Source organism: Methylobacterium sp. CM6244 (assembly GCF_054817885.1).
In genome coordinates this window covers 4,219,374-4,277,044 of record NZ_CM139247.1, presented here as the reverse complement: position 1 = coordinate 4,277,044, position 57,671 = coordinate 4,219,374, and the positions used below count along the sequence as shown (strand labels likewise).

Below are 57,671 nucleotides of genomic sequence, written 5' to 3'. Positions count from 1 at the left end.
ATGCGCGGGAGGCCGCGCGCCTCGTCCTCGGCCACCGCGCCACCCGCCTGCCGGAACACGAGTCGGCCCCCGGGGAGGAGCCGGAGGAGGGCGAGCCATCTCCCCCCGAACAGGCGCCCCCCGGCCCCGACCCGGAGGAGGGCACGGGGCAGGCGGGCGAGGACCGCATCGTCGAGGCCGCCCGCGCCGCGATTCCTGCCGGGCTGCTGGCGATGCTGATGCGGGACGGCCCGCGCCTGCGAATGCCGAAGGCCGGCAAGGCCGGGGCGAAGGCCGTCTCCGCCCGTTCCGGCCGCCCCATGGGCGCGCGGCCGGGCGATCCGCGAAGGGCCCGGCTCGATCTCATCGCGACCTTGCGCGCCGCTTCCCCCTGGCAGGGACTCCGCCGGCGAGCGGAGGGGGGCGGCACCTGTCTCATGATCCGCCTCGACGACATCCGAATCACCCGATTCCGGCAGCGGACCGAGACCACCACGATCTTCACCGTGGACGCCTCCGGCTCCTCCGCCCTGGAACGGCTGGCCGAGGCCAAGGGGGCCGTCGAGCTCCTCCTCGCCGAGGCCTATACGCGGCGGGACAAGGTCGCCCTGGTGGCGTTCCGGGGGGCCGGCGCGGAGCTGGTCCTCGCGCCGACGCGCTCCCTGGTGCGGGCGCGGCGCGGGCTCGCCGCCCTGCCCGGAGGCGGCGGGACGCCGCTCGCCGCCGGCATCGACGCCGCCGGAAAGGTGGCCCTCGGGGTCCGGCGCGGCGGCGGGACGCCGGTGGTGGTGATGCTCACCGATGGACGGGCCAACGTCGCCCGGTCGGGGATCGCCGGGCGGGAGCGCGCGGGCGAGGATTCGCTCAAGGCCGCCCGCCTTTTCCGCGAGGCGGATGTCCGCGCCATCCTGATCGACACGGCCCAAAGGCCGCAGGATTCGGCGCGCCGCCTCGCCGCCGCCATGGGGGCGCGCTATCTGCCCCTGCCCCATGCCGATGCGGGGGCGATGAGCGCCGCGATCCGGTCGGCGAGGGAATAAAGGGTTCCAGCATGCGCGCGCCCGCCGAACGACCCCGCTGGGAGAGCGAGGGCGCCGACTGGCCGCACCGGGAGGCGAGCCGCTTCGTCACGGCCTCCGGCCTCTCGTGGCACATCCAGGAGATGGGGGAGGACGGGGCCCCGACCGTGCTGCTGCTCCACGGCACGGGGGCCGCCACCCATTCCTGGCGTGGGCTGATGCCGCTCCTGGCGACGCGGTTCCGAATCATTGCCCCGGACCTGCCGGGCCACGGCTTCACCGACCCGCTCCCCGCCGCGCGGCTTTCCCTGCCGGGGATGGCGAGCGCACTGGGCGACCTCCTCGACAGCCTCGACCTCCGCCCGAGCCTCGTCGTCGGCCATTCGGCGGGGGCGGCGCTCCTGGTCCGGCTCTGCCTCGACGGGCGGATCGCGCCCGATCTCCTGGTGGCGCTCAACGGCGCGCTCACGCCGTTTCCCGGCCTCGCCTCGGTGCTGTTCCCCAGCATGGCGCGGCTGCTCTTCCTCAACCCGGTCACCCCCAAACTCTTCGCCTGGACCGCCGACCGCCCGGCGGTGGAGCGCCTGATTCGCGGCACCGGCTCGCGCCTCGACGCAAAGGGGCTCGATCTTTACCGACGCCTGTTCCGCACACCCGGCCACGTGGCCGGGGCGCTCGGCATGATGGCGAACTGGGACCTCGCCACCCTCGACCGCGCGATCCCCCGCCTCGCCACCCCGACGCTCCTCGTGGTCGGCAGCGAGGACAAGGCCATCTCCCCCGACACCGCCTTCGCCCTGAAGAAGCGCCTGCCCCACGCCCGCGTAGAGTTGATGCGCGGCCTCGGCCACCTCGCGCATGAGGAAGCACCGGAGAAGGTGGCGGAGGTGATTTTTGGGGCGATGGATTTGGCGGTGGGGGAGGGGGTTGGAACTAGCGTATTGCCGTGAGGACGGGTTGGTGAACGCTCACTCAAGGAACTTCTTAACCAACACTCTTACGCACCTTTTGCTTCAGCCTACTTTTGAGGCCGAATAAGGCACGTGTTTTGAAGCCGCGCCTAGCCCAAAGCCACTGGCCTACTCAGCGCACCAGAAACTTCAAGGTGTTACCACTCTGAGTAGGATGTCTGCCATAAGGAGTCTGAGCAAGAACCGCCGAACGCTTCGCGGGAGATTTGAGTGTTTATTAAAAAGGTATTTATTGAGAACTATCGATGCCTGCGGCATTGCACTACGGTTTTGAACGACCAACTTAATATCGTTGTTGGAAATAATGAATGTGGAAAATCAACTCTTCTAGAGGCCATACATCTAGCGCTGAGCGGTTATATTAATGGAAGACCTATTCAAACAGAAATACACCCGCATCTGTTCAATCTCACAGCTGTTGGCGAATTCATCATGAAGTTGAAGGGCGGAAAACCGGCCCCGCCGCCACACGCTCTGATCGAGCTTTATCTCGCCGAACATCCCGATCTTGTCCACCTCAAAGGCACCAACAATTCAGCAAAAGAAAACTGTCCTGGAATCAAGATGCTTATCGAGTTCGACGAAAACTATGCTGAGGAATACGGAGCCTACGTAGCCGACCCTGAGTCAATCCGAACCTTACCAATCGAATACTATGCCGTTCGGTGGCGTGGGTTTTCCGATAAGGATATCACCGCACGATCAATCCCTATCAAACCAAGCTTCATTGATGCAAGCACCATCCGCAATAACTCAGCTGCTAGCCGCTATGTCATTGATATTATGAAAGACAGTCTGAGCCGCAAACAACAGGTTGACTTGGCCTTGGCCTATCGAATGATGAAAGACCAGTTCCTCCAAGAGGTACGGGTTGAGGCGATAAACAAGGTGCTAGCGACTAAGAAGGGCACGATCTCAGACAAGCTCCTGACAGTGTCCCTCGATACATCATCTCGGACGAGTTGGGAAGCCGGAGTGATGCCTCAATTGAACGAAGTCCCAATGACTCTCGTAGGCAAGGGAGAGCAAAACAGTGTAAAGATTAAACTAGCCCTTGAAACTTCTTCAGATTCTCACTTAGTTCTGGTCGAAGAGCCAGAAAATCACCTTTCCCATTCCAACCTTAATGCCTTAACTGAGCACATATCCACAAAACGGGGCAGCCGACAGCTGATCATTACAACTCATAGTAGCTTCGTTTTGAACAAGCTAGGCGTGGAAGGCGTCCTGCTCTTCGGTCGCACCAAAAGCATTACCTTAAAGGATCTAACTCCCGACACCCGCGATTATTTCTTGAAACTGCCAGGGCACGACACCCTGCGGCTAATTCTTACGGAAAGGGCGATCCTGGTTGAGGGGCCCTCTGATGAGCTTATTGTGCAGCGTGCATTTGTTGAACGGCACGGTGTTATGCCACTCGCCAAAGGCGTCGATGTGATCACCGTTAGCTCTTTGGCTTTCAAACGCTTCCTTGAAATTTCGCAACTGCTTGGGCGTAAGGTTGATGTCGTCACCGATAACGACGGGAACGTTGATGCAATAAGACACAAGTATAAAGACTACATCGGAAAGCCAGGCATTTCTATAAATTATGACACTGATATATTTGCCAAGACGCTGGAACCTCAACTATTGAAGTTCAACGATCGACCTAAGATCAACGCTATACTGGGAAAGGATTATGAAAGTGACGACGAGCTTCTAAATTATATGTTGGCAAACAAAACCGAGGTGGCGCTGGCATTCTTCAATACTAAGGAAGCCTGGACCGCCCCCGATTATATCGAGGCGGCCATTGCCTAACGAAGTCATCGTCGCGGCTGCCGGAGGGGGTAAGACCACCCGGATCGTCAAACGCGCTGCGGCCGATCCACGGCGAGCAGCGCTAGTCACTTATACCATCAACAACTTAGAGCAGCTGCGCAGCCGCTTCTACGAAATTGGGACAGCTTTACCCGCCCATGTTGAGATTTGGTCGTGGTATCGATTTTTGCTTCACGAGCTAGTCCGGCCTTATCAACTCAGTTTGGTGAAGCGGCGGATTACCGGCCTTCACTATGTCGAGGGCAAGTCGGCGCCTTATGCAAAAAAATCTGATACATACCGCTACTTCTTTTCAGATGGCGGCAGACTGATATACTCCGACAAAATCTCCGAGTTTGTGCTGCTGCTAAACGATGTTTCTGTCGGAGCCGTAATTGCGCGGCTGGCACAGCGATTTTCTGTGATCTACATTGACGAAATTCAAGATATGGCTGGGTGGGATTTAGATCTTCTCGAACTGCTGCTGCGATCAGGGATCGATATCGTTTTAGTCGGCGAACATCGGCAGGCGACATTCAGCACCAACCACTCATTAAAGAACAAGAACTTTCGAGGCATCAAAATAGTCGATAAGTTTAAAGCTTGGGAGAAGGCGAAACTGTGCAAGCTATGCTTTGAGCGAGAGACCCATCGTTGCCATCAATTGATTGCAAACTTAGCTGACACCTTCTTTCCTGACGAGCCGACGACGATCTCAATGAACGATAAGGACACTGGACATGATGGAGTCTTCATCATCGGTAAGGGGCTTGTGGAGCCTTACATGGATCGTTTCGGCCCCAGGTCTTACGGCTAGACCGAAGGACAGATTGCAATAATTATTCTGCTTTTAACTTTGGCGACTCTAAAGGAATGACTTTTGATCGAGTTCTTATATTTTTGCATAAACTAGGGCAGAAGTGGCTAAGATCAGGCGACTACAAGCACATTGAAGGCTCTGTATCTAAACTTTATGTCGGTGTCACACGCGCCCGCCACTCGGTAACGTTTGTCCACGAGGGAGATTACGCCCTGAAAGAAATAATACGCCTCAATAAGATCTAGCGCTGTCGTAGTCATTAGAAACCGGCGGGCGGACGGGCGCGGGTGCATCGCCAGGACGGCTTTACCTTAATGACCGCGCCCTTCCTCTTCGAAGCCCTCAAAAACCTCAAACAGCCCGCACCCCACGCAAAACGCATCCGCTCCGGGGGCGGGCGGGGATGTAGGCGAGGTCGAGGGTGAGGTCCTGAGGGGGGAGTTCGTAGCGCATCGACGTTGCCAGGAGATGGGCGGCGGTGACGAGCAGGGTCTGCGTGAGGCCCTCGCCGGGGCAGCGGTGCCCGTCCGTGGCCGAGCCGCCGCCATGGGAGATCAGGTCGAACGGATCGATGGTCTCGGTGCGGAACCGGTCCGGGTCGAAGCGCTCCGGCGCGTGCCAGCGGCCCGGATCGTGATTGGTGCCATAGAGGTCCATGAGCGCCCAATCGCCGGTCTCGAACGCATGGCCGCGCCACTCGAACGGCTCGCGGACCCGCCCGCCGATGAAGGGAATGAAAGGATAGGCGCGGCGCACCTCCCAGGCGAAACGCTGGCGCGTGTCCGCGTCCGCCGCGCGGAGGGCCTTGGCCCAATGCGGGTTCTCGTGGAGCGCCATGGCGGCGAACACGACGTAGCGCGCATTCGCCACCGTGGGGCGCAGCAGGTTGATGAGCTCCACGCCGGCCGTCTTTCCATCGAGGAGGCGGCCCTCGGCGTCGCGATGGGTGGCGACGGTCCGGGCGGGTCCGGGCGGTACCTCGCTGCGGCCGCTGCGGATCTCCTCGATCCGTGCCCGCGCCCAGCGTTCGGTGCGGGCGCGGAGGAGATGCCCCCGCCAATTGCGCGGGCCGATGGCGCCCGTGCCGTCGACCATGGCGGCGAACTCGGCCGTCCGCGCATCGACCTCGTCCGAGGCCAGCGGAAAACCGACCCAGTCGCACACCGCCAGCGTGATGACGCGGTGCGCCTCGTCGAGGAGCACCACGCTGTCCTTCGCCGCCCAGCGCGGCACGGCTTGGCGCCAGTGTTCGGTGAACAGATCGGCGAAGCGCCGGAGGACGTCCTCCCCCAACAGCGACAGGAACATCGCCTTGCGGTGGCGATGGGCCTCGCCGTCCATCACCATCACGCTGCCATGGTCCTGGATCAGCGCGAAGGTGGTGGGCGGAAGCGCGTGGCGGCGGGTGAAGCGATAATGGTCGTAGAAGCGTGACGCCGCCTCCCGGCCGGACAGGCAGACCACCGGACTGAGCATCAGCCGCGCCGCGAACAGCTCCGATCCGTGGCGTCGGCAGCGGTTCGGGATGAAGGCATAGCCTTCCGAGAGCAGCGACAGGGTGCTGTCCGGCGCACGCTCCCGGGGAATCGCCGAGCGGTTTCGCCTGTGTCCGTTCATGGCCGACCTTTCTCGAAAACCTCGCGGAATGCCTCGTCCGAGCCGGGTCAACCTCCGCGAGGCCGCGCGGTTCACCCTCCGCCTTCAACCAAACGTAGAGCCCCGCCAGGCTATAGCGACCCTTTCTCGAAACAAACATAGGCATAAGCCAGGTTAAAAACCTTGGTTAAACCGGATGCTATCCTTGTATAATGGCTTTTTAATCCCGCCTTTCTCGGAACCATGCTTTCGGCTGCTGGTTGATCGGGTCCACTCCCCAACGTAACGGAGGACAGCATGTCTCAATCCAACGACACGCAGGGCAAGTCGGAGCATCGCGGCGGTTCGGGCAACTTCGCCGAGGATCGTGAGCGCGCCTCGGAGGCCGGCTCGAAGGGCGGTCAGGCCAGCGGCGGCAACTTCGCCAACGACCCCCAGCGCGCCTCGGAAGCCGGCTCGAAGGGCGGCCAGCAGAGCGGCGGCAACTTCGCCAACGACCCTCAGCGCGCTTCGGAAGCGGGCAAGAAGGGCGGCGAAGCGAGCCACGGCGGCCGCGGCTAGGACGCACGCGACGCGTCGCGGGACCGGGGGGCGATGCCCCTCGGTCCCCGCGCGCATGTCTTCTGACTGCCGCCGGCACCTTTCCGTCGCGGGCGATCACGCTGCGTCGGTGAATCAGCGCTTGCGTCGGTGATTTTTCGGCTGATAGTGTCATCTTATGTTGACACTCAGCGATGTGCCGATGTCCTCGACCCGGCCGGCCAAACGCCCCCATGCGGTGGTGATCGGCAGCGGCTTCGGAGGGCTCGCCGCTGCCATCCGCCTCGGGGCGCGGGGCTACCGCGTCACGGTGCTGGAGCGGCTGGACCAGCCCGGCGGGCGGGCGCGGGTGCATCGCCAGGACGGCTTCACCTTCGATGCCGGGCCGACCATCGTCACTGCGCCCTTCCTGTTCGAGGAACTCTGGACCCTGTGCGGGCGGCGCATGGAGGACGATGTCGTCCTGGCGCCGATGCTGCCGTTCTACCGCATCCGCTTCGAGGACGGCGCGACCTTCGATTACAGCGGCGATCTTTCCGCCATGCGCGAAGAGGTGGCGCGGTTCTCGCCCGGGGACGTGGCCGGCTACGAACGCTTCATGGAGCGCTCGCGGGCGATCTGCGAGGTCGGGTTCGAGCGGCTCGGCCACGTGCCCTTCAGGTCGGTCTCGGACATGCTGCGGATCATGCCCGATCTCGTGCGTCTCGGCGGGCACCGCAGCGTCTACGACGTGGTGGCGAGCCACATCCGTGACGAGCGCCTGCGGACGATCTTCAGCTTCCACCCGCTCCTCATCGGCGGCAGCCCGTTCCGGGCGAGCGCGATCTACTGCCTCATCGCCCATCTCGAACGGCGCTGGGGCGTGCATTTCGCGCTGGGCGGCACCGGCCGTCTGGTGGACGGGCTCGCCGGGCTGATCCGGGGGCAGGGCGGGTCGCTCCGCTGCGGCGCGGAGGTCTCGCGCATCCTGGTGGAAGACGGGGCCGCCACCGGCGTCGCCCTCACCTCGGGCGAGCGCATCGCCGCCGACATCGTCGTCTCCAACGCCGATTCCGCCTTCACCCACCGCCAGCTGCTGCCCGAGGGGGTGCGGCGGCGCTGGACCGACCGGCGGCTCGACCGGTCGCATTCCTCCATGGGCCTGTTCGTCTGGTATTTCGGCACGAACCGGACCTTCCCGGACATCGCCCACCACACCATCCTGATGGGGCCGCGTTATCGCGGGCTCATCGACGACATCTTCCGGCGTAAGGTCCTGTCGAAGGATTTCAGCCTCTACCTGCACCGCCCCACCGCCACCGATCCGCTCCTGGCGCCGCCGGGCTGCGATGCGTTCTACGTGCTCTCCCCGGTGCCCAACCTCGCCGGCGGCCAGGATTGGATGGCAGAGGCGGAGCCCTATCGCCGCGCCATCGCGCAGCATCTCGAGGCCACCGTGATGCCGGGCCTGTCGGAGAGCATCGTCACCTCCAAGGTGACGCATCCGGGGGATTTCGCGGCCGATTTCCTGAGCTTTCGCGGCTCGGGCTTCGGCCTCGAACCGGTGCTGACCCAGTCTGCCTGGTTCCGGCCGCACAACGCCTCCGAGGACGTGGCGCGGCTCTACCTCGTGGGAGCCGGCACCCATCCCGGCGCCGGCCTGCCCGGCGTCCTCTCCTCCGCCCGAATTCTCGATACCGTGGTGCCGGATGCGCGCGTCTTCGCCTGACTTGTCTCGGCTTGACTATTCCCGGCCGCCCCTCTGGGCGATCCCCCATGCGGATGCGGCCGACCATGCCGCCTGCCGGGCGGCGATCCGCACCGGGTCGCGCAGCTTCTTTGCCGCCTCCGCCCTGCTGCCGCCCTCCATCCGCCGGCCAGCCTACGGGCTCTACGCCTTCTGCCGCCTCTCCGACGACGCAGTGGATGACGTGGCCGAGAGCGGGCGCCGCCCTGCCGTGGCGCGGCTGCGGATGCGCCTCGACCGCGCCTATGACGGACGCCCCTGCGACGCCCCGGCGGACCGGGCGCTGGCCGACATCGTCTCCGTCCACGCCATCCCCCAGGCTCTGCCCGCCGCTTTGATCGAGGGCCTCGCCTGGGACGCCGGCGGCCGCCGCTACGAGACGCTTGCCGACCTCACCGCCTATGCGGCGCGGGTGGCCGCGTCGGTCGGCGCGATGATGACCCTGGTCATGGGCGTGCGCGACCCCGACGTGCTGGCCCGCGCCTGCGACCTCGGCATCGCCATGCAATTCACCAACATCGCCCGCGATGTTGGCGAGGATGCGCGGGCCGGCCGGCTCTACCTGCCGCAATCCTGGCTGAGGGAGGAGGGGATCGACCCGGACGCGTTCCTCTGCGCACCCGCCTTCACGCCCGCCCTCGGCGGGATCATAGCGCGCCTCCTCGCAGCCGCCGAGCTTCTCTATGCGCGCTCGGAATCCGGCATCGCGGGCCTGCCCCCCGCCTGCCGCCCGGCGATCCGCGCGGCGCGGCTGATCTATGCCGAGATCGGCCGCGAGGTGGAGCGGGCCGGCTACGATTCGGTCTCCCGCCGCGCCCGCGTGGACGGACGGCGGAAACTCACGCTCCTCGCCCGCGCCCTGGTCTCGACGGACGACCGAGCGGCCTTGCGCGAAAAACCCCTGCCGGAAATCCTGTTCCTGATCGAGGCGGTGGCGGCGCTTCCGTCGATGGCGCCCCGGATCCCACCCTGGTGGAACGTACCGGCGCAGGTGGCGCAGGTGCTCGACCTGGTGGAGACCCTGCGCGAGCGTGAGGCGCTCGGCCGCGCGCCCGCCCCCTCGTGAGCGACCGGCTCTTCGCCGCCTTCGACATCGGCCTCGTCTTCGCCCTCGCGCTGGGGCTGGCCCTGTGGCAGCTCATCGTCGTCCGGCGCAGCATCGCCAAGGACCGGGACGACGCCGCCCGCCGCCCGCCGGACGATCCCGCCGGCTGACCGCGTTCCTCTCCCCTTTGGGGCTACCGGATTCACACATCCGCTCGACGGCCGTTCGCTCTTTCCAAGAGGTTTCGACTCGAGGCGCGACGGGCTCCCTCTCTTGGAAGGAGAGGGCTATCGCATATGCCAATTTGCTTGTCGGAAACCCGCTGGCACCACCCCGTCATCCCGGGTCCGCGCAGCGGAGCCCGGGATCCAGAAACACAAGTGGTGCAGGACTTTACACTGTCAGCGGCTCTGGATTGCACGCCTCTGGCGCGGCCCTCCGGGTCCGGGCTCGCCTGTGGCGACCCGGAATGACGGCGTGGTGTCATATGCGATCGCCTTGCCTTCCAGGAGAGGGCACCCGCGCTTGCGAGAGACCAAATCAATCGACCGCATGGATCGTCCGGAGATGGCATGATCCGAGGCTTGAGCCTCACCCGAGCGCGGCGGCGATGCTGCTGGACAACGGCGTCGTCGGGCGGCCGATGAGCGTCGAGATCAGGCGCGACGGGCTCCCTCTCCTGGAAGGAGAGGGCTGGGGTGAGGTGTGGTCCCCCTCCGGAAAGCTCACACACCTCACCCTGTCCCTCTCCTTCCAGGAGAGGGGACCCGCGCCCGCCCGAGACCGCGTGGATCGTCCGGAGACGGCATGATCCGATGCGCCAGCCTCACCCGAGCGCGGCGGAGATGCTGGCGGACAATGGCGTCGTCGGGCGGCCGATGAGCGTCGAGAGTTGGCGGCCCTCGTCGAACAGGGCGCCGTGAGCGGCATCCACATCCCACGCGGCGAGGGAATCGGCCAGGACGTCCGGCAGGCCGAAGCCCTTGAGCAGCGACGCATAGTCCGACTGCGGCAGGTCCCGGTAGGGGATGTCGCGGCCCGTCTGGCGCGAGAGTTCGGCGGCGAGATCGGCCAAGGTGTAGGCCTCGTCCCCCGCCAGTTCGTAGGTCCGACCGTCATGACCGTCGCCGGCCAGCACGAGGGCGGCGGCCTCGGCGAAGTCGGCCCGCGCGGCCGAGGCGATCCGGCCATCACCGGCGCTGCCGAGGAACGCGCCGCCGGCGAGCGCGCCGGGGATCGAGGCGGTGTAGTTCTCGGTGTACCAGCCGTTCCGCAGGATCGTCGCCGGCAGGTTTGAGCCCGCGATGGCGGCCTCCGTGGCGCGGTGCTCCCCGGCGAGGCTGAGCGGCGAGGTGTCGGCATGCAGGAGGCTGGTATAGACGAGTCGGCCGATCCCGGCCGCCGTCGCCGCCGCGATGACGGTCTCGTGCTGAGCGACGCGCTGGCCGATTTCGCTCGATGAGATCAGCAGCAGGCGCTCGATGCCCCGGAAGGCCTCGGCCAGGGTCTCGGGTCGCGCATAATCGGCCACCCGCACTGCGACGCCCCGGTCTCGCAGGGCCTGGGCGGCCTCGCTCTCCAGGGATCGCACACCCGCCACGACGGCGCCGGTCGGCACCCGCTCCAGCAAAGCCGCGATGACGAGGCGCCCCAAGTGACCGGAGGCGCCGGTGACGAAAATCGTCGGATGAGGGGTGTCGGACATGGCGGGCTTACCCAGGGTTCACTTTCGGTACAAGGGAACTAAGTGAGACCGCATCGGCTGTGAAGGAGGCAGGATTTTGGGACAAGGTGACGCCGAGGGAACCGCCCCCGCACCGGCTCAGGCCGAATTGGCGCGGACCTTCGCGGGCTGGCGGACGAGGGCATTCGAGGCCTCCCGCTGTCCCGTCCGCAACGTGCTGGACCGGACCGGCGACAAATGGTCGATCCTGATCCTCACCGCGCTGGCCGGCGGCCCGCACCGGTTCAGCGCGATCCTCCGGCTGATCCCCGACCTCTCGAAACGGATGCTGACCCAGACCCTGCGCGACCTCGAACGCGACGGCTACATCGCCCGCACGGTCTACCCGACCAAGCCGCCCAGCGTGGAGTATCGCCTGACCGCTCTCGGCGGCACGCTCATGGAGCCCCTGGCGGCCCTCGTCCGCTGGGCGGAGCGGAGCCATGCGGAGATCGAGGCGGCACGGGTGCGGTTCGATGGGGGTTAGGTTGGGGGAGGGGTGGAGGGGTTGGCCACCTATACCGAACCCGATAGCCTTTAGAGAATTTCGGCACGCTTTACATAGGGGAACGGTCGGCGACCTAGCCCCAGCGCCATGAGACATCCATGGGCTGCCATCTCCACCCGCTTTCAAAGGACCGCCGTCAGCTGCCCTGGCGCGCTCTATCTCGCAAACGCTCATATTGGTTCAGGTCATAATACGCCCAAATAGGGTGGCGCTTATGCACCTAGCTTAACCGCTCTCTCCGCTTGGTTCCATCAAGCCCCCGCCGCACTCTTGACGGCGACGTCCCAAACCAAACACTTGTCTCAAGGCGCCCATTGCGCAGTAGGCAGATCATGAAAAAATACGACTCGCGCACCAACGGCATCAGCGATTTTATTGAATGGGAGAGTGCTGGCAAGCTACAGCTCAGCCCAAAGTTTCAACGGCGTTCAGTTTGGAATCCAAAAGCAAAAAGCTATTTAATGGATACAATAATTCGCGGTAAACCTATTCCAAAAGTATTTATTAGGCAAATATTAAATGTTACAACCAAGACATCAATAAGAGAAATAGTTGATGGACAGCAGCGATTAAGAACTATACTTTCATACGTAAAGGACGGATTTGTAATTCTTCGCAGCCACAATAAAGATTACGGCGGAATTCTATTTAGCGATTTACCGGCGGAAGTTCAAGGACAAATCTTATCGTACGAAGTTTCTGTAGATCTCCTCATCAACCTTCCTGATGCCGAAATCCTAGATATATTTGGGCGGTTGAATTCATATGCAGTTACCCTAAACGAGCAGGAAAAGCTCAATGCACAATATTTTGGCCCTTTCAAACTTCTCGCCGACGAGATCGGAAGAGAACTGAACGAATACTGGATCCAGCATAGAATTTTTTCCGCAAATGATGTTTTGCGCATGAAAGAAGTAAATTTAACTGCAGATCTTTTGATAGCGCTTCTTGAGGGTATCAAGGCAAAACGTCAGGTGACAAAATACTATCACAGTTATGAAAAAGAATTTGATTATGATGTGGATGCACTCAAGGAACGCTTTTTCTCAGTGATTTCATTTATCGAGGAGTTATTCCCTAACGGACTGAAGGAAACTGAATTCAAGCGTTCATTTTTATTTTACACGCTTTTTACATCTGTTGCGCACTGCTTAGCTCCGATACCTCGTTTAGAAGTCACGGTGCCCCAAATAGGCGAAGCTGCCGCATTATCGCAGGCGCGAAATAATCTCGAACGCGTGGAAGTACTATTTCAGGAGAAAGATGTCTCGACTATTTCAAAAGAGGAGCGTGAATTTTTGCAGGATTCAAGGCGTGCTACAACTGACGAAACAGTAAGGACAAGACGGACAAATTTATCTTAAAATTGCTAGGCACGCCATAGATGCCGCCCGATCAAATATTGGCTCGCCTGATTGACCATTTAAATCAGTGTGACGATTTAATAACAGAGTCACATTTTCGTAACGAAGCGGGGAATTATGTATTTAATGTCGAAAGCAGAAGAAAGATTGCTAAAACGGCAATTATAGAATTATTCATTGCATGGGAGGCCTTTCTTGAGGACATGATTATATCAATAATGATTGGAAATGCACCGATCGGAGGCAATGATGTACGACGGTTCGTTGTTCCGCGAGATAGCATTCACGCAAAATCACTAGTTATGGGAACTCAGCAAAAATATTTCGATTATAGCAATCACGAGAACACATTGAAGATCTGCGATAATTTTTTTGAGAATGGCCATCCCTTTTCTGCAAATATTAGGAGTATACATACGGATTTATCTGACTTAAAGAAAATACGCAATGCTTGCGCCCATATCACCTCATCAACACAGGCTGCGCTCGAAGCCGTTGCATTAAGGCTTTTTAACGCGCCTCGGAACGGTATTCAAATTTATGAACTTGTGACTGCGATTCATCCCCCGTCTGGTGCTGGAGTTACTGTATTCAGGCGATATCGAAACATTATTGAAGTTACTGCCAATATGATAGCAAATGGGTAAGGCAGATCAACGCTATTATTGACCGATTACAAAAATTATATAAGACTGTTGAATTTTACATATCTTTCAACCAGCACATTATTGATTAATTTCAATTAAGATGTTAATATACATATCCTATCAAGTAAGCGAAAACACACCACCTTTTGACATCAGTGGTCTTCTCAGACACCTCGAAATGTCAGAGTTTTCGATTCTATCCATTTCTATCTATGAGTATGACTTCCCCATCACCCCGCCCGCCGCGGCATCCGGAACGGCAGCATGAACTGCACCAGCGGGTTGGCGAAGCGGGTGAGCGAGAGGCTCTCGTGGACTGGGCGTACGGGCTCGCCGTCGAGAGTCGAGGCGAGGAGCGAGCGGGCGTAGAACGGCGTGTCCTCGAAGGTGCGGACGACCGTGGAGGCCGCGTCGTCGCTGCGGGTGGCGCGGGGCATGCGCCAGAACCGCGTCGGCGGCAAAGCGGCGGGCAGGGGCGGGCGGATGTCGCGGCGGGTGCCGTCGGCGGCAAAGCGCAGGGACAGGGTCTGGGTGCTGCCGTCGCGGCGGCGCACGTCGTAGAGGATCGCCGACCCGTCCTTCAGATCGGCCCGGCACCAGGTCCAGTCGCGAAAATCCCGGCCCAAAGCGGTGTCGCCATGGTTGGTATCGAAATAGGCGGTGCCGCGCCAGGACAGGCTCGGGGCGTCGAGGGTCACCTCCACGGGGGAGGAGGGCGCCATCGGCCACCAGCGGTGCCGGCCCTCCGCGTCGAGGGTGAAGGTATCGCGCGTGAAGCCGTTGGGGCGCAGGCGGATCGTGCCGCGCACCAGCGAGGGGATCGGCGCCGTCACCTCGTCGAGGGTGATGGTGAGGGTGGTGCCGTCCCAGGCGAGACCGCTCGGGCCGATCCGGATCTGCGACGCGTCCCGGCTCAGGGCATTTCGGCCGCGCTCGGTCATGCAGAAGCGGTTGGCGCGCTCGCCGTAAAGCACGACGTTCATGGTGCAGTGGTTGAACGGGTCGCGGCTGAGGTCCAGGGCGTAATAGGGCGAGAACACGCTGCCGATGAAGGCGATGATCGTGAGCCCCTGGCGCCCGTCCTCGCTCAGGGCGTCGACATACCACCAGACGTAACCGCCTTGGGCCACCGGCGTGTCGAAGCGCGGCCCGTCTGGGCGAGATCGGCCAGCAGGCTGTCCGCCGCGATCCGCCCCGATTGCGCCGCCATCGGCACCCCCGGCCCCGGATGGACGCTGCCCCCCGCCAGATACAGCCCCGGCAGCCCCGTCCGCGCCCCCGGACGCTTGAACGAGGCCATCCAGCCGTGCGAGGCCCGGCCGTAGAGGGCGCCCCCCGTCGCCGGAAACAGCCGCTCGAACCCCGCCGGATCGGTGGTCACCGTCGCGGGCGTCGCCTCGATCGTCAGCCCGCATTCCGTCAGCTTGCGACGCAGGTTGGTCTCGCATGTGGCGATCTCCGTGGGGGCGAGGGGACGCTCCCGGCCGAGAGCCGGAGCGTTGACGAGGCAGAGCAGGCGCTCGGGTCGGTCGAGGGCGGAATCGTCGTCGGCGCGGTCCTGCGCGCAGACATAGATTGTGGGATCGTCGGGGAGCCGGCCGGCGCGGAGCTCCGCGAATTCGCTCGCGTAGTCGCCCGAGAAGAACACGTTGTGCCGCACCAGCGGGAAGCCCGAAATCCGGGCCCTGGCGCAGAGCGTCACCGCCGAAAGGGAGCGGGCTTTCGGCGGCACCGCTTCCACCGCCCGCGCCGCGCGCACGCCGAACAGGCCCGCGCCGAGCGCCGCCGCATCGGCATTGGCCACCACGAGATCGGCCGCGATCCGCTCGCCATCGGCGAGGTCGACACCGACGATGCCGCGCCCGTTCTCCACCGCGATGGCGGCCACCTCGGCGCGATAGCGGATGCGGGCGCCGTTCTCCTGCGCCAGTTCGGCCATGATCGCGGCGAGGCGACTGAGACCGCCCTCCACATGCCAGACGCCCCGGCTCTCCACATGCGCCACCAGCATCAGCGTCGCCGGGGCCTCGAAGGGGGAGGAGCCGCAATAGGTGGCGTAGCGCCCGAACAACTGGCGCAGGCGGGGATCGCGAAAGTACTCGCCCAGCGCCCCCCACAGGGTGGTGAAGGGCTGGATGCGCAGCAACCCGCCGAGCCCCGACAGGCCGACGCGGCGGCCGAGATCGACCGGGCTCGGCCGCTCGCCCCGGATGAACGGCCCTTCCAGCGTGCCGTAGACCTCCGCCGCGCGGGCGCGAAAGCGGCGGTAGCCGTCCTCCTCGCGCGGCCCGGCGAAGGCCCGGATCGCCGCCGCCGATTCCTCGGGATCGGCGAACAGGTCGAGGCGCTGGTCCGCCCCCCAGGCATGGCGGGCGAGGATGGAGGCCGGGCTCAGCCTCACGCGATCCGACAGGTCGGCGCCGCATTCCGAAAAGATCTCCTCGAAGACCCAGCGCATGGTGAAGACGGTGGGGCCGGCCTCCACCCGCGCCCCGTCCGCCGCGACGCTGCGCATCTTGCCGCCGGGCGCGGTCGCGCGCTCCAGCACGGTGACGTCGAGCCCCGCATGGGCGAGGCGCAGGGCCGCCACCAGCCCGCCGATTCCCGCTCCGATCACCGCAACCCGCTGCGCCGCCACTGTGTCACCTGTTTCTGCCTTGACGAGTGTCAATAATATCTGACACTTTGCAATGGCAATACGAAAAGACACCAGGGAGTGGCGCCATGGATGCCAACCGCCGGATCGAGCAGGCTCTCGACGCTGCCGTCGCCCATGCGGAGGCGCCCGGCGCGCCGCCGCTCCTAGCGGAAGCGATCCGCTACGCGGTCTTTCCCGGCGGCCACCGCATCCGCCCGCGCCTCTGCCTCTCGGTGGCGAAAGCCTGCGGCGACGACGATCCGGCGGCCTCCGACGCGGCAGCGGCGGCGATCGAACTCATCCACTGCGCCTCCCTGGTCCATGACGACCTGCCCTGTTTCGACGATGCGCCGATGCGGCGGCAGAAACCCTCGGTCCATGCCGCCTTCGGCGAGCCCCTGGCGGTGCTGACCGGGGATGCGCTCATCGTCTCGGCCTTCGAGACCCTGGCGCGGGGTGCTGCGCGCTCGCCGGCCCGGCTCGCCGCCCTCGTCGGCCTCGTCGCCCGCGCGGCCGGTTCGCCCAATGGCATCGCCGCCGGGCAGGCCTGGGAATCGGAGCGGCATGTGGGGCTCACCGAGTACCAGCAGGCCAAGACCGGCGCGCTGTTCGCGGCAGCCACCGTCACCGGCGCGGCGGCGGCAGGCGCCCAGGCGCTGCCGTGGCGGCTCTTGGGGGAATGCCTCGGCGAGGCCTATCAGGTCGCCGACGACCTGCGGGATGTCGCCTGCCGCCAGGAAGAGGTCGGCAAGCCGGTGGGCCGGGACGCCACGTTGGGCCGGCCCAACGCCGCCGCCCTGCTCGGCATGGCCGGGGCGCTCTCGCGGCTCAAGCGCCTCGTGCGGGAAGCCGTGGAGGTGATCCCCGCCTGCCCCGGCGCCGATCAACTCCGCGCCGAGATCGAGGCACAGACGCGCCTGTTCCTGCCGGCGAGCCTGGCGCGGGAATTGGCGTGAGCGGGGCAGACCCGTGTCGTTCACTGATAACGCATCGAGTGAAAGGCCAGCCGCGAATCCTCCCCCCTTTGCGGGGGAGGGTGGCCCTCGCGTCAGCGAGGGTCGGGAGAGGGGAGCGCCGTCTCCGGAAAGGTCGCCCCCTCTCCCGGTCGCTCCGCGACCACCCTCCCCCGCAGAGGGGGGAGGGCGACAGCGCGCCCTGCCTTGGCGGGAGCGCTGGCTCGCCTTCCGCAACCGCACCATCGCCAACCCGGCATTCCAGCGCTGGGCCGCCGCCTTCCCCCTCACGCGGGGGATCGCGCGGCGCAACACCCGCGCGCTGTTCGATCTCTGCGCCGGCTTCGTCTATTCGCAGACCCTGTTCGCCTGCATCAGGCTCGACCTGTTCGCGATCCTCGCCCCCGGCCCGCTCGGGCTCGCGGCCCTGGCCGAGCGGACCTGCCTGAGGCCGGAACGGGCTTTGCGCCTGCTGGACGCCGCCACATCGCTCGACCTGCTGCGGCGCCTGCCCGACGGGCGCTTCGCCCTGGCCGATCTCGGCGCGGCGTTGATCGGCAACCCCTCCATCGCCGCCATGATCGAGCACCATGCGCTCCTCTACGAGGATCTGCGTGACCCGGTGGCGCTCCTGCGCGGGGAGGGGGGCACGAGCCGCCTCGCCGCCTACTGGCCCTATGCGGGCGCGGCTGGCGACATGCCGGTCCCGGCCGAGTCGGTGGCGGACTACTCGGCCCTCATGGCCGCCTCCCAATCCCTCATCGCCGAGGACATCCTCGACGCCTATCCGATGCGGCGGCACCGCCTGCTGATGGATGTGGGCGGGGGCGAGGGAGCCTTCCTCCGCGCGGTCATGCGGGCGACGCCCGATCTCGCCGTCCGGCTGTTCGACCTGCCGGCGGTGGCCGCCCGCGCCACGGCGCGTTTCGCGGCCGAGGGCCTGTCCCACCGCGCCGAAGCCCAGGGCGGCAGTTTCCGCAACGTTCCCCTGCCGAAGGGCGCTGATGTCATCTCCCTCGTCCGGGTCGTCCACGACCATGACGACGACACCGTCCGCATGCTCCTGCGCGCCGCCTACGAGGCGCTGGGCGAAGGCGGCACGCTCCTGATCGCCGAGCCGATGGCCGGGACGGCGGGGGCCGAGCCGGTCACCGACGCCTATTTCGGCTTCTATCTGCTGGCGATGGGAAGCGGCCGCTGCCGCCGCCCCGCCGAGCTGACCGCGCTCCTCCAGGAGGCCGGCTTCCGCGACTGCCGCGAGATCCCGACGCGGCGCCCGCTCCTCACCCGCCTGCTGGTGTCCAGACGAATTGACACGCTGCAGCGTAAGTAAGGCTTGACGAATAAAAGTGTCAATCTAGGATGACACATCGAACAAGCGCCGCACCCGTCGCCATCGGGTCGAGGCACGAGACAGGGGAGGGTCGACCACAATGCACGCGCTGGCCGTCCTCTTCGAACGCCCCGAACAGCTGTCGCTCGCCGAACTCGCCCTCGATGCTCCGGGCCCGGCCGACGCGGTGGTCGAGACCCTGTGGAGCGGCATCAGCACCGGCACCGAGCGCCTGCTCTGGACGGGCCGGATGCCACCCTTCCCGGGCATGGGCTATCCGCTGGTCCCCGGCTACGAATCGGTGGGCGAGGTGGTGGAAGCCGGCCCCGCCTCCGGCCTCGCCGTCGGGCAGCGGGTCTTCGTGCCCGGCGCCCGCTGCTTCGGCCCGGTGCGCGGCCTGTTCGGCGGCGCGGCCTCGCGCCTGGTGAGCGAAGGCGCGCGCCTCGTTCCCATCGATGCGGATCTGCGCGAACACGGAATCCTGATCGCCCTCGCGGCCACCGCCTACCATGCACTCCACGCGCGTCCCGAAGGCCGCTCGCTCATCGTCGGCCACGGCGTGCTCGGGCGGCTTCTCGCCCGCCTGACACGGATCGCCGGCGGCGAGCCGGTGGTGTGGGAAACGAACGCGATCCGGGCCACGGGCGCGCAGGGCTACGAGGTCGTGCATCCGGATTCGGACGAGACCCGCGATTACGGCTCCATCACCGATGTCAGCGGCGACGCCGCGATCCTCGACACGCTGATCGGGCGGCTCAGGCCCGGCGGCGAGATCGTGCTCGCCGGTTTCTACGAGGCGCCGCTCTCCTTCGCCTTCCCGCCCGCCTTCCTGCGCGAGGCCCGCATCCGCGTCGCCGCCCAGTGGCGGCCGGACGATCTCGCCGCGGTCCTGACCCTGATCGAAGGGGGGCGTCTCTCCCTCGACGGGCTGATCACCCATCGCGAAACGGCGGCGCACGCGCCGTCTGCCTATCGCACGGCGTTCGGCGAGCCCGAATGCCTGAAGATGATCCTCGATTGGAGAGCCGCGTCATGAACATGCAGCTGAACGGAGCCGCACTCCTGCGCGCCGAAGCCGCCATCGAGCCGGATGCGGCCCCCGTCTCCGCCACCAAGGAGACGCAGATCATCGCGATCTACGGCAAGGGCGGCATCGGCAAGTCGTTCACCCTGGCCAATCTCAGCTACATGATGGCCCAGCAGGGCAAGAAGGTCCTGCTCATCGGCTGCGACCCGAAGAGCGACACCACCTCGCTCCTGTTCGGCGGCCGCGCCTGCCCGACCATCATCGAGACCTCCACCAAGAAGAAGCTCGCCGGCGAGCAGGTCGCCATCGGCGATGTCTGCTTCAAGCGCGACGGCGTCTACGCCATGGAGCTCGGCGGCCCGGAAGTCGGGCGCGGCTGCGGCGGGCGCGGCATCATCCACGGTTTCGAACTTCTCGAAAAACTCGGCTTCCACGAATGGGGCTTCGACTACGTCCTGCTCGACTTCCTCGGCGACGTGGTCTGCGGCGGCTTCGGCCTGCCGATCGCCCGCGACATGTGCCAGAAGGTCATCGTCGTCGGCTCGAACGATCTTCAATCGTTGTATGTCGCCAACAACGTCTGCTCGGCGGTGGAATACTTCCGCAAGCTCGGCGGCAACGTGGGTGTGGGCGGCCTCGTCATCAACAAGGACGACGGCACCGGCGAGGCCCAGGCCTTCGCCGCCGCCGTGGGTATCCCGGTCCTGGCCTCGATCCCGGCCGATGACGACATCCGCAAGAAGAGCGCGAATTACGAGATCATCGGCCGGCCCGAGAGCCGATGGGGCTCGCTCTTCGCGGATCTGGCCCAGAACGTCCACGACGCCGCGGCCAACCACCCGACGCCGCTCTCCCAGGACGGGCTGCTCGGCCTGTTCAAGGGCGAGGCCGTGGGACGCGGCGTCACCCTGGTCCCCGCCACCTTCGAGGATATGTGCGGCACGGTTCAGGTCGTGAAGCCGTCCCTCGAAGTCGTCTACGACGAGGTCTGACGCGCATGGCCGTCTCCCTCGACATCGCCGATCTGCGCGCCCGCAAGGAGCGCCCCGCCTCGACCCTGGCTCCCGCCGCATTGCCTGCGGAGGCGGTCAATCTCGCCGCCACCCAGTCCGACGGGCTCGGCTGCCATTCCGGCAAGGACGCGATGCGGGCGGCCGCCGAAGCCGCCGGGATGTCGGAGACGCTGGAGCAACTTAAAAAAGACTACCCGCAGGGGCCGCACGACCAGCCCCAGAGCATGTGCCCGGCCTTCGGCTCCTTGCGCGTCGGCCTGCGCATGCGCCGCACGGCGACGATCCTGTCGGGCTCGGCCTGCTGCGTCTACGGGCTCACCTTCACGTCGCATTTCTACGGGGCGAAGCGCAGCGTCGGCTACGTGCCCTTCAATTCCGAAACCCTCGTCACCGGCAAGCTGTTCGAGGACATCCGCGAGGCGGTGTTCGACGTGGCCAAGCCCGCCGATTACGACGCGGTCGTCGTCATCAACCTCTGCGTCCCCACCGCCTCCGGCGTACCGCTCCGGCTCCTGCCGAAGGAGATCGACGGTGTCCGCATCATCGGCATCGACGTGCCGGGCTTCGGCGTGCCGACCCATGCGGAAGCCAAGGACGTGCTCGCCGGGGCGATGCTGAAATTCGCCCGCTCCGAGGCCGAGCAGGGCCCGGTCCAGGCGCCGCGCCTCGGCCGCTCCGAGCGCCCCAGCGTGACGCTGCTCGGCGAGATGTTCCCGGCCGACCCGGTGGTGATCGGCGGCCTGCTCGAGCCGCTGGGCCTCAGCGCCGGCCCGGTGGTGCCGACCCGCGAATGGCGCGAGCTCTACGCGGCGCTCGACTGCGCGGCGGTGGCGGCGATCCACCCGTTCTACACCGCCTCGATCCGCGAATTCGAACTCGCCGGCCGCCCCATCGTCGGCTCCGCCCCCGTCGGCCATGACGGCACCGCCGATTGGCTCGACCGGATCGGCGACGCCTGCGCCGTGCCGCGCGCCATTGTGGAGGCCGCCAAGAACCGGCTCCTGCCGATGATCCAGGGGGCGCTGGCCGCCGCGCCTATCAAGGGCCGGATCACGCTCTCGGGCTACGAGGGGTCTGAACTGCTGGTCGGCCGGCTCCTCGTCGAGAGCGGCGCGGACCTGCGCTACGTCGGCACCGCCTGCCCGCGCACGCCCTATTCGGAGGCCGACCGCGACTGGCTGGAATCACGCGGCGTCATAGTGCGCTTCCGCGCCTCGCTGGAGGACGACCTCTCTGCCATGCGCGAGTTCCGCCCGGACCTCGCCATCGGCACCACGCCGGTGGTGCAGGCCGCCAAGGAGCAGGCGATCCCCGCTCTCTACTTCACCAACCTGATCTCGGCCCGCCCGCTCATGGGCGTCGCCGGCGCCGGGTCGCTCGCCAAGGTCATCAACACGGCGCTCGGCAACCGGCACCGGTTCGACGCCATGCGGGACTTCTTCGACGGGGTCGGCGAGGGCCATGCCGCCGGGATCTGGGAAGAGGTGCCGAAAGTCCGCCAGAACGTCGCCTCGGCGACGCGCGGAAAACCCTCCCACAACCCGATCGGGGAGATGGCCTGATGCTCGTTCTCGATCACGACCGGGCCGGCGGCTATTGGGGCGCCGTCTACGTCTTCACCGCCATCAAGGGGTTGCAGGTCGTCATCGACGGTCCCGTCGGCTGCGAGAACCTGCCGGTCACCTCGGTGCTCCACTACACCGACGCGCTGCCGCCGCACGAATTGCCCATCGTGGTCACCGGGCTGGCCGAGGAGGAACTCGGCCGCCACGGCACCGAGGCCGCGATGAAGCGGGCCCATGCCACCCTCGATCCGGGCATGCCGAGCGTGGTCGTCACCGGTTCCATCGCCGAGATGATCGGCGGCGGCGTGACCCCGGAGGGCACCAACCTCCAGCGCTTCCTGCCGCGCACCATCGACGAGGACCAGTGGCAGACCGCCGACCGGGCGATGTCCTGGCTCTGGCAGGAATACGGCGCCCGGAAATTCGCCAAGAAGGGCATCCCGGCCCGGCCTCCCCGCAAGGAGGGTGAGCGCCCCCGCGTCAACATCATCGGCCCGGCCTACGGCACCTTCAACATGCCCTCGGACCTGGCCGAGATCCGCCGCCTCGTGGAGGGGATCGGGGCCGAGGTGAACCTCGCCTTTCCGCTCGGCTCGCATCTCGCCGACGTGCCGAAACTCGTGAACGCGGATGCCAATATCTGCCTCTACCGCGAGTTCGGCCGCCTGCTCTGCGAAGCCCTGGAGCGGCCCTACCTGCAGGCGCCGATCGGGCTTCACGCCACCACCCGGTTCCTGCGCAAGCTCGGAGAGATCCTCGGCCTCGATCCGGAGCCCTTCATCGAGCGCGAGCGCCACACCACGATCAAGCCGGTCTGGGACCTGTGGCGCTCGGTGACCCAGGACTTCTTCGGCACCGCGAGCTTCGGCATCGTCGCCTCCGACACCTATGCGCGGGGCGTGCGCCGCTTCCTCGAAGACGAGATGGGCCTGCCCTGCACCTTCGCGATCTCGCGCCGGCCCGGCGCCAAGACCGACAACGCGGCGGTGCGGGACGCGATCAAGGCCAACCCGCCCCTCGTCCTGTTCGGCTCGTTCAACGAGCGAATGTACGCGGCCGAATGCGGATCGCGGGCGGTGTTCGTACCGGCCTCCTTTCCGGGCGCCATCATCCGCCGCCATACCGGCACGCCCTTCATGGGCTTCTCGGGCGCGACCTACCTCATCCAGGAGGTCTGCAACGCCCTGTTCGACATGCTCTTCCACATCCTGCCGCTCGCCCGCGACATGGACCGGGTCGAGGCGACGCCGGCGCGGATCCATCGCGAACTGCCCTGGGACGAGGCCGCCCGCACCCTCCTCGACGACCTCGTCGAGACCCATCCGGTGCTGGTGCGGATCTCGGTGGCCAAGCGCCTGCGCGACGCGGCCGAACGGGCGACCCGGAATGCCGGGCAGGACCGCGTCGGCCCGGCCGAGGTCGAGCGCGCGCATGCGGACCTGACCCTCGGAGCGGCGGCATGAGCGCCCCCGCCCCACACCCTCTTTCCGGCTGGAGCGGCGCGGCGCCGTTTCCGTCGAGAACCGGCTTCCTCGCGAGGCCGACCGCCGCGGATCGTGGACAGGAGATTTCCGCCATGCAGTCGATGACCATGCCGTCCCGCCAGTCCCTTTCGCGTCCCGCCCCGTCGCGTCCGATGACGCGCCTGCAGCGGCACGCGCTGCAGTTCCGCCTCCTCCTGGTGGCGACCTACCCGTTCTTCCTCGCGGCGGCGGCGCTCCAGCGCCTCGTCCCGGCACGAGCCCCGGCGGGCCACGGGCTCATCGCCCGGCGCTCGGTCTTCGGCGAGGCCAAGGCCATGGCCGAGTCGGCGATCCCCTTCGTCTTCATGGGCTGACGCCTTCCGGGGCCGGATCGCCCCGGGCCGATGCCCGCCCGATCCGGAACCCGAACGACCTCCCGTCCGACGAGGGGGGGGAACGACCGTCGCGAGCGCCGCTGCCGGCCCCCGCGACCTCACCCGCCGCGCGTGGAGCACGCCCGGCCAGACGAAAGCGGAGGCTCACATCATGTCCAGTGGAATCGAGAAGGCGAGCAGCCTGTCCGGGCTGACCGAACCCGAAGCCAAGGAGTTCCACGCGATCTTCCTGACGAGCTTCATCATCTTCACGGCCATCGCCGTGGTCGCGCATATCCTCGTCTGGATGTGGCGCCCGTGGCTGCCCGGCCCCAAGGGCTACGCCGCCCTCGACACCGTCACGAGCGCCGCGCACGGCCTCGTCTCGATGATCTCCTGAGGAGGAACGCACCCATGCACAAGGTCTGGCTTCTCTTCGATCCGCGCCGCACGCTGGTGGCGCTCTTCACCTTCCTGTTCATCCTGGCGCTGCTGATCCACTTCATCTTGCTCAGCACCGACCGGTTCAACTGGCTGGAAGGCCCCAAGGCCCCGCGCGCCGCCAATGCGCAGACGCTGGTCCTGCCGACGATGCCCGCCTGACGGGGCGGGCCGGGATCACCCTCCTCCCCCTCCGGTCTCGGGCTCGCCCGAGACCCGCATGTCAGGTGCCCATATCGGGCAAGCCCGAGATGGGTGCGGGGAGGAGTTGGAGGTGGGGGTGGCTGGGCGACCTTCCTACTGCGGAGGCTGGCGGCGCCACCCCCACCCCTAGCCCCTCCCCACAAGGGGGAGGGGGACGACGCGCACCCTGACGGATGCGCCCATCCATCAAGAATCGTGACCTGTGAAGCCGGGAGGTATTCGCGATGGCGATGCTGAGTTTCGAACGAAAATATCGCGTCCGCGGCGGCACGTTGCTCGGTGGAGACCTGTTCGATTTCTGGGTCGGGCCGTTCTATGTCGGGTTCTTCGGCGTCACGACGTTGTTCTTCTCGGTGCTCGGCACCGCGCTGATCGTCTACGGCGCGGCCCTCGGGCCGACCTGGAACATCTGGCAGATCAACATCGCGCCGCCCGAGCTGAAATACGGGCTGGCGCTCGCCCCCCTCAAGGAGGGCGGCCTCTGGCAGATCATCACCTTCTGCGCCATCGGCTCGTTCGTCTCCTGGGCCCTGCGCGAGGTCGAGATCTGCCGCAAGCTCGGCATCGGCTACCACGTGCCCTTCGCCTTCTCGGTGGCGATCTTCGCCTATGTCTCGCTGGTGGTGATCCGGCCGTTCCTGATGGGCGCCTGGGGCCACGGCTTCCCCTACGGCATCCTCTCCCATCTCGATTGGGTTTCGAACACCGGCTACCAGTACCTGCACTTCCACTACAATCCGGCGCACATGCTGGCGGTGTCGTTCTTCTTCACGACGACGTTCGCCCTGTCCCTGCACGGCGCCCTGATCCTCTCCGCCACCAATCCGGGCAAGGGCCAGGTGGTGAAGACGCCCGAGCACGAGGACACCTTCTTCCGCGACACGATCGGCTACTCGATCGGCACGCTCGGCATCCACCGGCTCGGCCTGTTCCTCGCCCTCTCGGCGGGCTTCTGGAGCGCCGTCTGCATCATCATCAGCGGCCCGTTCTGGACCCGCGGCTGGCCGGAATGGTGGGGCTGGTGGCTCAATCTCCCGGTCTGGCGCTGACGAGCGCCGCAGAGTTCACGACGCGAAACCGGTGACCACTTCCGCGAAACCTGCTGAGCGGGGCACGACGACCATGGCCTACTATCAAAACATCTTCACAGAGGTCCAAGTCCGCTCCACCATTCCGGAACTCGGCGTTCCCGTCGATGTCGACCGGCGCTGGGGCACGCCGTTCCACAGCTACCTGTTCGGCCTGTTCGGCAACGCCCAGGTCGGCCCGATCTATATCGGCTATCTCGGCGCCCTCTCGGGCGTGTGCTTCCTCATCGCCTTCGAGATCGTCGGCCTCAACATGTGGGCCTCGGTGAACTGGGACCCGGTCCAGTTCGTGCGCCAATTGCCCTGGCTCGCCCTGGAGCCGCCGCGACCGCAATACGGGCTCAAGATCCTGCCGCCGCTGCAGGAGGGCGGATGGTGGCTGATCGCCGGCTTCTTCCTCACCGCCTCGATCCTGCTGTGGTGGGTGCGGCTCTATCGCCGCGCCCGGGCGCTCGGCCTCGGTACCCACGTGCCCTGGGCCTTCGCCTCCGCGATCTGGCTGTTCCTGGTCCTCGGCTTCATCCGGCCCATCCTGATGGGGTCGTGGAGCGAGGCGGTGCCCTTCGGCATCTTCCCGCATCTCGACTGGACCGCCGCCTTCTCGCTCCGCTACGGCAACCTCTTCTACAACCCGTTCCACATGCTCTCGATCGTCTTCCTCTACGGGTCGACGCTGCTCTTCGCGATGCATGGCGCCACCATCCTGGCGGTGAGCCGCTTCGGCGGCGAGCGCGAGATCGACCAAATCGTCGATCGCGGCACCGCCACCGAGCGCGCCGCCCTGTTCTGGCGCTGGACCATGGGCTTCAACGCCACCATGGAATCGGTCCACCGCTGGGCCTGGTGGTTCGCCGTGCTGACCACCCTCACCGGCGGCATCGGCATCCTGCTCACCGGCACGGTGGTCGACAATTGGTATCTCTGGGCGGTCAAACACGGCGTCGCCCCGTCCTATCCGCAGGTCTATGCGCCGGTCGTCGATCCCTTGAGCATGCCGGGGGCGGTCCCATGAAGACGTTTTTCACTGTCCTCGCTGGCTCGATCGCCTTCTTCCTCACCGTCGCGATGTTCGGTCTGACCGACTGGGACCGGCCGCCCCTGGCGGTTCAGCAAAGCGGCTTTCGCGGCACGGCGATGGACCAGATCCATACCCGCGCCGGGGCGGCCGAGACGAAGGCGGCCAATGTCGCGCCGGCGCCGGCCGACCCGGCCGAGCCCGGCGAGGAACTCGCCGGCGCCACCTACGAGAATGTTCAGGTCCTCAAGAACGTCAGCGTCAACGAGTTCAACCGCCTGATGGTCTCGATGACCGAATGGGTCAGCCCCGAACAGGGCTGCACCTACTGCCACAACACCGAGAACATGGCCGACGACAGCCTCTACCAGAAGAAGGTCGCCCGCCGGATGCTGCAGATGACCCAGCACATCAACGAAAGCTGGAAGGACAACCATGTGGGGGGCACGGGCGTCACCTGCTTCACCTGCCATCGCGGCCAGCCGGTGCCGGCCCATGTCTGGTTCACCGATCCCGGCCCGAACCGGCCCGGCGGCTTCATCGCCCGCAACAACGGGCAGAACCTGGCCAAGGCCTCGGTGGGCCTCGCCTCGCTGCCCTACGACACGCTGACCGAGTACCTCGCCGACAAGACCATCGACAACAACGCCATCCGGGTGAACGCCACCACGGCGCTTCCCACCACCAAGGGCAAGCCGATCCAGGACGCCGAGAAGACCTACGGCCTGATGATCCACATGTCGGAGGGCCTCGGGGTCAATTGCACCTTCTGCCACAACACAAGGGCGATCTCGAACTGGTCGCAGAGTACGCCCCAGCGCACCACCGCCTGGCACGGCATCCGCATGGTGCGGGACATCAACGGCAATTACCTCGAGCCGCTGACCTCGACCTTCCCCACGGCCCGCCTCGGCGTGCTCGGCGACGTGCCGAAGGTGAATTGCACCACCTGCCACAACGGCCAGAGCAAGCCGCTCAACGGCGCTCAGGTCATCGGGCCCTATCCCGAACTGGCCAAATCCACCGAGACGGCGAGCGCGGCGGACCCTGCACCGGCAGACCCGGCTCCGACCCCCGCGCCACAATAGATTTTCGGGGATAGACAAAGGGGGGTGGGTTCTTTGGGATCCGCCCCTTTTGCTTGCGCGGACGGGCACCACACCAAGTCCCAAGCGAGCCCGTCCCAGCGGGCACGGTTGAGCATCCCCTCACTCCGCACGCTTCCTGGATTCACACCTGCTCGTTCAGGCAGAGCGCGTCCCTCTCCCCCTTGTGGGGAGAGGTTAGGAGTGGGGGCGGCTCCGCTTGCCTCCGCACCCTGAGGGTCGCCCAACCACCCCCACCTCCAACTCCTCCCCACAAGGGGGAGGAGGGCTCGTCAGCGCAGCACGCGAAATGTGTGAATGCCGTAGCCCGGCCGGGAGAGGGGAGAAGAGCGTGCCGCATGGTTGCGGGAACCGCCTATAACCCCTTCAAGCCACGGCGTGCTGTGTGACTCCGCGCCGTCCTGACCAGCGTTCCAGCACCTCGGGGATGCTCCCGGCACCCTCGGGGCGACCGATATAGTAGCCCTGGCCCTCGTCGCAGCCTTCCTGGCGCAGGCGCTCGAACTGGATCTCGTTCTCGATCCCCTCGCCGGTGGTGCGCATGTGCAGGCTCAATCCGAGGCCGATGACGGCGCGGACGATGAAGGCGGATTCGTCGGCCGCGGTGATGTCGCGGACGAAGGACTGGTCGATCTTGATCTTGTCGAAGGGGAAGCTGCGCAAGTAGCTGAGCGACGAGTAGCCCGTGCCGAAATCGTCCATGGCGATCCGGACGCCGAGGCGTCGCAGGGCGTGCAGGGTGGCGAGGGTGGCGGCATTGTCCTTGAGCAGGACCGATTCCGTGATCTCGAGCTCCAGGCGCGCAGCGGGGAGGCGGCTGAGGCTCAGCGCCTCCTTGACGGAATGGATGATGATGCCGTCCCGGAACTGGGCCACGGAGACGTTGACCGCGACCCGGATGCCGTCGGGCCAGCGCATGGCCTCGGTGCAGGCGGTGCGCAAGGCCCAGGCCCCGAGTTGCACGATGAGGCCGATCTCCTCGGCGACCGTGATGAAATCCCCCGGGGGAACGAGGCCCCGCTCCGCATGATGCCAGCGCATCAGCGCTTCGAACCCGCCGACGCGGCGGCCGCGAAAATCGTAGATCGGCTGGTAGAACATCTCGAACGCGCCCTGGGCCACGGCCTCGCGCAGGTCGAGTTCGAGGGCGCGGCGGGCCTGGAGCCGGATGTCCATCTCCACCTCGAAGAAGCGCCAGGTGCCGCGCCCATCGGCCTTGGCGCGGTAGAGGGCGACGTCGGCGTTCTTGAGGAGCTTGTCGCAGCTGGTGCCGTCGCCGGGCGCGAGGCAGATGCCGATGCTGACCCCGACCGCGACCTGCTGGCCGTCGAGCTCGTAGGGATTGCTCACCACGTCCACGATCCGCCGCGCCAGGATGGTGGCTTCCTCTGGGTAGGTCACACCCGCGAGGATGATGGCGAATTCGTCGCCGCCGAGCCGGGCGACGGTATCGACCTCGCGCAGGCAGGCGCTCAACCGGTTGCCCACCGCCTTGAGGAGTTCGTCCCCGACCGGGTGCCCGAGGGTGTCGTTGACCTCCTTGAACCGGTCCAGGTCGAGGCAGAGCACGGCGAACATGCCGCCGCGCCCGAGATGGGCCAGGGCCTCCTCGATCCGCTCGCCGAACATGGCGCGGTTGGGCAGGCCGGTGAGGACGTCGTGGCGGGCCATGTAGGCGATGCGGGCATCGGCCTGGCGCCGCTCGGTCACGTCCTCGTAGGTGGAGACCATGCCGCCCCCGGCCACGGGCTTGTGGGTGACGGCGAGGACGCGTCCGTTGCCCATCTGGCGGAAGCCCGAACCGGCGGCCGAGATCTGCCGTCCCTCGATCTCGAAGACCGTGCCCTCCTCGGCCGAGGCCAGGTAGAGCGACGCCACGTCCTCGTAGGGCGTGCCGAGCGGCAGGTCTTCCGGCGCGAGGTCGAACAGCTCGCAATAGCGCCGGTTGACGACGGTGAGGTGCCCCTCGGCGTCGAACAGGCACAGGCCCTGCGACATGTTGTCGAGGGCGGTGTCGAGGCGCAGGTTGGTCGATTGGAGATGCGCCTCCTGGACCTTCAACAGGGTGATGTCGCTGCAGACCGCGATGAAGCCGCCGGTGCGGGTACGGCTGCGGCTGATCCGGAGCCAGCGCCCGTCGAGAAGCTGCGTCTCGCGCGGCGCCGCCCAATCGTCGTCGTCGGAGAGGAGGGTGCGGGCGAGCGCGTTGCCGTCGCGGGCGACCTCGGCGAGCGAGGTGTCCCGCGGCAGCGGCTCGTGACCGAATCCGAGGAAATCCTCCGCCTGCCCGTTGATGAGCGCGATCCGCCCGGATTGATCGACCACCACGATGCCTTCGAGGGAGGTCTCGAGGGCGTCGGCGAGATGCGCCTCCGCCGAGATGCGCTGCGCGACCTCCTGCTCCATCGCCCGGCGGATGTTGTCGCGCATGACGCCCATGGAGGCGAGGAGGGCGCCGAGTTCGTCCGCGCTGCCGGACGGGATCGTCACGCTGAGGTCGCCGGCCGCGATCCGCGACGCGACCATGGACGCATCCGCCACCGGCCGCATGATGCGCCGCGCCAGCAGGAAGGCGACGAAGGCCGACATGGAGAGGGCGAGCAGCGTGCCGAACAGGTTGATCTGCGTCTCGCGGGCGACGATGGCGCGGGCCTGCTGCCGGTAGATGAAACCGTCGCCGGCGGTGTGGTTGATGAAGAGGTCGAGATGCTCTTCGGCGGCGGCCGCATGCCGGTCGACGACGTCCCAATCGGCCTCCCTGGTCTCGCGGCCGGCGAGGACGGATCGGGCGGCGTCCCAATCCTTCACCGAGCGCTCCACGGCTTGCGCCGCCTGGGTCGCGCGGCTCGACTGGGCCCGCTCGACCGCCACGGCGAGATCCTCGGCGAACACGCGGCGGAGGGTCTCGAGCCGGCCTTCGAGCTGCGTCTTCACGGCGGCGTCGGCGCTCATCCGACGACGGGATTCCAGGGAGCGCATATTGGCGAAATCGGCGGCGGCGGCCCGCGCGTAATTGATCGACATGAGGGACTGGTCGAAGGTCCGGCTCACGAGTTCGTCGGCCCGGCGGATCCCCGAGGCCGCCGAGAGGCCGAGAATGCCCGTAATGGCGGTCATGATGAGAAACGCGATCAGAATTCGACCGCGGATAGTGCCGGCAAAAGAGACAGCCGTGGCGACCGGCCTCGGCCAGATCCTCTCGCCCGACTTGGCGGATTTCCCACCGTGAATAGAATTCATTAAGTGTGTCTCATCCGGCCCATCGTAAATTGTTCGCCTGTAATAGTTAAGCTGGGCTTGAAACTTTCATACAGCTTTGCCAATTAACAGCATATTTACTTGCCCTGGTGAAAATGCGAAAGGGCAAAAAATCATACCTATAGGTTGCATGAGACGCATCACTTCATTCAGCGCTGCCTTCGCCCTGGTCGCGACCGGCGTCGCCGCCTTTGCCCTCCATGCCTCGGCGGCCGGACAGGTCTACCGCATCTCGCAGAAGGGGCGGGCGTTCCAGCCGAGTGCGCTGGTCATCAAGAAAGGCGAGACCGTTCAGATCGTCAACGACGACGGCGACCTCCTGCATCACGCCTATATCGACTCCCCGACATTCCGCTACGATTCCGGCGATCAGGAGCCCGGCGGGAAGGCCGAGATCGTCTTCCCCGTGAGCGGGACCTTCGCCGTCCTGTGCGGCATCCACCCCAAGATGAAACTGGCGGTCCGCGTCGACGGCAACTGACCGCGACGCGTCCCGGATGCCGGCCCGGGCTACAGCGCCCCGGCCGCCGACAGCGCGGCATGGGCGCCGTAATAGAGCCCGATGAAACTCGCGAGGGCGGCCCCGTATCCGAAGGGCATCGTCGCAAGCTGGCGGACCCGCAGCGGAACCCTGGCGTCGTCGGCCGCGATGGCCACCATCGCCACGATGATCGGGGAATGGCCGATCGCGTCGACCTTGCCGAATTCGAAGATCGCCGAGACGAAGGCCGCCGCAAGCACGATCGCCGCGACGCGGCGCACCAGGGGCGTGCAGAGCAGTCCGAAGGCGAGGGCGAATTCCACCGCACCGGCGGCCTTCATGAAGAAGGCCCCGTCGAAGCCCATGGTCAGTTCCGGGCGATCGATGAAGAGCGGGTAAGACCATTGCGGATAGGCCCATTTCTCCACCGAGGCCCACATCAGCGTCACCGCCGCCGAGTAGCGGACGATGTCGAGGGGCCGGATTCCGAACAGCTCCCGCCGGAGCCCGGTCAGGGCGAGATAGGCGGCGACGCCGAGGAAGACGGGATAATCCGCGAGGTGGAAGACGCCGTAATTCGCAACCGCGATCCCGAACAGGACGACGATGCCGAGCGCCGAGAGCGGCATCGTCTGCCGCCACAGGAACCCCGCCGCGATGGCGAGCTGGAACCAGGGCAGGGCGGTGCTGGTGGTGGTGAGCTCGGGCGTGAGGATGATGCCGCCGAGCGACCAGAGCGACACGAAGAAGCCACCGCAGACCGCCCGGAACATCAGTTCGGTGTTCTCCCGCGCCCAGGCCGTGACCCGGTCGAGGGACCGCATCATCGCCTCGCCGAGGATCGTCCGCTCAAGCAACGCGCCGACGAACAGGGCCAGGAGCGAGACGACGACGAGTTGCTCGAAACTATCGCACAGTACCTCGCCGAGCCCGACGGGCGCGCCAGCGACGTCGAATGCACAGAACCATTTGACATGGGCACTGGCCCCAGTGGCGCTCGTGACGAGGACCAGAAGGGCAGCAGACATTGCACTTGGGCCGGGCAACCGACAACGCGCACTCATGTGGTGAAGCCTTAGCGAAATCTGGAGCGCCGACATTCGGCGGCCTTGAAGTCGTTCTACTTAGATTTTATCGATCGTGGAAGGATTTCGTTAATGATTTTTAAGCATCGTTAACGATCTCCCAGACCGGCTACCCTACCGTGGCCCAGACGATCCGCATCCCCGAGCGGTTGTGAAGCGGGGAGGCCAGCCGTGGGCTGCGCCGGTATCGCAAACACACGTGACCAGGCACGAATCAATGGCCACGTCACCCCCGAGCAACAGCGTAGGCGCTCGTCGAGATTGTCGACGGGATATTTCGGCAAAAGCTGGTCTTCATCGAGGGGCGGCGCCTAAGCCCTCTCTCCGTATCAAGCAGAAAGGCTCTCGCGTGATTACAACACTCAGCCTGTCGACCCTGATCGCAGGCGGCAGCTTCGCTTATGCTTCGACGCGCGTAGCGGCGCGGGCCGCGACCTACGAGACCTGGGGCGGATCCCTGATGATCGTAGGCCTGTCGCTCGCCGGCGTCGGGTTGACGCTGTTCCGCTAGAACCTGGGCGGAATGGGACGATAACCTGTCGGCCGAGCCCGCCGCGATTTCCGCGGCGGCCCTCGCGACTGCGAAGCTGGCGTCGAAGTCTTAGTTCGACGCGGCCTTCTGCTTGGGTTCCGTGGCGGTCAGCGTGGCCAGGAAAGCCAGGAGATCGGCCTTCTCGGATTCCGAGAGGTTGAGCGGCCGGATCTTGGGGGAACGGCTCGGGCGTTCGATGCCGCCGCGATCGTAGAGATCGATCACCTCGCGCAGGGTCGCCACCGAACCGTCATGCATGTAGGGCCCGCGCTGCGCGACGTCGCGCAGGGTCGGGGTCTTGAAGGCGTATTGCAGGCCCTTCGATTTCGGGAACAGACGTCCCCGGCCGATATCGTCGTCCCGGCCGACGCCGATATCGTGGAACGACCCGTCGGTGAACGCCCAGCCGGAATGGCATTCGTGGCACCCGGCCTTGCCGTTGAACAGCGCGAAGCCCGACTTTGCGGGGGCTTCCACCGCCGAGGCATCGCCGTCGCGCCAGCGGTCGAACGGCGCGCTTCCCGACACGATGGTGCGCTGGAATGCGGCCAGCGCCCGCTCGATCCCGCCGCGCGTGACCTGACGATCCTCGAACGTCGCGGCGAAGGCCGAGACGTAATCCGGATCGGCCCGCAGGCGGGCGATCAGCTCCTCTTCCGAGAGGTTCATCAGATTCGGGCCGGTAATCGGCGTGAAGGCGACGGATTCGAGGTCCGGAAACTTGCCGTCCCAGCCGAGCGGCGCGAGCCAACCGACATTGAGCAGGGTCGGCGTGCGCAGCTTCAGTTCGATCCCGGGCTCGCCGATCGCCCGCATCCGCCCGTCGCCCCAATGGCGCGACGGCTCGTGGCAGGTGGCGCAGGAGATGGTGCGGGATTGCGAAAGGACCGGATCGAAGAACAGCGTCCGGCCGAGCTCGATCTGGGCCGGCGTATCGGGACCGCCCTCGGGCACCGGCAGTTCGGACGGGCGTGCAAAGGCGCCGCGCCACGCTGCCGCGTCGTCGCTGCTGCTGTGAGTGGCGAACAGGCTCGCGCCGATCACCGCCGCCACCGAAACCGTCACGGCCACCTTGCTGAAAGCCAAGCCTGCCTTTCGAGTCATCCTGCTCTCCGACTGACCAGTCTAGGCGGTTCCGTTTAAGATTGTGTTGCCAATGCAGAATGAGACCGTGCCCGCGTCCTCACGCCGCGGCGTCGCTCCGGCGGTCGGGGGCGGGCGCGAGGAGAAGGACGACGGCGCCGGCGATCATGCACGTCACGGAGCCGAGCAGCACGCCGATCTTGGTTTCGGTCTCCAGACCGGGATTGTCCGCGAAGGCGAGGAGGCCGATGAACAGGCTCATGGTGAAGCCGACGCCGCAGAGCAGCGACAGGCCGTAGATCTGCCACCAGCCGGCATGGGCCGGGCGCTGGGCGAGGCCGAGTTTCACGGCGGCGAAGACCGCGCCGAACACGCCGATCTGCTTGCCGACGAGGAGACCGAGGGCCACGCCGAGGGTCACCGGATCGGACAGCATCGCCGGCGACATGCCGCTGAACGAGACGCCCGCATTGGCGAAGCCGAAGACGGGAAGGACGAGATAGGCCGACCAGGGATGGATCGCATGTTCCAGCTTGTGGAGCGGCGAGGCCGGGTCGTCGGGTCTGGCGGGGCTCAGGCGCAGCGGAATGGTCAGAGCGAGGAGCACGCCCGCGATGGTGGCGTGGATGCCCGATTTCAGCACGAGGAACCACAGGACCGCGCCGAGGACGAGGTAGGGCGAGAGGCGGCTCACGCCCGCGCGGTTCAGACCGAACAGGATCGCGACGACGACGCCCGCACCGGCGAGGCTCGGGAGCGACAGGTTGGCGGTGTAGAAGGCGGCGATGATCAGCACCGCGCCGAGATCGTCGATGATGGCCAGCGCCGTGAGGAACACCTTCAGCGAGACCGGGACACGCGATCCGAGCAGGGCGAGGACGCCGAGCGCGAAGGCGATGTCGGTGGCGGTGGGGATCGCCCAACCCCGCAGGGTCTCGGGCGAGGAGCGGTTGACCAGGACGTAGATCAGCGCCGGCGCGACCATCCCGCCCAGAGCCGCGATTCCGGGCAAGACCCGGTCCGGCCAGGTGCGAAGCCGCCCGTCCAGCACCTCGCGCTTGATCTCCAGCCCGACGAGCAGGAAGAACACGGCCATCAGGCCGTCATTGACCCAATGCAGCACGGAGAGGCCGCCGACATATGCGCCGAGCAGGGCGAAGTAGCTCGACGCGAGTGGGGAATTGGCGACGATCAGGGCGAGCACGGCGCTCGCCATCAGGATCAATCCGCCGCTGGCCTCGCTCCGGAGGGCGTTGCGCAGGGCGGAGAAGGGTCGGCGGGCAGGCGCGGTTTCCAGCATGGAGTACGCCTGCCAGTGGTCGAGCCCGACGGCAAGCCGTCAGAGCATCGGAACGGGCATGCGTTCCCGTCCCGACCGGCAACGCGCGCGGAAAGCAAAGTCGCCGATCAGAGGTCGATCGACATCGACAGCAGGTAGGTGCGCGGCGCCCCCTGGAAGAACGTGCCGAACGACGCCACGCCGGTCCAGTAATTCGTCCCCGTCACGTTCACCACATTGGCGCGGAATGTCGTCCGGCGCCCGTCCAACAGGGTCGCGTAGCGAAGTCCGAGATCGAGACGGGCCCAATCCGGCAGGGCTTGAGCGTTCGCCGTATCGACGAATTGCCGCCCCGTGTAAATGACAGCGCCGTTCAGGGTCAGGCCTGGGACCCAGGGCAGATCCCACTCGGCTCCGAGATTGAGTTGCACATCGGGTACGCCGATCGGCCGATTGCCCACATTGGCGGCCAGCGCGGATCGCGTGCGCACGCCGTCGAGCAAGGTGAGGCCGCCGAGGACACGCAGCTCCGGTGCGATCTCGCCATAGACGTTGAACTCTAGGCCGCTCACGGTCTGTTCGCCGGTTTGGGCATAGCGGCTGTCCGGGCTCAGTTCGCCGATGGGCCGCGTGATCTGGAAGGCGCTGAAGGAGGTGCCGATCCGGCCGAAATCCACCTTCACGCCGGCCTCGACCTGTTGCGCGACGTAGGGCGCCAACACCTCCCCGAAGTTGGTCGCGGTGGCCGGAGCGATGTCGCCACGGCTCAGACCCTCGATATAGTTGCCGTAGAGGGAGATGTTCTCCCAGGGCCGTACGACGAGACCGAAGAGGGGACTTGTCGCGCTCTGATCGTAGGACGAGGCCAGGGTGCCCACGTTCGAGACGTAGTTGCGGGCCTCGATACGCTGCTGACGCACGCCCACCGTGAGGAGAATGCGCTCATCGAGGACGGACATCGTGTCCGCCACCGAAACCCCCGTCAGCGTACTGTCGGACAGGCGCGGCCGAGACGACGAGATGACCGGAGCGATGTAGGGGGCGAGGACGGGATTGTAGATGTTCGACAGATAGCTGCCGCGCACGGCGGAAAGATCCCGTCCCGTATCCTCGGTGTAGACCGAGGTCTGTACCGCGAAGGCGTGGCGGATGAATCCGGTCTCGAACTTGGTCCGGATGCCCGCGTCGTAGGTAAGCCGGTCGACGCCGAGATTGTAGTATTGCGGGGCCGTCGTGGTGTCGCCGAGGACGTTGGTGATGGTCGGTGCGGACGCGAAGTAACGCTCGACACCCGTTTGCGAACCGCCGATGTCGCCGAAGAGGGTGATCTGGTCGCTCAGGTCGTACTCCATGCGCAGCAGACCGCCGCGATCGTCCACCTTCGAGTACTCCCAGGGTTGGCTCACGTTCATACGACCGTCGGCGGCCCTCGGTACGGGCACGCCGGCCCTGAGAAGGAAAGGACGCAGGGGTGCGGTGAAGCGATCGTTCTGCGCCAGGAGGTAGAGCCACGCACGGAATCGGTCCCCCTGGTAATCGAGGGCGAGCGACGCGACCCCCGTCGTCTCGGATTGGCGGTCGATGGGCGTGTCGCCGCCCCGCAGGCTGCCGACGAACCGCGCCCCCCATTCCCGGTTCGCGCCGTAGCGCCGCGCCATGTCCAGTTGGCCGCCGCCGCGTGCGATCGAACCGTAATCGAGGGTGACACGCGTCAGATCCTCGCCCGCACGCTTGGGCACCACGTTGATGACGCCCCCGATTCCCCCATTCGGAGCGATCCCCGAGAGTGCCGCCGAGGGACCCTTCAGGACTTCGATACGCTCGGCATAGTCGGTGAGGACACGCAGGCTCGGCGCAACGCCGTAGATCCCGTCGAAGGCGATCTCGCCGCTGGTCCCCTCGTTGATGGGAAAGCCGCGGATGGAGAAAGAGTCGAAGGGCGCGCCCGTTGTCTGCGTGGCCCGGACGGAGGGATCGAGGATGAGTGCCTCGGACACGGTGCTCGCCTGCTGGTCCCGGATGAAGCGGTCCGTGTAGCTCGTGACGTTGAACGGCGTTTTCGCCGTGTCGACATTGCCGAGCAAACCGATCCGTCCCCCCCGTGCGACCTGGCCCCCGGCATAGGGGGCGGACAAGCGTGAGGCGGCCGACATCGAATCCGCGGCGCTCGCGCGCTGCGCCTCCACCGAAAGCTCATCGAGGAGGACACCTCCCGGCGGCGCCGTCGGCGCTTCGAGCTGGACGAAGCGCGGATTGACGAGCGTGATGGTCGACGTACCGGCCGAGCGATACGTCAAACCGGTGTTTTCCAGCAGCTTGGCCAAGGCCTCGAGGGGCAGGAGATCGCCGGCGACGCCCGCCGTGAAAAGATTTTCGGTCAGTGACGTCCTGTAGGCCAGCTTGAGCTGCACCTGTTTGGACAGGGCCGCGAGTGCCGGCTCGAGCGGGCCGGCCTCGATGGAAACCCTGACGCGGATCGTGGTCTGTTCGGCGGAATGCTCCGCCATCCGTGTCGAGCCCGGGACGAGGTCGAACCGGGGCAGGGTTTGGAAGAGCCGGCGCGCGGTGGAGAACTGCTGAGCGGCCGCGGCCTGATTCATCGCGATGAGCGAGACGCCGATCCACGCTCCCCGCGCGAGCCAGCGCGCCCCGACATCTCGATCCTGCATCACCATCATCGGCCCCATCCGTCCAAAACCGGGGCGGTGCGCTTCGCGCTTCTTCGTCCCTGCGCAGATAGACCGTCGACCGGCGCATCTCCTGACGTCCGCCCCGAAACTTTTTTCGCGCGTCGGACAAGGGCGGCTAACGCACCAGGATCACGAACGGCGTCAGGCGGGTGACGCGGATCCCCATCGCGGTGACCAGCACGTCGAGCGCCTCGTCGGTATCGCGCGGATCGAGCGTGCCGCTGAAGCGCCGCTCGCCGACGGAGGAATCCATCAGCAAGATCCGGCCGCGCCGATAGCGCTCGAGTTCGGCGATGACCTGCCGGAGGCTTTGGCCGGAGAACGAGAGCTTACCGTCTCGCCACGACATCGCCTCTGCGACATTTCCCTGCCGCGCGACGGGGCGGTCGCCCGCGTCCCGGAACGCGACCTCACCCGGATGGAGGAGTGCGTGACCGACGGCCGTCGAGACATCGACACGCCCCTCGGCAACGCCGACGGGATCGGCGGCTCCATCGACCCGCACGTAGAAGCGGGTTCCGACAGCGCGGGCACTGACACCGTTCCCGCGCACGATGAAGGGACGCCGCGGATCGGGCACGACATCGAACACCGCTTCGCCTCGGAGAAGATCGACGGCGCGCTCCTCGGCGGTGAAGCGCAACGCGACCGCCGTGTCGGTGTTGAGGTCGATCCGGCTCCCATCGACCAGGGTGCGGGTTTCGATCTCGCCCACGCCCGTCCACGCATCGGCCCGCAGGCGATCGATCAGACCGAGCTGAGCCCCCGCGATTCCGGCGAAGGCGATCGCCACGACGGCGCTCAGCCCCACGGCCCGCCTGGACTTACGCTCGCGCGGATCGGGCACTTGGCCCATGGTCCGACGCCACGTCTCCATCTCCGCATAGGCTTCGGCATGGGCCGGATCGGCCCTGCGCCAGACCTCGAAGGCCTTTCGATCTGCACTGCTCGCATCAGCCGAGGTAAGCCGTACGACCCAGAAGGCGGCGGCCTCATAGACGGGATCGTCCTCCCCTCCGGGCGATGCATCCGGTGAGATGCGCTCGTTCATGCCGCTCTATCGATGTGCCGAGGGGGGATAGGCCGATCCGGTCCTTCATAGCGGACGTGCCGGATCGCAAGCTCCCGATATACGGGGTCGTAGCATCGCAACACTAGAAGAAGTCGGCACAGCGACGGCGTGTATGAAGCAGCGCCTTCATGAGGTGCTTCTCGACCATGTTGCGGCTGATGCCGAGCCGCGCTGCGATCTCTCCGTTCGCAAGCCCGTCGAAGGCACTGAGCAGAAAGACCTCCCGGCACCGTGGCGGCAGCTCGTCGATGGCGGCCGCGACCAAGCGGAGCTGCTGGCGCGCGACGACCTGCTCCTCCGTGCGGATCGTCTCGTCGACGCCGCTCGCGAGGTGTACGTCCGTCACCTGCCGGAACAGATCGGCCTCGAACCGGCGACGCTTCCCCAAGCTGTTGGCGACGTTGCGGGCCACGAAAAACAGGAAGATCGGCGGGTGCTCGATCTCGGTCCTGTTGAGCGCCTTGATGAGGCGGAGATAGGTTTCCTGCATCGCATCGGCGGCGTCGGCGGGATTGTCGAGCAGCCGAAGCAGAAAGCGTTGAAGCTTCAGGCCCTCGCTACGATGCAGCGCATCGACTGAAACCGTTGGCATGATACCAGTACCACCCACTTTGGATCATGGCAGCATCGCTTGATGACCGTGCCTCCGAGCAAAGAAGCGAGCCGCTCATTATGCAAGCCGGGTGGTACTTTGTATGTTTTCTAAATAACTCGTCTTTCGAGTGAGCAAACCTTTGTCTTTTCGGGACAAATGTTCTCCCGAACGACATTTCTAAACTACATCTCGTTTCCGGATGGGCATCAATTCGTCGTGGTGTTGCAGCGCCACAACAAGACGGATCGAGGTTCGTGGCTGCGGCATGGCCGTTCGGTTGCCCCTCGCATGGCCCGTCAGTCCGCCGCTCTCCCCTTCTCCACCTCCGTCTGGCGCGCCTTCTGGTGCAGCAGGTTGAGGATCAGCGCCGTCCAGCCGGTCTGGTGCGAGGCACCGAGGCCGCGGCCGGTATCGCCGTCGAAGAACTCGTGGAACAGAAGGGCCTCCTCGGCGCCGGGCGCGGAGGCGATCGGCGGGCGATCGCCGAAGGCCGGGCGCTTTCCGTCCTCGCCCTTGGCGAAGAGGGAGATCAGGCGGTCGGTGAGGGCGTCCGCGATGGCGTTGAGGGTGAGGAAGACACCCGATCCCGTCGGATATTCCACCACGAAATCGTCGCCGTAATAGGAATGGAACCGCCGCAGCGCCTCGACGACGAGGTAGTTGATCGGCATCCAGACCGGGCCGCGCCAGTTCGAATTGCCGCCGAACATGTTCGATGTGGAATCCGCCGGGTCGTAGCGCACCGTGAACGCGTCGCCGAACCCGTTGAGGGAATAGGGCCGCTCCAGATGCGCCTTCGACAGGGAGCGCACGCCGTGGGTCGAGAGGAACTCGGCCTCGTCGAGCATGCGCCGCAGCAGCGCCTTCATCCGGTGGCCGCGCAGGAGCGACAGCAGCTTGCGGTCGCCGACACCGCCCTCGTCCCAGCGCGAGACGAGGCAGGCGAGGTGGGGGCGGTTCTCGAGGAGCCAGTTCAGGCGCCGGGCGAAATCCGGCAGCCGCTGCAGCACCGAGGGTTCGATCACCTCGACGGCGAAGAGCGGCACCAGCCCCACCACGGAGCGGACCCGCAACGGCAGCATCCCGCCGCCGGGAATGTCGACCTCGTCGTAGTAGAACTCGTCCTCCTCGTCCCACAGGCCGAAGCCCTCGCCGCCCATGTCGGTCATCGCCTCGGCGATGAGGAGGAAATGCTCGAAGAACTTCGAGGCGGTGCTTTCGTAGACGTCGTTGTGGAGCGCGAGTTCGAGGGCGATGCGCATCATGTTGAGCGAATACATCGCCATCCAGGCGGTGCCGTCGGCCTGGTGGATGCGGCCGAAGCCGGGCGGCGGCCGCGACCGGTCGAACACCCCGACATTGTCGAGGCCGAGGAAGCCGCCCTGGAAGACGTTGCGGCCGTCCGCATCCTTGCGGTTCACCCACCAGGTGAAGTTGATCAGGAGCTTGTGGAAGACGCCCTCCAGAAAGGCGAGGTCGCCGCGCCCGCCGCGGCGGTCACGGTCGATCTCGAACACCCGGTAGGTGGCCCAGGCATGGACCGGCGGGTTGGCGTCGCCGAACTCCCATTCATAGGCCGGAAGCTGGCCATTGGGGTGCATGTACCATTCGCGGGTGAGGAGCAGGAGCTGCTTCTTGGCGAAATCCGGGTCGAGCAGCGCCAGCGGCAGGCAGTGGAAGGCGAGGTCCCAGGCCGCGAACCAGGGATATTCCCACTTGTCCGGCATCGAGAGCACGTCGGATCCGGCGAAATGACGCCAGTGGATGTTGCGCCCGCCATCGCGCTCGTGGGGAGGGGCGGGCTGGAGCGGATCGCCCTTCAGCCAGAGCCGCACATCGAAGCAATAGAACTGCTTGGACCAGATCAGCCCGGCGGCGGCCTGCCGGAAGATCGCGCGGGAATCCGCATCGGCGATCCCGTCCTGCAACGCATCGTAGAACGCATCCGCCTCGGCGACGCGGCGCAGCAGGATGGCGCCCTCGTGGTCGACCGGACGGGGCCGCGACCCCGCCGACAGCCTCAGGGTGACCCGCCGGGTTTCGCCGGGCGCGAGGCGGAAGGCGTAGTGCAGGCCGAGCTTGGTCCCCCCATCCCTCCGCACGGCGGATTCGTCGCCCCCGACGATGGCCGCGTGGAGCCCATCCTTGAACGGGCCGGCGGCATCGGGCTGCCAGCCATGCAGGCGCAGGTTGGTGTCGTTCTCGCAGAACAGCACCTCGGGCTCGCCGTCGAAGGAGAGGCGGTATCGGCCGAGGCGCGGATGCTCGCAGGCGATGCCGCCATCGGGCTGGACCGCCATGCGCGGGCGCGATTCGGCCGGTCCCTCGCGCCACGACCAGATGTTGCGGAACCAGAGCTGGGGCACGACGCGCAGGTCGGCGGCGTCCGGACCGCGGTTGGTCACGGTAATGACGGCGTGGATGTCGTCGATATCTTCCTTGGCATATTCGACGGTCACGTCGAAGAACCGGTCCCCGTCGAAGATTCCGGTCGCCTCGATCTCGTATTCCGGCTGATCACGGCCACGGCGCAGCCCCTCGCGGACGAGGTCCTCATACGGGAAGGCGGCCTGCGGATAACGGTAGAGGAACTTCAGGTAGGCGTGGCTCGGGGTCGCGTCGAGGTAGTGATAGACCTCCTTGACGTCCTCTCCGTGATTGCCCTCCTCGTTGGTCAGGCCGAAGAGCCGTTCCTTCAGGATGTGGTCGCGGCCGTTCCACAGGGCGAGGGACAGGCACATCTGCGCACGCTCGTCACAGATCCCCGCCAGCCCGTCCTCGCCCCAGCGATAGGCGCGCGAGCGTGCCTCCTCATGCGGCAGCGAGCGCCAGGCATTGCCGTCGCGGCTGTAATCCTCCCGCACCGTCCCCCATTGGCGCTCGGCGAGATACGGGCCCCACAGGGACCATGCGCGCTCGCCCCGCGCCTGCTCGGCGATGCGGCGGCGTTCGGCCCAGCCGTCGAGCTCGCTCACGCCGATTCCCCTCGTGCCGGACCGGGCCTGCGGGCCTCGCCGCACGGACACGACCGGCGGGCGACGGGCGACGGCTGGCGAGGGCGGGGGATCATGCGGCAACACATGGATAGCGGCTTATGGGCGGTCATCGGTCCCGATGGGCTTTGGCTCAGTGGGAGCCGAGATGCACCATTAGCGCCAAGCGCGGATAAGTCTCCGAGGAACATTCCGTCAGGGGCGGTCCTCGCCCCGCCGCCGGAGAACGGGTCACGCAGGCGTCACGGAATGGTGCGCGTGGTCCGGCGCGAAAACCGGCGGCGATGGGCGGAGCACTCTGCTAGCCTGCGCCACCGCCACGACAGCCTGATTCCGGTGCCATGACCAGACCACGCACGAACACGGCCCGCACGCTCGGGCTCATCGCATGCCTCGCCCTGGCGCCCGCTCACGCGCTGGCACAATCGGCGACGAATCTCGAGGCCCTGCGCGGGCTGGCGCCGGTGAGCGCCCTGCCGGCGACGGCGGAGGGCAAGGCCGCGCTGGCGGCGAACCTCACGGTCACCGGCGACATCCAGATGGGGCGGCACCCGCAGCCCCTGCTGCTGCCCTTCGCCGAGCAACAGCGCCTCGCCCTGCGCGATTGCTTCATCACCGACGGCAACGCCGCGCAGCTCGCCGACGGCCTCGGCACCGCACTGGGAGATGCCTACCAGGCCAAGGCGCGCTACGAGGACTTCAAGACCTTCACCAGTGTTTCGGGCAGCCTCGCCCGCCTGATCGGCTACACCAACAACATCACCAAGTCGGATTCGAATGCGGGGAAGTACTTCTTCGCCAACGCGACGACGAATGGCGAGGCGCCCGTCTCCGAACCCGCCCGCGCCATCCTCACCAAGGTCGGCGGCACGACGGATGTCTTCGGCAAAGCCTATGGCCGTCCCGCCGGGACGCCGGGTGCCGACGCCTTCGGCAATTCGCGCCCGTTCCAGACCGAGCCGAGCCTTCTCGCCTATCGCGGCGAGGATTATTTCGGCGCCGCCTCCCACAGCATGGACTGGCTGCGCGGGCCGAAACAGAACCTGACGGACAGCCCGTCCTATCCGAGCGGCCACACCACCTACGGCTACACGGAATCGCTGCTCCTCGCCCTGCTGGTGCCCGAGCGCTACCAGCAGATGATCGCGCGCGGGGCCGAGTACGGCAACAACCGCATCGTGGTCGGCGCCCATTACGCCATGGACGTGCTCGGGGGCAGGGCGGTCGCGCTCCATGCCGTCGCCCATCTGCTGGCCAACGACCCCGCCTATGTGGGTCAGACCCGCGCGAACCCGGCCATCGACAACGAGATGAGCCGCGCCACCGACGGCGCGGTGACGATCTCCGACTATCCCGAGGCCCTGAAAGCGGCGCGCGCGGAACTCCAGGCCTTCCTTCGCGAGCGCTGCGGCGACACGGTGACCGCCTGCGCCGCCGCCGACCGGAGCCGCTTCAAGGATGCCGCCGCCAACGGGGCCTTCTACGCCTCCACCCAGACCTACGGGCTGCCGGTGGTGCATCAGTCCCGGTCGGGCCAGGCGGTGGATGTCGCGCGGGTCGCGCCGGAGGCCGGACACCTCCTCACGGCCGCCTTTCCGGCCGTGACCCTGGACGAGGCCAACGCCATCCTCACCGCCACCCTCGGCCCGGCCGGCGGCTTCCTCGACGACGGCTCGGTCTTCGGCCTGTATTCCCGCCTCGACCTCTATGCGGCAGGCGGCAAGGCGGCGGCCCTCGCGGCGAGCCGGCGCGCCACCGCGCCGTAGCGCCTGCGGGACGAGCAGTTCTAGACCGCCGCCATCCCGCGGGCGTTCAGGCTTTCTTAGCCATGCCGCGGGAGAATGCCGCGTCGCCAACCCGTCGCGAGGACATCGTTCGTGCTCGACCTCATCCTCTACATCAGCGCCTCGGTCTGTGCCGTCGGATGCCTGGGACTCTGGGCGCTGCGCGAGCCGCCGGTCTCCTATCCGCGGGTGGAATGGGACGAGGACGCACGCGGCTGAATACCGCCGCCGTCCCCGCGCTCGCGCCACGGGGCAGGGCGATCGAGGGATGCGCGACAGTCTCCCCAACCTGAGTTAGGGAGCCGACCGCGCGTTCGCCCGTTGGGGTCCTCGAAGCCCGAGTGAATGCGGCGGCCGGATGGGAACGGGCAGTATGGAGGACGACATCGATCGGCTGCGGCGGCGCGAGGCCGAACTCGAGGCCGAGATCGCGCGGCTGAAAGCGGAGATCGCGTCCGGCATCCATTCCCCGGACAGCGGCCAGAAAACCTCGGCGGCGGGGCCGGAACTGCTGTTCACGGCGGCGGAGAAGACCCGCATGCCGCAGATCATCACCGACCCGAACCAGCCCGACAATCCCATCGTCTTCGCCAACCGCGCCTTCCAGGACCTGTGCGGCTATTCGGCCGAGGAACTCGTCGGGCACAATTGCCGGTTCCTGCAGGGGCCGGGAACCGACCCGGCCGATGTGGCGCGCCTGCGCGATGCCATCGCGGCGCGGCGCGACGTGGTGGTCGAGATCATCAACTATCACCGCGAAGGAACGCCATTCCGCAACGAGCTCTATGTCAGCCCCGTCTTCGACCGGGACGGGCGCCTGCGCTACTTCTTCGGCAGCCAGCTCGACGTCACCCGCTTTCGCACCGAGGAGGGCAAGCTCGCCGAGAGCGAGTCCCGCTACCGGACGCTGTTCGATGCCATCGATGCCGGATTCTGCATCGTCGAGATGCGGTTCGACGCCACGGGCCGCGCCATCGATTACCGCTTCATCGAGGTCAATCCCGCCTTCGAACGGCAGGCCGGCCTCGGCGACGTCGAGGGCCGCTGGGTCAGCGAAGTCATTCCCGGCATCGAACCCCGCTGGCTCGAAACCTATGGCGAGGTCGCGCTGAGCGGCAATCCCGTGCGGTTCGAGAGCGGGGCGGTGACGCTGGGCCGCTGGTTCGACGTGCACGCCCTGCGCATCGGGGAGCCGGTCCAGCGGCGCGTCGCCATCCTGTTCAACGACATCACCGACCGGCGCGAGGCCGAGACCGTGCTGAGGACGACGGCGCGCGAGCGGACCACGGAGCGCGACCTCGTCTGGCGCGCGAGCCGCGACCTCCTGGTGATCTGCGGCTTCGATGGAATCTACCGGTCGGTCAATCCGGCCTGGAGCGAGATGCTGGGCTGGCCCGCCGATTCCCTGGTCGGCGCGCGGTTCGACGCTTTCGTGCATCCCGACGACCGCAAGGCGGCCGAGCAGGCCATGGACCGGTTGCGGAGCGGCGCCATCCTCGACAACCTCGACATCCGGCAGCTGGCGGCGGATGGCAGCGAGCGTTGGGTCTCCTGGAACGCGATCCCGCAGGGTGACCATTTCTACGCCGCCGGCCGCGACGTGACCGAGCGCAAGGCCCTGGAGGAGCAGCTCCGCCAATCGCAGAAGCTCGAAGCCGTGGGCCAGCTCACCGGCGGTGTCGCCCACGACTTCAACAACCTGTTGACCGTGATCCGGTCCTCCACCGACCTCCTGCGCCGGCCCGACCTGCCGGAGGAGCGCCGGCGGCGCTATGTCGACGCCATCTCGGATACGGTGACGCGCGCGGCCAAGCTCACCGGCCAGCTCCTGGCCTTCGCCCGTCGGCAATCCCTGACTCCCGAGGTCTTCGACGTCGCCAAGGGCGTGGCCTCCGTGGCCGACATGGTCGGCACCCTCACGGGCGCGCGCATCCAGGTCGTGACCCAGATCGAGACCGGCCAGGACGATGCGGGACAGCCGCTGGCCTGCCTCATCGACGCCGATCCGAGCCAGTTCGACACGGCGCTCGTCAACATGGTCGTCAACGCCCGTGACGCCATGGACGGCGAGGGCCGGCTGACCATCCGGGTCCGCCGCGCCACGACCATTCCGGCCGTGCGGGCGCATCCCCGCATCCGGGGCGATTTCGTCGCCGTCTCCGTCGCCGATACCGGCTCGGGCATCGCGCCCGAGATGCTGGACCGGATCTTCGAGCCGTTCTTCACCACCAAGGGCGTGGGGCAGGGCACCGGCCTCGGCCTGTCTCAGGTCTTCGGTTTCGCCAAGCAATCGGGCGGCGAGGTCGTGGTGGAAAGCCGCCTCGGCCAGGGCACGACCTTCACCCTCTATCTCCCGCGCGCGGCGGGCGAGGCCGTGGCGGCCGAGCCGGTGCGCGAGCCGCCGCCCCTGGCCGAGCGGCACGGCACCCGCGTGCTCGTGGTGGAGGACAACGCGGAGGTCGGTGCCTTCGCGACCCAGGCCCTGCAGGAACTCGGCTACGTCACGCATTGGGTGACGGATGCGCAGCGGGCCCTCGACGCCCTGGCGCGCGACTCCGCCGGTTTCGAGGTAGTGTTCTCCGACGTGGTCATGCCGGGCATGAACGGCATCGATCTCGGCCACGCGATCCGCCGCAAATGGCCCGATCTGCCGATCGTCCTCACCTCGGGCTACAGCCACGTCCTCGCCGAGGAGGGCAGCCATGGGTTCGAGCTCCTGCGCAAACCCTATTCGGTGGCCGACCTGTCGCGCATCCTGCGGCTCGCCGTCTCGCGCTGAGGCCGGGGACGGACGGGCGCGACCGGCCGACGCGGAAACATTCGCTGCAACGCAACGTTCCTTTCTCATCACAGCCGGCGCGCGGCCGACATGGCGCTCTGCCGGGCCTTTTGCCGTCGCGTAGCCTGCCGGCTTTGCCCGACATCGCGGGCGCCTCGGCTCGGCCTGTCCTTCCACGCCGGCCAAGGCCGCACGCCACGCATAACCGCACGGACATCCGCATGAGCATCGCCTCCGCCCTCGGCCTGACATCCTCGAAAAAGGTCCGCTACGCCTTCGTCGCCCTCGGAGACATCACGCAGGAAGCCATGCTGCCCGGCGTGAAGCACACCGGCAATTCGGAGGTCGTCGCCTTCGTCACCGGCGATCCGGAGAAGGCGCGCGGCGTCGGCGCGCAATACGGCGTGACCGAATCCTATGGCTACGAGCAGTTCGACACGCTGCTGGCCTCGGGCACGATCGACGCGATCTATCTCGCCACGCCGAACTGGCGTCATGCGGAGTTCGCGGTGCCGGCGCTCAAGGCCGGCATCCATGTCCTCGTCGAGAAGCCGCTGGAGATCTCGGCCGAGAAGTCGAGAGAGATCATCGCGGTGCAGAAGGTGTCCGGCGCCAAGCTCATGGTGGCCTACCGGCTGCATTTCGAGCCCTGCACCCTGGCGACCATCGACCTGATCCGCTCCGGCCAACTCGGTGATCTCCTGACCTTCTCCTCGACCTTCACCCAGATGGTCTCGCCCGAAAACCACCGGGCGACGAGCGGCATCGAAGCGGGCCCGATCTTCGATATGGGTCCGTATCCGATCAACGCCGCCCGCTACATCTTCGGCGACGAGCCGACGGAGGTGGTCTCGGCCGTGGGCATCCGTCACCCCGAAGCCGGCCTCGGCGATTTCGACGATACCGTCGCGGTGACGCTCCGTTTCCCGCAGAACCGCATCGCGCAGTTCGTGCTGTCCTATTACGGCAATACCCTCGACAGCTATTCGGTCGTCGGCACCAAGGGCAGCGTCGAGGTCAACCCGGCCTACATGTACGGCAAGCCCCTGGAGCACACCGTCACGATCGGCGAGGACAAGAGCCACGCCAGCTTCAAGAACACCGATCATTTCGGCGGCGAGCTGAAGTACTTTTCGGATTGCATTCTCGAGGACCGTGAGCCCGAGCCCGATGGCGAGGAAGGCCTCGCCGATCTCCGTGTGATCGAAGGCATCGTCCGCGCCCTGCAGACCGGCACGTCTCAGACCCTCGAACCCTTCACCCGCACCAAGCGCATCGACCCGAAGAGCCAGGAGCAGACGCTCTCGGCACAGAAATCGCCGGAGCTCGTCAACACGTCGAATCCCGGAAAGGGCAAGGACAAGGTTCCGCTCAACTAGCCCGGCCGTTTCCAGACCGCCCCCATGCCTCGCTCCACAAGTCCCGTAATGAATGACCGAGCCCAGGCGGGCACCGACCTCACCGTCGATGCATGGTGCAACTCCCGCGAGGCGTCGTCCTCGCGGGACGGACCCGTTCGCATCGATCCCGAGGGCACGGAATATCCAATCCAGGATTACGCCCCGCTCGGCGATGGCCGCTCCGTCGTCCTCGTCGGCCCGGACGGCGCGGTGGCGTGGTGGTGCGTCCCCGAGATGGATTCGCCGCCCCTGTTCGACCGGCTTCTCGAGCCGGAGAACGGCGGCTATTTCCAGGTTCGGCCCGATGGCCCGTTCACGATGGAGCGGCGCTACCGCACCGACAGCAACGTGCTGGAGACGGTCTTCACCACCGCGACCGGCACCGCACGCGTGACCGAATCCCTCAACAGCAGCCGTGCCGGCCGCCTGCCCTGGTGCGAACTCGCGCGCCGGCTGGAGGGCGTCTCCGGCACGGTGACGTTCCGCATCCGCGCCGTCTTCGGCACGCGCGGCGACACCCTCTCGCCCTGGCTCCAGCCGACGCCCAATGGCTGCGTCTTCCATGTTGGCCCGGTGCTCGGGGTGATCCGCTTCAGCGACAACGTCCATGTCATCGAGGAGGAGGACCGCACCATCGCCGCCACCGTGACGGTTGAGGAGGGAGAGCGCGCGGTCGTGGCGCTTCTCGCCGGCGAGGACGAGCCCTTGGGCATCCCCACCATCGCGGAGATCGACGGACGCATCGATATCAGCGATGATGCCTGGCGGCTTTGGGCGGAGGGGCTGGGCTATGACGGCCCGCACCGCTCCGAAGTGCGGCGCAGCGGCCTCGCCCTGAAGCTGCTGCTCTACTCGCCGAGCGGCGCCATCGCGGCCGCCGCCACCTCGTCCCTGCCCGAACGGATCGGCGGGCCGAAGAATTACGATTACCGCTACGCCTGGATCCGCGATGCCGGCTACACCGTCAACGCCTTCCTGCGCATCGGCGCGATGCCGGAGGCGAAGGCCGCCTTCTCCTGGCTGATCGCGCGCCTGCACGAGCACGGGGCGCAGGTCTTCTACACCCTGCGCGGCGGCAAGGTGCCGGAGGAGACCTCCCTCGACCTCGCCGGCTATCGCGGCTCGCGTCCGGTCCGGGTCGGCAACGCGGCGGCGCGCCAGCACCAGCACGGGATCTACGGCGACATCTTCGAGACTGCGACCCTGTTCGTCGCCGACGGCAACATCCTCGACCAGAAGAGCGCGACGGTCCTGGCGGATCTCGCCGACGAATGCGCCGACCGCTGGCGCCAGAAGGATGCGGGGATCTGGGAATTGGAAGTCCCGCAGCATTACACGATGTCGAAGATCAGTGCCTGGCAGGCGCTCGCCCGCGCCGTCGAACTGGCGGAGGCCGGCCATATCGCGGCCACCTGCGTGCCGCGCTGGTCGCGCGAGCGTGACCGGATCCAGGCCTGGATCGAGGAGCATTGCTGGTCTGAGGCGCGCCAAGCCTATACGTTCTATCCCGGTACCGACCGACTCGACGCCTCCCTGATCCTCGCGGTCCGTTTCGGCTTCGACGGGCGCGAGCGCCTGTCCTTCACCCTCGACGCGATCCGCGGGGAACTCGGCCGCGGCCCGCTACTCTATCGTTATTCGGGAGCCGAGAGGGAGGAGGGCGCCTTCATCGCCTGCTCGTTCTGGCTCGTGGAGGCCCTGGCCGAACTCGGCCGGCAGGACGAGGCCGAGGCGATCTTCACCGGCACGCTGCGCGCCGCCGCCAGGGGCGTCGGCGTGATGAGCGAGATGGTCGATCCGGAGACCGGCGACCATCTCGGCAACACACCGCAGGGCCTGAGCCATCTCGCCCTGCTTCACGCGGCCTGCACCTTGCGCGGCGACCGCGAACGAGACCTGAAAGCGGCAAGATGACCGGCACCACCCTCGACACCCGCTCCGGCGCTCTCAGCCTGCCGGATGCGGCGCCCAGCCGGCATCCCGGCCTCGTCCTCACCGCCCTGGCGATGGGCGGCTTTGCCATCGGCACCACCGAATTCGCCACGATGAGCCTGCTTCCGTCCTTCGCGCCCGATCTCGGCATCGACGCGCCGACGGCCGGCCACGTCATCAGCGCCTACGCGCTCGGCGTCGTCGTCGGCGCGCCGGTCATCGCGGTGCTCGCGGCGACGATGGCCCGCAGGACGCTCCTCGTCGGGCTGATGGTGCTGTTCGCGCTGGGCAACGTCCTGTCGGCCCTGGCCCCGAACTATCACGGGATGCTGCTGTTCCGGTTCCTGGCGGGCCTACCGCACGGCGCCTATTTCGGCGTGGCCGCCCTCGTCGCCGCCTCCCTCGTCCCCCGGGAGCGGCGGAGCCAGGCGGTCTCGCGGGTGATCCTCGGTCTCACCATCGCGACGGTGGCGGGCGTACCCCTGGCCAACGTCGTCGGCCAGCTCGTCGGCTGGCGCTGGAGCTTCGGGCTCGTCGCCGTCCTGGCGTTGCTGACGGCGGTTTCGCTGAGGATCCTGGCGCCGCTCGGACGACCGGCTTCGGGTGCCAGCGCCCTGCGAGAGCTTGGCGCCCTGCGGAGCGGGCAGGTCTGGCTCACCCTCGCCATCGGCGCCATCGGGTTCGGCGGCCTGTTCTCGGTCTATACCTACCTCGCCTCGACCTTGATCGAGGTCACCCGCGCGGGGCCCGCGGCGATCCCGCTGGTCCTCGCCGTGTTCGGCGTAGGCCTCACAATCGGCAACCTCGTCTGCGCCTGGGCCGCCGACCGCGCCCTGATGCCGGCGGCCGGGCTGACCCTGGTCTGGACGGCCATGGCTCTGGCCCTCTACCCGTTCTCGGTGGGCAGCGTCTGGACCCTGGCGCCGGTGGTGTTCCTCATCGGCTGCGGCGGCGGCCTCGCCACCATCCTGCAGACGCGCCTGATGGATGTGGCCGAGGATGCGCAGACCTTGGCTGCCGCGCTCAACCACTCGGCCTTCAACTTCGCCAACGCCCTGGGTCCCTGGCTCGCCGGCCTCGCCCTCACCGCCGGGTTCGGCCTGCCCTCCACGGGGTGGGTCGGCGTCGCCCTGGCTCTGGGCGGGTTGGCGCTCTGGGCCATCTCCGCGGCGTCGATGCGCCGGACGGCTCGACCGCTGGCAACTTAGCCCGAGGAACCGCGACGCAGGAGGTCGAGCCGTTCACCGGGCGGGTCTGCTCAAGCGGTCAGCGGCTGGATATCGAGCTGCATGCCCCGTCCCCTGAGGACGCGCACGAGGCGGTCTTCGAGATCGTCGTCGAGCCCGTCCACTTGCATGTGGAGCTGGCTTCCCTTCGCCGTGCCCGTGACCCAGAGACGATACACCAGGCCCTCCTCGCGCAACTGCGTCAGAAGCCGCTCCGATCCGATCCGGTTGGCTTCGTCGTTCATCGCAATGAGGCTCGTGTCCATTCAGATCTCCCGTTACCGACTAGGACAACGTTTCACGGCGATGTTTCGTCCTGATGTCCGGGGACCCTTTCCCGAACGAGGATAACGGTTGGGCAAATCGGCCCCTTCAATGGAGCCTAGCAATGGGCGGGCCGGGGCCGGGAGGCTCAGCCGCAGCATCTCGCGTTCTGTACGAGACGAGGTTCGGGCCGGGCCAAGCGTGACCTGTCCGAGTTCAGGCTCTGCAGGCTTGAGCGGACCGGCCGGAGACCCACTCGACGGGCCGACGATTGCCAATGCGGCCCTATGGGTCGGGCGGATTTAGTATGAATCGTTCTTCATCATAATCGTTGACTGTCGTTTATCGCTCCTGGTCCAATAAACTCTTCAGACGGCTCCGACGCGGCGCCTGGAGACATGAGGTGAAGTTCGGATCCGTTATCCTGCTGGGCCTCTTCGCGGCGTCCCCGGCCGCCCAGGCCTGGGCGCAGAGCCCGCGCGACGTGCCGATCACCGACGATCTTCGCCGCGAGGAGCGCATCGAGCGCCGCCTCGACCGGACCATGCCGCCGCCGGTGGACCCCAACGTGTCACCGGACAATCCGGACGGCGTCGTCGGCTTCGACGGCCCCCCCGGCATGTTCGAGAACGGCGTCGAGAACGGCAGCCCGATCCCCTCCGGCTCCCCAGTGGACGACGACGACGATTAGGCGCCGAACCGGCATCCCCTTCGACGGAGAGCGCTCTAGTTAGGGCCCGTGCCTGCCTCGTCCCACATGCGAAGCCGGCCCTCCCGCCCTCGGCCCGAGCTTTCCCGTTTGACGAGCCTTCCCGTTTGACGAGCCTTCCCGTTTGATCAGCGTCCGCGCCTTGTCCTACAACATCCGTCATTGCCGCGGCATGGACGGGCGCGTGTCGCCGGACCGGGTGGCCGAGGTCATCGCTGCCAGCGGGGCCGATCTCGTCGCGCTCCAGGAGGTCGATGTCGGGCGCGCCCGGACCGGCGGCCTCGACCAGGCCGAGACCATCGCCCGGCGTCTCGGCATGGATCACCATTTCCATCCGGCCCTGCACCTGGCCGAGGAGCGCTACGGCGACGCCATCCTGACCCGCCTTCCGTCCCGGCTGGTCCGGTCGGGCATCCTGCCCGGCCTCGCGAACCGGCCCGGCCTGGAGCCGCGCGGCGCCCTGTGGGTGGAGGTGACGGCGAATGGCCGGATTCTGCAGGTCTTCAATACCCATCTGGGCCTGTCGGCGAAGGAGCGGATGGCCCAGGCGAAGGCGCTGCTCGGCCCCGACTGGACCGGATCGCCCGACTGCGTCTCCCCCTTCGTCCTGATGGGAGATTTCAACGCCATCCCGCAATCCGCCGCCTACCGGCGGCTCGGCGCGCATCTCATCGATGCGAGGCGGATCGCCGGGCAGAAATCCGGCTCCGCGACCTTTCCGAGTCGCTGGCCGCTGCTGCGGATCGACCATGTCTTCGTCGGGCCGGAAGTGCGGGTGCGACGCATGGAGATCGTGCGCACGCCGCTCGCCCGCCGCGCCTCGGACCACCTGCCTCTCCTGGTGGAGTTGGAGATCGGTCCGGCCGCGGACTGACCCGGAGCCTCGAATGCGGGGAGAGGGCGATCGCATATGACACCACGCCGTCATTCCGGGTCGCCACAGGCGAGCCCGGACCCGGAGGGCCGCGCCAGAGGCGTGCAATCCAGAGCCGCCGACAGTGTAAAGTCTTGCACCACTTGTGTTTCTGGATCCCGGGCTCCGCTGCGCGGACCCGGGATGACGGGGTGGTGCCAGCGGGTTTCTGACAGGTAAATCGGCATATGCGATAGCCCTGCCCACGGGGAGAGGGTGGAGCGGTCCGGCTTCGGTTGCTCGAAGTCTTCAAGACGATCTCGACCGCGAGAGCGACACGAACCGCCGTCGAGCGAGCGCCGCACGCCCATCTTGCCAAGCCGAGGATGGGAAACGCGACGCTATCGCCGCGGATCGGAGGATGTCGATGACGTGAGGGAGCAAACCGCGGCCAAACGGCTTGTCCCCCCGGCGATGCGACAGGCATCGACCCTGTTCGAGGTTCAATCGGGAGTTGCATGGCCGAGGATGTGACGTCGTCAGGCTACGAGTGGACGCTGGCCAGCTTCACCGACACCATCCATCGCGGCGGCGTTGCCCTGTGGGCCTGGTCGCCGACGCGCAGGTTGGCCCAGCTCGACGGGCTCTGTCGCGAGTTCTGGGGGACGTCCGAATCCGTCGTCCCCATCGACGATCTCTTCGCGCGCGTGAACGCGGAGGACCGCCGCGCCATGATGCTCGACTGGGCGGCGAGCGAGGCCGATTCCCATCCCTACAGTTTCGACTTTCGCATCGGTGACGGCCCTGACGCACGCTGGGTCTCCGCCCGCGGGGTGGGGGGAGAGTCCGGCAAGGTCGGCGAGTGGGTCCAGGCCATCTTTCTCGACGTGACCCGGCAGAAGCGCGCCGAAGAGGCCGAGCACCTCCTCACGGCGGAACTCGCGCACCGTGTCTCGAACATGTTCTCCGTCGCCCGTGCGCTGACCGCCATCGTCGCCCGGGGGGCCACGTCGACCCCGCATTTCGCCGAGGACCTGTCGCAACGCTTCGGCGTGCTGCACGAGGCGACGGCCCTGGCGACGCGGGCACAGGCCGGAGACCACGGCAATGTCAGGCTTCGGACGCTGGCCGAGCGGATCCTGTCCCCCTACCTCGACGGCGGCAACATCGAGATCGACGTCGAGGACGCCGCCGTGGCGCCTCCCGGCAAGGTCAACGATTACGCCATGATCCTGCACGAGCTCGCCACCAACTCGGCCAAGTATGGCGCCCTCTCGGGAGGCGGCACGCTGACAGTGACGGGTCGCGTGTCGGACGGAACGCTCACGCTCAATTGGGAGGAGACGTCGGCCTCCTCGGGGACGGTCACGTCCGATGGGGGCGGGTTCGGTTCCCGACTGCTGAGACAGACCATCGAGCGCAGCCTGGGCGGCCGTTTCACGCGTCGGATCGACGAGACCGGGCTCGGCTTCGAGATGAATGTCCCGGCCGCCTGAACGACCGTCCCTCCCTCTTCACGTCGCTCGCCAGTCACAACACTCGTCAGGAAACCCGACATGGCCCACGTCCTCGTCATCGGCGCCAGCCAGGGCATCGGCCTGGAAACCGTGAAGGCGGCCCTGGCGGCCGGCCATCGCGTGCGCGCCTTCGCCCGATCCGCCGCGACCATGTCGCTGTCGGACCAGGGGCTGGAACGCTTCCCCGGCGACGCCTTGAACGCCGCCGACGTCACATCCGCCCTGGAGGGCATCGACGTCGTGGTGCAGGCCCTAGGCGTGCCGGCGAAGAACCTGCTCGGGCCGGTGACCCTGTTCTCGGCCGCCACCAACGTGCTGGTGCCGGCCATGGAGAAAGCCGGCGTGCGGCGCATCCTCGCCGTGACGGGCTTCGGCACCGGCGACAGCCGTGACGCCATCGGCCTGCTGCAACGCATCCCCTTCCGCCTCGTCTTCGGGCGGGCCTATGACGACAAGGACGCCCAGGAGATGCGGATCCGCCGTTCTGGCCTGGACTGGACCTTCGTCCGGCCGGGCGTCCTGACGCCCGGCTCGGCCACGGGACGCTACAAGATCCTGACGGAGCCCGCATCCTGGCGGAACGGCCTGATTTCCCGCGCCAACGTGGCCCACTTCATCGCCGGTGAGATCGACGGGCACTCCTATGCGCGCAAGGCCGTCGTCCTCGTGGGCTAGGGCACGCTCCGCCGAAGGGGATGCCGGTTCGGCGAGAAAAAGCGCGGCGCAACAAGGGTCGGGTGGTTGAATAAATTCGACCGATGGTAGCCGCCCCGAGCGTCGGAAATGGATGGGGAGCAGTGTCTGCTTCTAGCGGGGAGTGGACCGAAGCAGACACAGCCGTCGCGCCCGCTTACGACCTGTTGCACAAGGTCGGAAGGTCTGCGGATGGGTCGGGTGGAGACCAGACAATCGGCTCCGTGACTGACTGGGTCTTCTGCCCGTTCCCACATTAATGTCCGCTAAAAACGAGAGTTTGGATCGGCAGCATCAATGCCTGGATACGTAGGATCATGGCGTGGACCACGGCGGTGGCATCGACCGCATGGAGGACCAAGCTTCTGGTGGTGCTGAGCTTGCCCGAGTTAATCAGGTCGTGGTTGCTGGTATATGCATTGGCGATACAGCTACTGCCCGGTTTCACGCCTTCGAGCCCACCCGCGTAGAGCGGCTCGAGAAACACCGTGATCGTTCCGGGGCGAACGACCTGCTGCGCATCGATGAGCTGCTCGCCGCCACGAAATTGTCCGGCGGCAATGAAGTCCTGCACGCTCGTCACCACCATGGGGATCACGGTCCAGGGTTTGGAGACGCAGGTGATCTCGGCCAGCATCCCCACCTTCATGACCTGAGCTTCGATCTGCCCGAACCCCGCCGTAATGGCTTTCCGTCCGGCACCTTCGGGGATCAGCACGCCTGCCGGTCGCATGATCGGATTGACGATGTCGCCGACCCGCAGGGTGAACTGCTCCACTCGTCCATCAACGCCGGCGCGGATGATGGTCTTCGCAATCTCTACGGTGGCTTGGGAAAGAGCAGCTTCTGCACTGGCTTTCTGGGCGGGGAGAAGACTGCTGACCTGCGCTTCGGCCGTCTGCTTGGCCGCCGTCGCAGCCGCGACCGCGCCGCGCCGGCCGTTCACGACATTCTGAAGCCGCTCGATCTCGCGAAACGCGACGATCCCAGCGCCCCGCCGGTTCAGCTCCTGCTTCGTCTCCAGTTCGTCGATGGCCTGCTGTAGGCCGCTCCTCGCCTCCTGAGCCTTGCCTTCGGACGCCGCAATCTCTGATCGCGCCGCCACCATCGCCGCCTCGACCTCGGCGATCTTACGCCGAGCCGCCTCGGCCGCCGCCTCCTGGGTCGCGCTGTCCAGGCGGAAGATGGGTTCGCCCTTCTTGACCTCGCCGCTGATGCTGTTGACGTAGATCTCGGCGACACGTCCGCTGGCCTCCGAGACGATGGGAACGGTCCGGTAGTACAGGGTCGCGGTCTTCGTGGATGGGTGATAATAGAAGATCACCGTGATGAGACCCACGGAAAGCATCAGGCACGAGACGATGCCCCACCTCAGCTCGAACCACACCGAGTAGAGCGTGATCTCCTTGCCGAACCGCTTGCCCTGGCCGAAGCGTCGGAAAAGATAGTCCGGCAGGATTGTCAGCACCGAGCACAGTAAGATCT

General features: G+C 66.5%; 50 protein-coding genes (2 of these 50 cut by a window edge). 36 read left to right on the top strand and 14 right to left on the bottom strand.

Annotated elements, in window-relative coordinates; all coding sequences use genetic code 11:
• The 4 genes from ACYQML_RS20070 to ACYQML_RS20055 form a co-directional block, all read left to right on the top strand.
• Positions 1 to 1,019, top strand: the 3' portion of a protein-coding gene (locus ACYQML_RS20070) for a magnesium chelatase subunit D (protein ID WP_461233816.1). 733 nt of this gene lie to the left of the window's left edge; only the last 1,019 of its 1,752 coding nucleotides appear in the window; its start codon lies beyond the left edge, outside the window; the stop codon is at positions 1,017 to 1,019.
• A gap of 11 nt (positions 1,020 to 1,030) precedes the next feature.
• Positions 1,031 to 1,948: an alpha/beta fold hydrolase BchO gene (bchO, locus tag ACYQML_RS20065; protein WP_461233815.1), complete on the top strand. Its 918-nt coding sequence runs from the start codon at positions 1,031 to 1,033 to the stop codon at positions 1,946 to 1,948.
• 231 nt (positions 1,949 to 2,179) lie between these two features.
• Positions 2,180 to 3,772 carry an ATP-dependent nuclease gene (locus ACYQML_RS20060; protein WP_461233814.1) on the top strand — a complete coding sequence of 531 codons (1,593 nt, stop codon included), beginning with the start codon at positions 2,180 to 2,182 and terminating at the stop codon, positions 3,770 to 3,772.
• Positions 3,765 to 4,589 (top strand): UvrD-helicase domain-containing protein, encoded by an 825-nt coding sequence (locus tag ACYQML_RS20055; protein WP_461233813.1) that lies wholly within the window; start codon positions 3,765 to 3,767, stop codon positions 4,587 to 4,589. The genes ACYQML_RS20060 and ACYQML_RS20055 overlap by 8 nt, the downstream gene beginning before the upstream one ends.
• Before the next feature lie 354 nt (positions 4,590 to 4,943).
• On the opposite strand, the gene ACYQML_RS20050 is transcribed toward ACYQML_RS20055, so the two are convergent.
• Positions 4,944 to 6,209: a cytochrome P450 gene (locus ACYQML_RS20050; RefSeq protein WP_461233812.1), complete on the bottom strand. Its 1,266-nt coding sequence runs from the start codon at positions 6,207 to 6,209 to the stop codon at positions 4,944 to 4,946.
• 276 nt (positions 6,210 to 6,485) lie between these two features.
• Here ACYQML_RS20050 and ACYQML_RS20045 point away from each other — a divergent pair, with 276 nt between their 5' ends.
• From ACYQML_RS20045 to ACYQML_RS20025, 5 genes are all read left to right on the top strand, one after another.
• Entirely contained in the window at positions 6,486 to 6,749 is a 264-nt protein-coding gene (locus ACYQML_RS20045; RefSeq protein ID WP_311273842.1) for a con-10 family general stress protein, read from the top strand.
• A 157-nt stretch (positions 6,750 to 6,906) separates the two neighbouring features.
• Positions 6,907 to 8,436, top strand: coding sequence for a phytoene desaturase (locus tag ACYQML_RS20040; protein ID WP_461233811.1), 1,530 nt, complete (start codon positions 6,907 to 6,909; stop codon positions 8,434 to 8,436).
• The gene (locus tag ACYQML_RS20035) at positions 8,417 to 9,520 is read left to right on the top strand and encodes a phytoene/squalene synthase family protein (protein ID WP_461233810.1); all 1,104 of its coding nucleotides are present in this window, start codon (positions 8,417 to 8,419) and stop codon (positions 9,518 to 9,520) included. Before ACYQML_RS20040 ends, ACYQML_RS20035 begins: the two co-directional genes overlap by 20 nt.
• A complete protein-coding gene (locus tag ACYQML_RS20030; RefSeq protein WP_461223138.1) occupies positions 9,517 to 9,669 on the top strand; it encodes a hypothetical protein in 153 nt (50 codons plus the stop codon). The genes ACYQML_RS20035 and ACYQML_RS20030 overlap by 4 nt, the downstream gene beginning before the upstream one ends.
• 440 nt (positions 9,670 to 10,109) lie before the next feature.
• On the top strand, positions 10,110 to 10,310 hold the full coding sequence (locus ACYQML_RS20025; protein ID WP_461233809.1) for a hypothetical protein: 201 nt from the start codon (positions 10,110 to 10,112) through the stop codon (positions 10,308 to 10,310).
• A gap of 15 nt (positions 10,311 to 10,325) precedes the next feature.
• Here ACYQML_RS20025 and ACYQML_RS20020 read toward each other — a convergent pair whose 3' ends face one another.
• Positions 10,326 to 11,204: an SDR family oxidoreductase gene (locus tag ACYQML_RS20020; protein WP_461233808.1), complete on the bottom strand. Its 879-nt coding sequence runs from the start codon at positions 11,202 to 11,204 to the stop codon at positions 10,326 to 10,328.
• Positions 11,205 to 11,280: 76 nt separating this feature from the next.
• On the opposite strand from ACYQML_RS20020, the gene ACYQML_RS20015 reads away from it, so the two are divergent.
• The 3 genes from ACYQML_RS20015 to ACYQML_RS20005 all read left to right on the top strand — a co-directional run bounded on the left by ACYQML_RS20015 (position 11,281) and on the right by ACYQML_RS20005 (position 13,741).
• Complete coding sequence (locus ACYQML_RS20015) at positions 11,281 to 11,709, top strand: winged helix-turn-helix transcriptional regulator (RefSeq protein ID WP_026175842.1); 429 nt, start codon at positions 11,281 to 11,283, stop codon at positions 11,707 to 11,709.
• A 353-nt stretch (positions 11,710 to 12,062) separates the two neighbouring features.
• Positions 12,063 to 13,094 (top strand): GmrSD restriction endonuclease domain-containing protein, encoded by a 1,032-nt coding sequence (locus ACYQML_RS20010; RefSeq protein WP_461233807.1) that lies wholly within the window; start codon positions 12,063 to 12,065, stop codon positions 13,092 to 13,094.
• A gap of 20 nt (positions 13,095 to 13,114) precedes the next feature.
• Positions 13,115 to 13,741, top strand: a complete 627-nt coding sequence (locus tag ACYQML_RS20005) for a hypothetical protein (RefSeq protein WP_461233806.1) — start codon at positions 13,115 to 13,117, stop codon at positions 13,739 to 13,741.
• A gap of 230 nt (positions 13,742 to 13,971) precedes the next feature.
• On the opposite strand, the gene ACYQML_RS20000 is transcribed toward ACYQML_RS20005, so the two are convergent.
• Both ACYQML_RS20000 and crtD read right to left on the bottom strand, forming a co-directional pair.
• Positions 13,972 to 14,871: a carotenoid 1,2-hydratase gene (locus ACYQML_RS20000; RefSeq protein ID WP_461233805.1), complete on the bottom strand. Its 900-nt coding sequence runs from the start codon at positions 14,869 to 14,871 to the stop codon at positions 13,972 to 13,974.
• Positions 14,829 to 16,379: a 1-hydroxycarotenoid 3,4-desaturase CrtD gene (gene crtD, locus ACYQML_RS19995; RefSeq protein WP_461233804.1), complete on the bottom strand. Its 1,551-nt coding sequence runs from the start codon at positions 16,377 to 16,379 to the stop codon at positions 14,829 to 14,831. Before crtD ends, ACYQML_RS20000 begins: the two co-directional genes overlap by 43 nt.
• A gap of 86 nt (positions 16,380 to 16,465) precedes the next feature.
• On the opposite strand from crtD, the gene ACYQML_RS19990 reads away from it, so the two are divergent.
• The 12 genes from ACYQML_RS19990 to pufC all read left to right on the top strand — a co-directional run bounded on the left by ACYQML_RS19990 (position 16,466) and on the right by pufC (position 27,943).
• Positions 16,466 to 17,335: a polyprenyl synthetase family protein gene (locus ACYQML_RS19990; protein WP_461233803.1), complete on the top strand. Its 870-nt coding sequence runs from the start codon at positions 16,466 to 16,468 to the stop codon at positions 17,333 to 17,335.
• Between the two features lie 199 nt (positions 17,336 to 17,534).
• Positions 17,535 to 18,665, top strand: a complete 1,131-nt coding sequence (locus ACYQML_RS19985; protein ID WP_461235755.1) for a methyltransferase — start codon at positions 17,535 to 17,537, stop codon at positions 18,663 to 18,665.
• A gap of 100 nt (positions 18,666 to 18,765) precedes the next feature.
• Positions 18,766 to 19,701, top strand: coding sequence for a chlorophyll synthesis pathway protein BchC (bchC, locus tag ACYQML_RS19980; RefSeq protein ID WP_461233801.1), 936 nt, complete (start codon positions 18,766 to 18,768; stop codon positions 19,699 to 19,701).
• Positions 19,698 to 20,684 (top strand): chlorophyllide a reductase iron protein subunit X, encoded by a 987-nt coding sequence (locus tag ACYQML_RS19975; protein WP_461233800.1) that lies wholly within the window; start codon positions 19,698 to 19,700, stop codon positions 20,682 to 20,684. Before bchC ends, ACYQML_RS19975 begins: the two co-directional genes overlap by 4 nt.
• Positions 20,685 to 20,689: 5 nt before the next feature.
• On the top strand, positions 20,690 to 22,267 hold the full coding sequence (gene bchY, locus ACYQML_RS19970) for a chlorophyllide a reductase subunit Y (RefSeq protein ID WP_461227663.1): 1,578 nt from the start codon (positions 20,690 to 20,692) through the stop codon (positions 22,265 to 22,267).
• A complete protein-coding gene (gene bchZ / locus ACYQML_RS19965) occupies positions 22,267 to 23,733 on the top strand; it encodes a chlorophyllide a reductase subunit Z (protein WP_311273829.1) in 1,467 nt (488 codons plus the stop codon). Before bchY ends, bchZ begins: the two co-directional genes overlap by 1 nt.
• Positions 23,734 to 23,855: 122 nt before the next feature.
• Positions 23,856 to 24,107: a hypothetical protein gene (locus tag ACYQML_RS19960; protein ID WP_461225360.1), complete on the top strand. Its 252-nt coding sequence runs from the start codon at positions 23,856 to 23,858 to the stop codon at positions 24,105 to 24,107.
• A gap of 172 nt (positions 24,108 to 24,279) precedes the next feature.
• Entirely contained in the window at positions 24,280 to 24,507 is a 228-nt protein-coding gene (gene pufB / locus ACYQML_RS19955; RefSeq protein WP_018043292.1) for a light-harvesting antenna LH1, beta subunit, read from the top strand.
• 14 nt (positions 24,508 to 24,521) lie between these two features.
• Complete coding sequence (pufA, locus tag ACYQML_RS19950; RefSeq protein WP_018043293.1) at positions 24,522 to 24,710, top strand: light-harvesting antenna LH1, alpha subunit; 189 nt, start codon at positions 24,522 to 24,524, stop codon at positions 24,708 to 24,710.
• A 266-nt stretch (positions 24,711 to 24,976) separates the two neighbouring features.
• On the top strand, positions 24,977 to 25,801 hold the full coding sequence (gene pufL, locus ACYQML_RS19945; protein ID WP_461227662.1) for a photosynthetic reaction center subunit L: 825 nt from the start codon (positions 24,977 to 24,979) through the stop codon (positions 25,799 to 25,801).
• A 73-nt stretch (positions 25,802 to 25,874) separates the two neighbouring features.
• The gene (pufM, locus tag ACYQML_RS19940) at positions 25,875 to 26,852 is read left to right on the top strand and encodes a photosynthetic reaction center subunit M (RefSeq protein WP_056425355.1); all 978 of its coding nucleotides are present in this window, start codon (positions 25,875 to 25,877) and stop codon (positions 26,850 to 26,852) included.
• Complete coding sequence (gene pufC / locus ACYQML_RS19935; protein ID WP_311273827.1) at positions 26,849 to 27,943, top strand: photosynthetic reaction center cytochrome PufC; 1,095 nt, start codon at positions 26,849 to 26,851, stop codon at positions 27,941 to 27,943. The genes pufM and pufC overlap by 4 nt, the downstream gene beginning before the upstream one ends.
• Positions 27,944 to 28,327: 384 nt before the next feature.
• Here the strand turns inward: pufC and ACYQML_RS19930 are convergent, their stop codons facing one another.
• Positions 28,328 to 31,201, bottom strand: a complete 2,874-nt coding sequence (locus ACYQML_RS19930; protein WP_461227661.1) for an EAL domain-containing protein — start codon at positions 31,199 to 31,201, stop codon at positions 28,328 to 28,330.
• Positions 31,202 to 31,349: 148 nt separating this feature from the next.
• Between ACYQML_RS19930 and ACYQML_RS19925 the strand changes: the two genes are divergently transcribed.
• Positions 31,350 to 31,700: a cupredoxin domain-containing protein gene (locus tag ACYQML_RS19925; RefSeq protein WP_056425364.1), complete on the top strand. Its 351-nt coding sequence runs from the start codon at positions 31,350 to 31,352 to the stop codon at positions 31,698 to 31,700.
• Between the two features lie 29 nt (positions 31,701 to 31,729).
• On the opposite strand, the gene ACYQML_RS19920 is transcribed toward ACYQML_RS19925, so the two are convergent.
• Positions 31,730 to 32,728 (bottom strand): hypothetical protein, encoded by a 999-nt coding sequence (locus ACYQML_RS19920; RefSeq protein ID WP_207411886.1) that lies wholly within the window; start codon positions 32,726 to 32,728, stop codon positions 31,730 to 31,732.
• 406 nt (positions 32,729 to 33,134) lie between these two features.
• Here ACYQML_RS19920 and ACYQML_RS19915 point away from each other — a divergent pair, with 406 nt between their 5' ends.
• Positions 33,135 to 33,296 (top strand): hypothetical protein, encoded by a 162-nt coding sequence (locus tag ACYQML_RS19915; RefSeq protein WP_200919063.1) that lies wholly within the window; start codon positions 33,135 to 33,137, stop codon positions 33,294 to 33,296.
• Between the two features lie 90 nt (positions 33,297 to 33,386).
• Here ACYQML_RS19915 and ACYQML_RS19910 read toward each other — a convergent pair whose 3' ends face one another.
• The 6 genes from ACYQML_RS19910 to ACYQML_RS19885 all read right to left on the bottom strand — a co-directional run bounded on the left by ACYQML_RS19910 (position 33,387) and on the right by ACYQML_RS19885 (position 43,011).
• Positions 33,387 to 34,421, bottom strand: coding sequence for a cytochrome-c peroxidase (locus tag ACYQML_RS19910; RefSeq protein WP_461227659.1), 1,035 nt, complete (start codon positions 34,419 to 34,421; stop codon positions 33,387 to 33,389).
• A 79-nt stretch (positions 34,422 to 34,500) separates the two neighbouring features.
• Positions 34,501 to 35,700 carry a Na+/H+ antiporter NhaA gene (gene nhaA / locus ACYQML_RS19905; RefSeq protein WP_207411888.1) on the bottom strand — a complete coding sequence of 400 codons (1,200 nt, stop codon included), beginning with the start codon at positions 35,698 to 35,700 and terminating at the stop codon, positions 34,501 to 34,503.
• A gap of 107 nt (positions 35,701 to 35,807) precedes the next feature.
• Positions 35,808 to 38,357 carry a TonB-dependent siderophore receptor gene (locus ACYQML_RS19900; RefSeq protein ID WP_461233799.1) on the bottom strand — a complete coding sequence of 850 codons (2,550 nt, stop codon included), beginning with the start codon at positions 38,355 to 38,357 and terminating at the stop codon, positions 35,808 to 35,810.
• 127 nt (positions 38,358 to 38,484) lie between these two features.
• Positions 38,485 to 39,420: a FecR family protein gene (locus ACYQML_RS19895; RefSeq protein ID WP_461233798.1), complete on the bottom strand. Its 936-nt coding sequence runs from the start codon at positions 39,418 to 39,420 to the stop codon at positions 38,485 to 38,487.
• Between the two features lie 103 nt (positions 39,421 to 39,523).
• Positions 39,524 to 40,033, bottom strand: coding sequence for an RNA polymerase sigma factor (locus ACYQML_RS19890; RefSeq protein ID WP_082470168.1), 510 nt, complete (start codon positions 40,031 to 40,033; stop codon positions 39,524 to 39,526).
• A 299-nt stretch (positions 40,034 to 40,332) separates the two neighbouring features.
• Entirely contained in the window at positions 40,333 to 43,011 is a 2,679-nt protein-coding gene (locus tag ACYQML_RS19885) for an MGH1-like glycoside hydrolase domain-containing protein (protein ID WP_461233797.1), read from the bottom strand.
• A 359-nt stretch (positions 43,012 to 43,370) separates the two neighbouring features.
• Between ACYQML_RS19885 and ACYQML_RS19880 the strand changes: the two genes are divergently transcribed.
• From ACYQML_RS19880 to ACYQML_RS19855, 6 genes are all read left to right on the top strand, one after another.
• Entirely contained in the window at positions 43,371 to 44,795 is a 1,425-nt protein-coding gene (locus ACYQML_RS19880; RefSeq protein WP_461227656.1) for a phosphatase PAP2 family protein, read from the top strand.
• Between the two features lie 111 nt (positions 44,796 to 44,906).
• Positions 44,907 to 45,032 carry a hypothetical protein gene (locus ACYQML_RS19875; protein ID WP_280136546.1) on the top strand — a complete coding sequence of 42 codons (126 nt, stop codon included), beginning with the start codon at positions 44,907 to 44,909 and terminating at the stop codon, positions 45,030 to 45,032.
• Positions 45,033 to 45,186: 154 nt separating this feature from the next.
• Positions 45,187 to 47,592: a PAS domain S-box protein gene (locus ACYQML_RS19870; RefSeq protein ID WP_461233796.1), complete on the top strand. Its 2,406-nt coding sequence runs from the start codon at positions 45,187 to 45,189 to the stop codon at positions 47,590 to 47,592.
• Positions 47,593 to 47,813: 221 nt separating this feature from the next.
• The gene (locus tag ACYQML_RS19865; protein ID WP_461233795.1) at positions 47,814 to 48,971 is read left to right on the top strand and encodes a Gfo/Idh/MocA family protein; all 1,158 of its coding nucleotides are present in this window, start codon (positions 47,814 to 47,816) and stop codon (positions 48,969 to 48,971) included.
• A gap of 48 nt (positions 48,972 to 49,019) precedes the next feature.
• Positions 49,020 to 50,906 carry a glycoside hydrolase family 15 protein gene (locus ACYQML_RS19860; RefSeq protein WP_461233794.1) on the top strand — a complete coding sequence of 629 codons (1,887 nt, stop codon included), beginning with the start codon at positions 49,020 to 49,022 and terminating at the stop codon, positions 50,904 to 50,906.
• Positions 50,903 to 52,132, top strand: a complete 1,230-nt coding sequence (locus ACYQML_RS19855) for an MFS transporter (protein WP_461233793.1) — start codon at positions 50,903 to 50,905, stop codon at positions 52,130 to 52,132. The genes ACYQML_RS19860 and ACYQML_RS19855 overlap by 4 nt, the downstream gene beginning before the upstream one ends.
• 50 nt (positions 52,133 to 52,182) lie before the next feature.
• On the opposite strand, the gene ACYQML_RS19850 is transcribed toward ACYQML_RS19855, so the two are convergent.
• Positions 52,183 to 52,416, bottom strand: coding sequence for a hypothetical protein (locus tag ACYQML_RS19850; RefSeq protein WP_056425396.1), 234 nt, complete (start codon positions 52,414 to 52,416; stop codon positions 52,183 to 52,185).
• Between the two features lie 401 nt (positions 52,417 to 52,817).
• Between ACYQML_RS19850 and ACYQML_RS19845 the strand changes: the two genes are divergently transcribed.
• From ACYQML_RS19845 to ACYQML_RS19830, 4 genes are all read left to right on the top strand, one after another.
• On the top strand, positions 52,818 to 53,105 hold the full coding sequence (locus ACYQML_RS19845; RefSeq protein WP_056425399.1) for a hypothetical protein: 288 nt from the start codon (positions 52,818 to 52,820) through the stop codon (positions 53,103 to 53,105).
• Positions 53,106 to 53,247: 142 nt separating this feature from the next.
• Positions 53,248 to 53,997, top strand: coding sequence for an endonuclease/exonuclease/phosphatase family protein (locus tag ACYQML_RS19840; RefSeq protein ID WP_461233792.1), 750 nt, complete (start codon positions 53,248 to 53,250; stop codon positions 53,995 to 53,997).
• Between the two features lie 497 nt (positions 53,998 to 54,494).
• Complete coding sequence (locus tag ACYQML_RS19835; protein ID WP_207411898.1) at positions 54,495 to 55,472, top strand: sensor histidine kinase; 978 nt, start codon at positions 54,495 to 54,497, stop codon at positions 55,470 to 55,472.
• A gap of 60 nt (positions 55,473 to 55,532) precedes the next feature.
• Entirely contained in the window at positions 55,533 to 56,168 is a 636-nt protein-coding gene (locus tag ACYQML_RS19830; RefSeq protein ID WP_461233791.1) for an NAD(P)-dependent oxidoreductase, read from the top strand.
• Positions 56,169 to 56,442: 274 nt separating this feature from the next.
• Here ACYQML_RS19830 and ACYQML_RS19825 read toward each other — a convergent pair whose 3' ends face one another.
• Positions 56,443 to 57,671: the 3' portion of an HlyD family secretion protein gene (locus ACYQML_RS19825; RefSeq protein ID WP_461233790.1), read on the bottom strand. Its footprint extends 7 nt past the window's final position; only the last 1,229 of its 1,236 coding nucleotides appear in the window; its start codon lies off the right edge, out of view; the stop codon is at positions 56,443 to 56,445.

Coding starts and splice junctions, on each gene's coding strand:
- bchO (WP_461233815.1), top strand. CDS start 1,031: ATGCGCGCGCCCGCCGAACGACCCCGCTGGGAGAGCGAGGGCGCCGAC.
- ACYQML_RS20050 (WP_461233812.1), bottom strand. CDS start 6,209: ATGAACGGACACAGGCGAAACCGCTCGGCGATTCCCCGGGAGCGTGCG.
- ACYQML_RS20045 (WP_311273842.1), top strand. CDS start 6,486: ATGTCTCAATCCAACGACACGCAGGGCAAGTCGGAGCATCGCGGCGGT.
- ACYQML_RS20040 (WP_461233811.1), top strand. CDS start 6,907: ATGTTGACACTCAGCGATGTGCCGATGTCCTCGACCCGGCCGGCCAAA.
- ACYQML_RS20035 (WP_461233810.1), top strand. CDS start 8,417: ATGCGCGCGTCTTCGCCTGACTTGTCTCGGCTTGACTATTCCCGGCCG.
- ACYQML_RS20025 (WP_461233809.1), top strand. CDS start 10,110: ATGCTGCTGGACAACGGCGTCGTCGGGCGGCCGATGAGCGTCGAGATC.
- ACYQML_RS20020 (WP_461233808.1), bottom strand. CDS start 11,204: ATGTCCGACACCCCTCATCCGACGATTTTCGTCACCGGCGCCTCCGGT.
- ACYQML_RS20010 (WP_461233807.1), top strand. CDS start 12,063: ATGAAAAAATACGACTCGCGCACCAACGGCATCAGCGATTTTATTGAA.
- ACYQML_RS20005 (WP_461233806.1), top strand. CDS start 13,115: ATGCCGCCCGATCAAATATTGGCTCGCCTGATTGACCATTTAAATCAG.
- ACYQML_RS19990 (WP_461233803.1), top strand. CDS start 16,466: ATGGATGCCAACCGCCGGATCGAGCAGGCTCTCGACGCTGCCGTCGCC.
- bchC (WP_461233801.1), top strand. CDS start 18,766: ATGCACGCGCTGGCCGTCCTCTTCGAACGCCCCGAACAGCTGTCGCTC.
- ACYQML_RS19975 (WP_461233800.1), top strand. CDS start 19,698: ATGAACATGCAGCTGAACGGAGCCGCACTCCTGCGCGCCGAAGCCGCC.
- bchY (WP_461227663.1), top strand. CDS start 20,690: ATGGCCGTCTCCCTCGACATCGCCGATCTGCGCGCCCGCAAGGAGCGC.
- bchZ (WP_311273829.1), top strand. CDS start 22,267: ATGCTCGTTCTCGATCACGACCGGGCCGGCGGCTATTGGGGCGCCGTC.
- ACYQML_RS19960 (WP_461225360.1), top strand. CDS start 23,856: ATGACCATGCCGTCCCGCCAGTCCCTTTCGCGTCCCGCCCCGTCGCGT.
- pufB (WP_018043292.1), top strand. CDS start 24,280: ATGTCCAGTGGAATCGAGAAGGCGAGCAGCCTGTCCGGGCTGACCGAA.
- pufA (WP_018043293.1), top strand. CDS start 24,522: ATGCACAAGGTCTGGCTTCTCTTCGATCCGCGCCGCACGCTGGTGGCG.
- pufL (WP_461227662.1), top strand. CDS start 24,977: ATGGCGATGCTGAGTTTCGAACGAAAATATCGCGTCCGCGGCGGCACG.
- pufM (WP_056425355.1), top strand. CDS start 25,875: ATGGCCTACTATCAAAACATCTTCACAGAGGTCCAAGTCCGCTCCACC.
- pufC (WP_311273827.1), top strand. CDS start 26,849: ATGAAGACGTTTTTCACTGTCCTCGCTGGCTCGATCGCCTTCTTCCTC.
- ACYQML_RS19930 (WP_461227661.1), bottom strand. CDS start 31,201: ATGAATTCTATTCACGGTGGGAAATCCGCCAAGTCGGGCGAGAGGATC.
- ACYQML_RS19925 (WP_056425364.1), top strand. CDS start 31,350: ATGAGACGCATCACTTCATTCAGCGCTGCCTTCGCCCTGGTCGCGACC.
- ACYQML_RS19920 (WP_207411886.1), bottom strand. CDS start 32,728: ATGTCTGCTGCCCTTCTGGTCCTCGTCACGAGCGCCACTGGGGCCAGT.
- ACYQML_RS19910 (WP_461227659.1), bottom strand. CDS start 34,421: ATGACTCGAAAGGCAGGCTTGGCTTTCAGCAAGGTGGCCGTGACGGTT.
- nhaA (WP_207411888.1), bottom strand. CDS start 35,700: ATGCTGGAAACCGCGCCTGCCCGCCGACCCTTCTCCGCCCTGCGCAAC.
- ACYQML_RS19900 (WP_461233799.1), bottom strand. CDS start 38,357: ATGATGGTGATGCAGGATCGAGATGTCGGGGCGCGCTGGCTCGCGCGG.
- ACYQML_RS19895 (WP_461233798.1), bottom strand. CDS start 39,420: ATGAACGAGCGCATCTCACCGGATGCATCGCCCGGAGGGGAGGACGAT.
- ACYQML_RS19890 (WP_082470168.1), bottom strand. CDS start 40,033: ATGCCAACGGTTTCAGTCGATGCGCTGCATCGTAGCGAGGGCCTGAAG.
- ACYQML_RS19880 (WP_461227656.1), top strand. CDS start 43,371: ATGACCAGACCACGCACGAACACGGCCCGCACGCTCGGGCTCATCGCA.
- ACYQML_RS19870 (WP_461233796.1), top strand. CDS start 45,187: ATGGAGGACGACATCGATCGGCTGCGGCGGCGCGAGGCCGAACTCGAG.
- ACYQML_RS19865 (WP_461233795.1), top strand. CDS start 47,814: ATGAGCATCGCCTCCGCCCTCGGCCTGACATCCTCGAAAAAGGTCCGC.
- ACYQML_RS19860 (WP_461233794.1), top strand. CDS start 49,020: ATGAATGACCGAGCCCAGGCGGGCACCGACCTCACCGTCGATGCATGG.
- ACYQML_RS19855 (WP_461233793.1), top strand. CDS start 50,903: ATGACCGGCACCACCCTCGACACCCGCTCCGGCGCTCTCAGCCTGCCG.
- ACYQML_RS19850 (WP_056425396.1), bottom strand. CDS start 52,416: ATGGACACGAGCCTCATTGCGATGAACGACGAAGCCAACCGGATCGGA.
- ACYQML_RS19835 (WP_207411898.1), top strand. CDS start 54,495: ATGGCCGAGGATGTGACGTCGTCAGGCTACGAGTGGACGCTGGCCAGC.
- ACYQML_RS19830 (WP_461233791.1), top strand. CDS start 55,533: ATGGCCCACGTCCTCGTCATCGGCGCCAGCCAGGGCATCGGCCTGGAA.